At 71.1% G+C, this 55,627-nt stretch carries 53 protein-coding genes and 2 pseudogenes (1 of these 55 cut by a window edge); 22 read left to right on the forward strand and 33 right to left on the reverse strand.

The features are described from left to right. Window positions 1–287 precede the first annotated feature (287 nt). Window positions 288–1,067, reverse strand: a complete 780-nt coding sequence (locus ACIRR9_RS40820; RefSeq protein ID WP_403763151.1) for a putative protein N(5)-glutamine methyltransferase — start codon at window positions 1,065–1,067, stop codon at window positions 288–290. Window positions 1,068–1,110: 43 nt separating this feature from the next. Beyond that, window positions 1,111–2,181, reverse strand: coding sequence for a hypothetical protein (locus tag ACIRR9_RS40825; protein WP_403763154.1), 1,071 nt, complete (start codon window positions 2,179–2,181; stop codon window positions 1,111–1,113). 159 nt (window positions 2,182–2,340) lie between these two features. On the opposite strand from ACIRR9_RS40825, the gene ACIRR9_RS40830 reads away from it, so the two are divergent. Continuing rightward, window positions 2,341–2,742, forward strand: coding sequence for a MarR family transcriptional regulator (locus tag ACIRR9_RS40830; protein ID WP_365345809.1), 402 nt, complete (start codon window positions 2,341–2,343; stop codon window positions 2,740–2,742). Here ACIRR9_RS40830 and ACIRR9_RS40835 read toward each other — a convergent pair. Next, window positions 2,703–3,461 (reverse strand): GNAT family N-acetyltransferase, encoded by a 759-nt coding sequence (locus ACIRR9_RS40835; protein WP_403763157.1) that lies wholly within the window; start codon window positions 3,459–3,461, stop codon window positions 2,703–2,705. The genes ACIRR9_RS40830 and ACIRR9_RS40835 overlap by 40 nt on opposite strands. Then, a complete protein-coding gene (locus tag ACIRR9_RS40840; RefSeq protein ID WP_403763160.1) occupies window positions 3,458–4,381 on the reverse strand; it encodes an NADP-dependent oxidoreductase in 924 nt (307 codons plus the stop codon). The genes ACIRR9_RS40835 and ACIRR9_RS40840 overlap by 4 nt, the downstream gene beginning before the upstream one ends. A gap of 169 nt (window positions 4,382–4,550) precedes the next feature. On the opposite strand from ACIRR9_RS40840, the gene ACIRR9_RS40845 reads away from it, so the two are divergent. From ACIRR9_RS40845 to ACIRR9_RS40870, 6 genes are all read left to right on the forward strand, one after another. After that, window positions 4,551–5,156 carry a sulfite oxidase-like oxidoreductase gene (locus tag ACIRR9_RS40845; protein ID WP_403763162.1) on the forward strand — a complete coding sequence of 202 codons (606 nt, stop codon included), beginning with the start codon at window positions 4,551–4,553 and terminating at the stop codon, window positions 5,154–5,156. Next, window positions 5,149–5,919, forward strand: coding sequence for a ferredoxin reductase (locus tag ACIRR9_RS40850; protein WP_403763165.1), 771 nt, complete (start codon window positions 5,149–5,151; stop codon window positions 5,917–5,919). Before ACIRR9_RS40845 ends, ACIRR9_RS40850 begins: the two co-directional genes overlap by 8 nt. Window positions 5,920–6,167: 248 nt before the next feature. Then, a complete protein-coding gene (locus tag ACIRR9_RS40855) occupies window positions 6,168–6,755 on the forward strand; it encodes a hypothetical protein (RefSeq protein ID WP_365345689.1) in 588 nt (195 codons plus the stop codon). Between the two features lie 242 nt (window positions 6,756–6,997). Beyond that, window positions 6,998–7,966: an acetylxylan esterase gene (locus ACIRR9_RS40860; RefSeq protein ID WP_403763168.1), complete on the forward strand. Its 969-nt coding sequence runs from the start codon at window positions 6,998–7,000 to the stop codon at window positions 7,964–7,966. Between the two features lie 156 nt (window positions 7,967–8,122). Next, window positions 8,123–9,289, forward strand: coding sequence for a serine hydrolase domain-containing protein (locus tag ACIRR9_RS40865; RefSeq protein ID WP_403763171.1), 1,167 nt, complete (start codon window positions 8,123–8,125; stop codon window positions 9,287–9,289). A 191-nt stretch (window positions 9,290–9,480) separates the two neighbouring features. Next, window positions 9,481–10,224 carry a GntR family transcriptional regulator gene (locus tag ACIRR9_RS40870; RefSeq protein ID WP_403763174.1) on the forward strand — a complete coding sequence of 248 codons (744 nt, stop codon included), beginning with the start codon at window positions 9,481–9,483 and terminating at the stop codon, window positions 10,222–10,224. On the opposite strand, the gene ACIRR9_RS40875 is transcribed toward ACIRR9_RS40870, so the two are convergent. The 6 genes from ACIRR9_RS40875 to ACIRR9_RS40900 form a co-directional block, all read right to left on the reverse strand. Further along, on the reverse strand, window positions 10,202–10,942 hold the full coding sequence (locus tag ACIRR9_RS40875; protein ID WP_403763177.1) for a class I SAM-dependent methyltransferase: 741 nt from the start codon (window positions 10,940–10,942) through the stop codon (window positions 10,202–10,204). The genes ACIRR9_RS40870 and ACIRR9_RS40875 overlap by 23 nt on opposite strands. Window positions 10,943–11,083: 141 nt before the next feature. Further along, window positions 11,084–12,994: a hypothetical protein gene (locus tag ACIRR9_RS40880; protein ID WP_403763180.1), complete on the reverse strand. Its 1,911-nt coding sequence runs from the start codon at window positions 12,992–12,994 to the stop codon at window positions 11,084–11,086. Between the two features lie 317 nt (window positions 12,995–13,311). Beyond that, complete coding sequence (locus ACIRR9_RS40885; RefSeq protein WP_403763183.1) at window positions 13,312–14,073, reverse strand: SDR family NAD(P)-dependent oxidoreductase; 762 nt, start codon at window positions 14,071–14,073, stop codon at window positions 13,312–13,314. Further along, entirely contained in the window at window positions 14,070–15,371 is a 1,302-nt protein-coding gene (hisD, locus tag ACIRR9_RS40890) for a histidinol dehydrogenase (RefSeq protein WP_403763186.1), read from the reverse strand. Before hisD ends, ACIRR9_RS40885 begins: the two co-directional genes overlap by 4 nt. Before the next feature lie 37 nt (window positions 15,372–15,408). After that, complete coding sequence (locus ACIRR9_RS40895) at window positions 15,409–16,344, reverse strand: VOC family protein (RefSeq protein ID WP_403763189.1); 936 nt, start codon at window positions 16,342–16,344, stop codon at window positions 15,409–15,411. Then, window positions 16,341–17,306 (reverse strand): fumarylacetoacetate hydrolase family protein, encoded by a 966-nt coding sequence (locus ACIRR9_RS40900; RefSeq protein WP_403763191.1) that lies wholly within the window; start codon window positions 17,304–17,306, stop codon window positions 16,341–16,343. Before ACIRR9_RS40900 ends, ACIRR9_RS40895 begins: the two co-directional genes overlap by 4 nt. A 254-nt stretch (window positions 17,307–17,560) precedes the next feature. On the opposite strand from ACIRR9_RS40900, the gene ACIRR9_RS40905 reads away from it, so the two are divergent. From ACIRR9_RS40905 to ACIRR9_RS40940, 8 genes are all read left to right on the forward strand, one after another. After that, window positions 17,561–17,866, forward strand: coding sequence for an antibiotic biosynthesis monooxygenase family protein (locus ACIRR9_RS40905; protein ID WP_403763194.1), 306 nt, complete (start codon window positions 17,561–17,563; stop codon window positions 17,864–17,866). A gap of 62 nt (window positions 17,867–17,928) precedes the next feature. Continuing rightward, window positions 17,929–19,053, forward strand: coding sequence for an FAD-dependent monooxygenase (locus ACIRR9_RS40910; protein WP_403763197.1), 1,125 nt, complete (start codon window positions 17,929–17,931; stop codon window positions 19,051–19,053). After that, window positions 19,050–20,051: an amidohydrolase family protein gene (locus ACIRR9_RS40915; protein ID WP_403763200.1), complete on the forward strand. Its 1,002-nt coding sequence runs from the start codon at window positions 19,050–19,052 to the stop codon at window positions 20,049–20,051. The genes ACIRR9_RS40910 and ACIRR9_RS40915 overlap by 4 nt, the downstream gene beginning before the upstream one ends. Then, window positions 20,051–20,953, forward strand: coding sequence for a cyclase family protein (locus tag ACIRR9_RS40920; protein WP_403763203.1), 903 nt, complete (start codon window positions 20,051–20,053; stop codon window positions 20,951–20,953). Before ACIRR9_RS40915 ends, ACIRR9_RS40920 begins: the two co-directional genes overlap by 1 nt. A gap of 43 nt (window positions 20,954–20,996) precedes the next feature. Continuing rightward, on the forward strand, window positions 20,997–22,367 hold the full coding sequence (locus tag ACIRR9_RS40925) for an FAD-binding oxidoreductase (protein WP_403763206.1): 1,371 nt from the start codon (window positions 20,997–20,999) through the stop codon (window positions 22,365–22,367). 6 nt (window positions 22,368–22,373) lie between these two features. Beyond that, window positions 22,374–23,330, forward strand: coding sequence for a fumarylacetoacetate hydrolase family protein (locus ACIRR9_RS40930; RefSeq protein ID WP_403763209.1), 957 nt, complete (start codon window positions 22,374–22,376; stop codon window positions 23,328–23,330). A 184-nt stretch (window positions 23,331–23,514) separates the two neighbouring features. Further along, the gene (locus ACIRR9_RS40935) at window positions 23,515–24,498 is read left to right on the forward strand and encodes a LysR family transcriptional regulator (protein WP_123971688.1); all 984 of its coding nucleotides are present in this window, start codon (window positions 23,515–23,517) and stop codon (window positions 24,496–24,498) included. 51 nt (window positions 24,499–24,549) lie between these two features. After that, a complete protein-coding gene (locus ACIRR9_RS40940) occupies window positions 24,550–25,320 on the forward strand; it encodes an SDR family NAD(P)-dependent oxidoreductase (protein WP_384557795.1) in 771 nt (256 codons plus the stop codon). A gap of 3 nt (window positions 25,321–25,323) precedes the next feature. Here the strand turns inward: ACIRR9_RS40940 and ACIRR9_RS40945 are convergent, their stop codons facing one another. The 8 genes and pseudogenes from ACIRR9_RS40945 to ACIRR9_RS40980 all read right to left on the reverse strand — a co-directional run bounded on the left by ACIRR9_RS40945 (window position 25,324) and on the right by ACIRR9_RS40980 (window position 31,992). After that, window positions 25,324–26,229, reverse strand: a complete 906-nt coding sequence (locus ACIRR9_RS40945) for a hypothetical protein (protein WP_403763213.1) — start codon at window positions 26,227–26,229, stop codon at window positions 25,324–25,326. Window positions 26,230–26,306: 77 nt separating this feature from the next. Further along, the gene (locus ACIRR9_RS40950) at window positions 26,307–26,429 is read right to left on the reverse strand and encodes a hypothetical protein (RefSeq protein WP_403763216.1); all 123 of its coding nucleotides are present in this window, start codon (window positions 26,427–26,429) and stop codon (window positions 26,307–26,309) included. A 73-nt stretch (window positions 26,430–26,502) separates the two neighbouring features. Beyond that, window positions 26,503–27,387: pseudogene (locus ACIRR9_RS40955) on the reverse strand (alpha-hydroxy-acid oxidizing protein). Window positions 27,388–27,532: 145 nt separating this feature from the next. Beyond that, window positions 27,533–27,676, reverse strand: coding sequence for a hypothetical protein (locus ACIRR9_RS40960; RefSeq protein ID WP_403763219.1), 144 nt, complete (start codon window positions 27,674–27,676; stop codon window positions 27,533–27,535). Between the two features lie 198 nt (window positions 27,677–27,874). Continuing rightward, window positions 27,875–29,392 carry an MFS transporter gene (locus ACIRR9_RS40965; protein WP_403763222.1) on the reverse strand — a complete coding sequence of 506 codons (1,518 nt, stop codon included), beginning with the start codon at window positions 29,390–29,392 and terminating at the stop codon, window positions 27,875–27,877. Window positions 29,393–29,405: 13 nt separating this feature from the next. Beyond that, the gene (locus ACIRR9_RS40970) at window positions 29,406–29,846 is read right to left on the reverse strand and encodes a VOC family protein (RefSeq protein WP_403763225.1); all 441 of its coding nucleotides are present in this window, start codon (window positions 29,844–29,846) and stop codon (window positions 29,406–29,408) included. A 6-nt stretch (window positions 29,847–29,852) separates the two neighbouring features. Next, window positions 29,853–30,623 carry an SDR family NAD(P)-dependent oxidoreductase gene (locus ACIRR9_RS40975; RefSeq protein WP_365345735.1) on the reverse strand — a complete coding sequence of 257 codons (771 nt, stop codon included), beginning with the start codon at window positions 30,621–30,623 and terminating at the stop codon, window positions 29,853–29,855. A 124-nt stretch (window positions 30,624–30,747) separates the two neighbouring features. Next, on the reverse strand, window positions 30,748–31,992 hold the full coding sequence (locus tag ACIRR9_RS40980) for a cytochrome P450 (protein ID WP_403763228.1): 1,245 nt from the start codon (window positions 31,990–31,992) through the stop codon (window positions 30,748–30,750). Window positions 31,993–32,367: 375 nt separating this feature from the next. Between ACIRR9_RS40980 and rho the strand changes: the two genes are divergently transcribed. Continuing rightward, window positions 32,368–33,516, forward strand: a complete 1,149-nt coding sequence (rho, locus tag ACIRR9_RS40985; protein WP_403763231.1) for a transcription termination factor Rho — start codon at window positions 32,368–32,370, stop codon at window positions 33,514–33,516. A gap of 94 nt (window positions 33,517–33,610) precedes the next feature. Beyond that, a pseudogene (locus tag ACIRR9_RS40990) lies at window positions 33,611–34,456 on the forward strand (D-alanyl-D-alanine carboxypeptidase family protein); the annotation flags it as partial. Between the two features lie 89 nt (window positions 34,457–34,545). Here ACIRR9_RS40990 and ACIRR9_RS40995 read toward each other — a convergent pair. The 15 genes from ACIRR9_RS40995 to ACIRR9_RS41065 all read right to left on the reverse strand — a co-directional run bounded on the left by ACIRR9_RS40995 (window position 34,546) and on the right by ACIRR9_RS41065 (window position 50,757). Then, complete coding sequence (locus ACIRR9_RS40995; RefSeq protein WP_403763234.1) at window positions 34,546–35,892, reverse strand: glycosyltransferase 87 family protein; 1,347 nt, start codon at window positions 35,890–35,892, stop codon at window positions 34,546–34,548. Further along, a complete protein-coding gene (gene mptB / locus ACIRR9_RS41000) occupies window positions 35,889–37,283 on the reverse strand; it encodes a polyprenol phosphomannose-dependent alpha 1,6 mannosyltransferase MptB (RefSeq protein ID WP_403254966.1) in 1,395 nt (464 codons plus the stop codon). The genes ACIRR9_RS40995 and mptB overlap by 4 nt, the downstream gene beginning before the upstream one ends. A 182-nt stretch (window positions 37,284–37,465) precedes the next feature. Beyond that, entirely contained in the window at window positions 37,466–38,404 is a 939-nt protein-coding gene (locus ACIRR9_RS41005) for a glutaminase (protein ID WP_403763237.1), read from the reverse strand. Window positions 38,405–38,440: 36 nt separating this feature from the next. Next, window positions 38,441–39,850, reverse strand: coding sequence for an aspartate ammonia-lyase (aspA, locus tag ACIRR9_RS41010; protein ID WP_403763240.1), 1,410 nt, complete (start codon window positions 39,848–39,850; stop codon window positions 38,441–38,443). 119 nt (window positions 39,851–39,969) lie between these two features. Continuing rightward, entirely contained in the window at window positions 39,970–40,986 is a 1,017-nt protein-coding gene (locus ACIRR9_RS41015; RefSeq protein ID WP_403763243.1) for an asparaginase, read from the reverse strand. Window positions 40,987–41,029: 43 nt separating this feature from the next. Continuing rightward, window positions 41,030–42,469: an amino acid permease gene (locus ACIRR9_RS41020; RefSeq protein WP_403763246.1), complete on the reverse strand. Its 1,440-nt coding sequence runs from the start codon at window positions 42,467–42,469 to the stop codon at window positions 41,030–41,032. Beyond that, window positions 42,466–43,143, reverse strand: coding sequence for a FadR/GntR family transcriptional regulator (locus ACIRR9_RS41025; protein WP_403763448.1), 678 nt, complete (start codon window positions 43,141–43,143; stop codon window positions 42,466–42,468). Before ACIRR9_RS41025 ends, ACIRR9_RS41020 begins: the two co-directional genes overlap by 4 nt. Before the next feature lie 194 nt (window positions 43,144–43,337). Beyond that, the gene (locus ACIRR9_RS41030; protein WP_365345753.1) at window positions 43,338–44,174 is read right to left on the reverse strand and encodes an undecaprenyl-diphosphate phosphatase; all 837 of its coding nucleotides are present in this window, start codon (window positions 44,172–44,174) and stop codon (window positions 43,338–43,340) included. A gap of 72 nt (window positions 44,175–44,246) precedes the next feature. Next, window positions 44,247–44,621, reverse strand: coding sequence for a fluoride efflux transporter CrcB (gene crcB, locus ACIRR9_RS41035; protein WP_384557770.1), 375 nt, complete (start codon window positions 44,619–44,621; stop codon window positions 44,247–44,249). After that, complete coding sequence (locus ACIRR9_RS41040) at window positions 44,618–44,998, reverse strand: DUF190 domain-containing protein (RefSeq protein WP_384557768.1); 381 nt, start codon at window positions 44,996–44,998, stop codon at window positions 44,618–44,620. The genes crcB (ACIRR9_RS41035) and ACIRR9_RS41040 overlap by 4 nt, the downstream gene beginning before the upstream one ends. Then, on the reverse strand, window positions 44,995–45,456 hold the full coding sequence (gene crcB, locus ACIRR9_RS41045; protein WP_403763251.1) for a fluoride efflux transporter CrcB: 462 nt from the start codon (window positions 45,454–45,456) through the stop codon (window positions 44,995–44,997). The genes ACIRR9_RS41040 and crcB (ACIRR9_RS41045) overlap by 4 nt, the downstream gene beginning before the upstream one ends. Window positions 45,457–45,546: 90 nt before the next feature. After that, window positions 45,547–46,500, reverse strand: coding sequence for an SMP-30/gluconolactonase/LRE family protein (locus tag ACIRR9_RS41050; protein ID WP_403763254.1), 954 nt, complete (start codon window positions 46,498–46,500; stop codon window positions 45,547–45,549). Window positions 46,501–46,529: 29 nt separating this feature from the next. Continuing rightward, a complete protein-coding gene (locus ACIRR9_RS41055) occupies window positions 46,530–46,817 on the reverse strand; it encodes an ArsR family transcriptional regulator (RefSeq protein WP_403763257.1) in 288 nt (95 codons plus the stop codon). A gap of 207 nt (window positions 46,818–47,024) precedes the next feature. Then, entirely contained in the window at window positions 47,025–48,584 is a 1,560-nt protein-coding gene (locus ACIRR9_RS41060; RefSeq protein WP_403763451.1) for a glycosyl hydrolase 53 family protein, read from the reverse strand. Between the two features lie 151 nt (window positions 48,585–48,735). Next, complete coding sequence (locus ACIRR9_RS41065; RefSeq protein WP_403763259.1) at window positions 48,736–50,757, reverse strand: beta-galactosidase; 2,022 nt, start codon at window positions 50,755–50,757, stop codon at window positions 48,736–48,738. 240 nt (window positions 50,758–50,997) lie between these two features. Between ACIRR9_RS41065 and ACIRR9_RS41070 the strand changes: the two genes are divergently transcribed. The 5 genes from ACIRR9_RS41070 to ACIRR9_RS41090 all read left to right on the forward strand — a co-directional run. Then, window positions 50,998–52,314, forward strand: coding sequence for an ABC transporter substrate-binding protein (locus tag ACIRR9_RS41070; protein ID WP_403763262.1), 1,317 nt, complete (start codon window positions 50,998–51,000; stop codon window positions 52,312–52,314). After that, window positions 52,311–53,237, forward strand: a complete 927-nt coding sequence (locus ACIRR9_RS41075; RefSeq protein WP_403763264.1) for a carbohydrate ABC transporter permease — start codon at window positions 52,311–52,313, stop codon at window positions 53,235–53,237. The genes ACIRR9_RS41070 and ACIRR9_RS41075 overlap by 4 nt, the downstream gene beginning before the upstream one ends. Continuing rightward, window positions 53,234–54,139, forward strand: coding sequence for a carbohydrate ABC transporter permease (locus ACIRR9_RS41080; RefSeq protein ID WP_403763267.1), 906 nt, complete (start codon window positions 53,234–53,236; stop codon window positions 54,137–54,139). The genes ACIRR9_RS41075 and ACIRR9_RS41080 overlap by 4 nt, the downstream gene beginning before the upstream one ends. 2 nt (window positions 54,140–54,141) lie before the next feature. Continuing rightward, window positions 54,142–55,173: a LacI family DNA-binding transcriptional regulator gene (locus ACIRR9_RS41085; RefSeq protein ID WP_403763270.1), complete on the forward strand. Its 1,032-nt coding sequence runs from the start codon at window positions 54,142–54,144 to the stop codon at window positions 55,171–55,173. A 230-nt stretch (window positions 55,174–55,403) separates the two neighbouring features. Beyond that, window positions 55,404–55,627, forward strand: the 5' portion of a protein-coding gene (locus ACIRR9_RS41090) for a VOC family protein (protein WP_384557752.1). Its footprint extends 127 nt past the window's final position; 224 of the gene's 351 nt are visible here — the first part of the coding sequence; the start codon lies at window positions 55,404–55,406; the stop codon falls past the right edge of the window.

Raw genomic sequence — 55,627 nt, forward strand, 5'->3', positions numbered from 1 at the left:
CAACTTCGCCCGAGCACGGTTCACTTCATGTGCGTCCACGCCTCCAGCATGCCCCCGAACAGTGCCGCGAGACAGACCTAACGGAGTCCTACTAGGACCCTCCGCCGGATCGGGGCGCAGGACAGCGGCGGTGACTGTCGGCCGGGGTGAGCGGGGTCGTGGGGGCCTCGGGGCCGACCGCCGGGCGGCCACTTCGGCGACCGGCGGCAACGCCGCTCGGGGTACCCCCTCCGGGGCGAGGGTGGGCCGGCCCCCGGTCTGCGGCGTGATCCGCCGGGCAGGAGCGCCTAGGGCCGTACGCCGATCACGACGTTGGCGTACAGCTCCTCCGAGATCGCGAGGCAGGTGGTCAGGCCGGCGTGCCGGAAGGCCGCCACGGCATCGTCGGCCTGACGTTCGCTCGTCTCGACGAGGACGCAGCCGCCCGGCGCCAGCCACTGGGGCGCCTCGGCGGCGACCCTGCGCAGCACGTCGAGCCCGTCGCCGCCGCCGTCGAGGGCGACCAGCGGCTCGTGGTCGCGGGCCTCGGCGGGCAGCAGCCCGACCTCGCCGCTGGGGACGTACGGCACGTTGGCCGCGAGGATCCCGATCCTGCCGCGCAGGGCGGCGGGCAGGGCGTCGAACAGGTCGCCGGCGTGGGCGTGGCCCCCGTAGGGGGCGATGTTGCGGCGGGCGCAGCCGACCGCGGCCGGGTCGATGTCGGCGGCGTGCAGTTCGACGTCGCCGAGGGCGGCGGCGAGGGCCGCGCCCACCGCACCCGAGCCGCAGCACAGGTCGACGACGACGGACGCGCCGGGGGCCTGGGCGAGGGCCTGGTCGACCAGGAACTCGGTGCGGCGGCGGGGCACGAACACGCCGGGTTCCACGAGCACGCGCAGCCCGTGGAACCCGGCCCAGCCGAGGACGTGTTCGAGGGGCCGGCCACTGGCGCGCCGGTCGACCATCGCGGCCAGTTCGTCCGGGGTGCGGGCGGTGGCGAGGATCAACTCCGCCTCGTCCTCGGCGAAGACGCAGCCCGCGGCGCGCAGCGCGGAGACGACAGCGGTGGTGTCGGAGAGTGAAGTCATCGCCGCGAGCCTATCCGTAGTCCGGACCGCCGGTCGCCGGCCGTCAGACGCCGACCGTCTCCTGGGTCTCCTCCTCGGCCTCCTGGGCGAGTTCGGCCGGTGACTCGGGTACGGCCACGGACGACGCCGAGGCCGCGACCGGGGCCGGGGCCTGGGCCGCCTTGGTCCGCTCGTACGCCGCCGCGATCGCGGTGACCGCGAGGCCGGCCAGCAGCCAGACCACGAGGGTCCACACGTTCCGGCTCAGGCCGTCGCTGCCGAAGTACAGGAGGCTGCGGGCGCCTTCGACGAAGCCGGCGCCGTTCCAGAAGGCGTGCAGGGTGCCGAAGAAGCCGTTCTGCAGCTCGGGGCGGAACAACCCGCCGGAGCTGGTGAAGTTGAGCATCACGAAGAGCACCATCATGGTCAGCGTCGTCCACCGCTTGAGGAAGGTGTGCAGGCCGACGCCGATGAGCAGGATGCCCGCCGAGTAGAGCCAGGCCATGCCCCAGATGCCGGCCAGGTCGTGCTGGGCGAGGTGGAACACCGGTCCGGCGAGCAGCGCGCCGATGCTGCCGACGACGGCGGAGACGCCGAGCGCCAGCAGGGCGCGGATCCGCATGGGGAGCGTGCCGCCGGCCGCGCCGAGGGCGGCGACCGAGGCGTAGGAGCCGATGCTGACCGCGATGAGCAGGAAGAACAGGCCCTGTCCTGTGGGGTCGTCGGCGACGGGCTCGGCCACGTCGGTGACCTTGAGCGGGAGGCCCTCCTCGGCGGCGACCGGGGTGAAGACCTTCTCGACGGCGGTGGCGCCCATGTCGGAGGCGGCGCTCGCGACGAGAAGTTCCGGTGTCCTGGTGCTCGGCACATAGGCGCCGGTCACGGTGCGGGCCTTGAGCAGGTCCACTGCCTCGGTGCGGGTGGGGACGGTACGGACGTCGAGCTTGTCACCGGCGGTGTCCTTGATGGTCTGCGCGAACACCTTCGCCTTCGGTCCGGTGCCGACCACGGCCACGGGCAGGTGGTTCGGCTCCGGGTGGACGAACGCGCCCATGTAGGCCAGCCCCATGCCCAGGCACATCAGCAGCGGGGTGATCAGGTGCGTGAGCACATGGCGCAGTGCCGGTGACCTCATCGCGTACGACCTCCAGATCTTCCGGTTCTCCCGAAGCACCTTCGGGACAACTGGTTGGCTTATACAACTCAGACTCAAGTTGTACTATACAACTAGACCGTCGGAGGAGGTATTCCCGTGACATCCACGGAGACAGCCGTCGAGACCATCCAGCGCGAGATGACGACCTTCGCGCGGCGGGCCAGGGCGTCGGCCGGGCGGATGCACCCCGAGCTGTCACTGGTGTCCTACACGCTCCTCGGGCATCTGGAGGAGCGCGGCGGCTGCCGGGCGACCGACCTGGCCGCGCACTACGCGCTGGACAAGTCGACGGTCAGCCGGCAGGTGGCGGCGCTGGAGCGGTCGGGGCTGATCGAGCGGCGTCTGGACCCGGAGGACCACCGGGTCCAGGTGCTGCATCTGACGGAGGCCGGGGAGGAGATCCTGGCCCAGGTGACCCGCAGCCGCCGGGCCGCCTTCCGGGAGCGGCTGGCGGAGTGGGCGGAGGAGGACCTGGTCAGGTTCGCCGGCTACCTGGAGCGCTACAACGCCGGGACGTCGACGGGCACCGGCGAGGACTGACCGAGCGCCTGCGGCACCCGGGCCGCGAGGAAGGCGGTACGGCGGCGGAGGCGGAAGCCGAGGGACTCGTACAGCCGGATCGCGGTGGTGTTCTCGGCGCCGGTGTGCAGGAACGGGGTCTCGCCGCGTTCCCGGATGCCGTACGCGACCGCGCGGATGAGCCGGGTCGCGAGGCCCTCGCCGCGGTACGCCGGGTCGGTGCAGACCGCGCTGATCTCGGTCCAGCCCGGCGGGTGCAGCCGCTCCCCCGCCATCGCGATCAGCCTCCCGTCGCGGCGGATGCCCAGGTAGGTGCCCATTTCGATGGTGCGGGGCAGGAAGGGGCCGGGCCGGGTGCGCTCGATCAGGTCGAGTATCTCGGGCACGTCGGCGGGGCCGAGACGGACCGCGGCCGGCTCCGGGACGGCCTCCATGCCCTCGTCCACCAGCTGCACTCCCGCGATGTCCATCGTGAGCTCCCAGCCGTCCGGGAGTTCCCCGCGGTAGCCGGGCAGTCCGACCTCCTCGCCGGGCCCGGCGAAGGCGGCGAGATCCGCCCAGTCACGGGCGTCGGGCTCGTCGGGCAGGGCCAGCCACGGGGAGACGTCGACCGGGTAGCGCAGGATGCGGCCGCGGCGCTCGGCGAAGTGGGCGTGCGGGCCGGTGAGCGAGGCGAGGGCGGGGTTGTCCAGGAGGTGCGGGACGGTGCCGCCGCCCTCACGGGGGCCGGGGAGGCTCATATCCCGACCTCGATCACGATCTTGCCGCGGGTGTGCCCGTCCTCGACCGCGCGCAGCGCCTGGTCGGCCCGGTCGAGCGGGAAGGTCTGCGAGACATGCGGGTCGAGTTCACCGCCCACCACCAGTTCGGCCACCTCGTCCAGGACCGCGGCGGTACGGGCCCGCTCGACCCGGCTGCCGCCCAGTGCGGCGACGGCCTGGGGCGGGGCTCCGGCGGTGATCAGCCTGGTGCGGTCCGCGAGCAGCGTGGCCGCCTCGGCGAGCACCTCTCCGCCGACCAGGTCGTAGACACCGTCCGCGCCCTCGGGAGCGGCGGCCCGCACCCGCTCGGCCAGGTCGGGGCCGGAGGCCACGTGGACGGCGCCGAGCGACTCGACGAAGTCCTTCTTGGCCTCGCTCGCCACACCGACGACCCGCAGGCCCCAGGCGCGGGCGATCTGGACGGCCGCCGCGCCGACCCCGCCGCCTGCGCCCACGACCAGCAGGGTCGCGCCCTCGGGCAGGTCGAGCTGGCGTACGCCGTCGTAGGCGGTGGCCGCGGCGACCGGCAGGGTGGCTGCGTCGGTGAAGGACAGCGCGGCGGGCTTGTGCGCGGTCACGGCCGCCGGCAGCAGGGCGTACTCGGCGAAGGCGCCGGCGGGCGTGTTGCCGAAGACCTCGTCGCCGACCGTGAACCCGGTCACGCCCTCGCCGATCTCCTCGACGACTCCGGCGGCCTCGCTGCCGAGGACGACCGGGAAACGCGCCTCGCCCTCGCCCGGGCGGCGCAGTCCGTCGCGCAGCTTCCAGTCCACGGGGTTGACCCCCGCCGCGCGCACCGCGATCAGCAGCTCACCGGGGCCGGGACCGGGCCGGTCCACCTCGGCGAAGGCCTCGGTCTCGGGCCCGCCGTGCCTGGTGTAGACGTATGCCTTGGGCATCGTGTTTCCTCGCTCTCTGGTGCTGTCGCCGGTGTCCCGGTAGCGGCATTCAGCGGCAAGGACGAGCGCACGGCCGCTATTCCCGCGCCCGCGGATCGTTCACACGGCTGCAATGATCGGGGTCCTGACCTGGGCCGGAGCACCCGATCGGACATCGTACGGTTGAAGCATGAACGTCACCCGAGGCTTCACCGGCCGCCCCCGCATCGACAATCCCGGACTGCCACCGGGCCAGTACGACGCGGGCGACGACTGGCCGGTGCTCTCCGCCGAGGTGACGCCGGAGCTGGCGCCCGCCGACTGGTCGTTCCGGATCGACGGGCTGGTGGCCGAGCCGCGCACCTGGGACTGGGCCGCGGCGCACGCGCTTCCCGCGTCGGCGTACGAGGGTGACATCCACTGTGTGACCAGCTGGTCGAAGTTCGGGGTGCGGTTCGGGGGCGTCTCCTTGGACGCGTTTTTCAATGTGGTCCGCCCACATGTGTCCGCCACCCATGCCGTCGCCTATTCGCACACGGGTTACACCACCAACCTGCCGCTCGCGGACCTCACCGGCGGCCGGGCCTGGATCGCCTTCGAGTACGAGGGCGAGCCGCTGGCCGCCGAGCACGGCGGGCCGGCCCGGCTGCTGGTGCCGCACCTGTACTTCTGGAAGAGCGCGAAGTGGATCGCGGGGATCACCCTCCTCGACCACGACGAGCCCGGTTTCTGGGAGCAGAACGGCTACCACGCGCGGGGCAACCCCTGGGAGGAGCAGAGGTACTCCGGTGACTGAGACCACCACCGCCGGGGGCTTCGCTCCCCCGACGCGCTTCGCGGTGCCCGGGCGCATCGCGGTCAGCACCCGGGCCGCCGCGGTGTGGCAGACGGCCACCCTCACCGAGATCCGCCGCGAGACCCCGCACTCGGCGACCTTCCGGTTCGCGGTGCCGGCCTGGGCGGGACATCTGCCCGGGCAGCACCTGATGCTGCGGCTGACCGCCGGGGACGGCTACGCGGCCCAGCGGCACTACTCCCTCGCGTCCGCTCCGGACGACTCCGGGCACATCGAGCTGACCCTGGACCATGTCGAGGGCGGCGAGGTCTCCGGCTGGTTCCACACGGTGGCCCGGCCCGGTGACACCGTCGAGGTGCGCGGCCCGTTGAGCGGCTTCTTCGCCTGGCCCGGCGACCGGCCCGCGCTGCTGGTCGGCGCCGGTTCCGGGGTCGTACCGCTGATGTCGATGGTCCGGCACCACCGGGCCCGGGCCCTGGACGTGCCGCTGCGCCTGGTGGTGTCGGCGCGGTCTCCCGAGGAGCTGATCTACGCGCGGGAGCTGGGTGCGGAGACCACGGCGGTGTTCACCCGGACCGCTCCGGAGGGTGTGCCGGTGGGACGTATGGCCGCCGCACATGTGGCCCCGTTCCTGGCCGAGCAGCCGGCCGGTGGGTGGGAGGCCTATGTGTGCGGTTCCAACGGTTTCGCGGAGCACGCCTCGCGGCTGCTGGTGGCGGCGGGCCAGCCGGTGGACCGGATCCGCATCGAGCGGTTCGGCTGAGCGCGGGTCCTCCGGACGACCTGCCCGGGGGCGTGCGGTCCGGGTACCGCGGGACGCCGGGCCGGGTGTGCGGCGCGCGCCGGAAGGTGTGCTTCGGCCGTTTCCGTGTCCGTGACCTCGGCAGGTGAGCCGGCTGCTCCGTACGGGGTACCACTTCGAAGTGGACGCTCGCGTGCAGGCGGGGGCACGCTGGGAGCTGCGGACCGGCTGTCCGGCCCTTCGGCTCCCGTTGCGGCGAGGAGGTCGACATGCGTACCCGGATGCGTGGCTGGCGCTGGCGGCAGAACCCGCTGCGGCGCAGTTCGGACGTGGTCGAGGCATGGACCGCGCTGGTCGTCGCGGTCCTGCTGTGCGTGGGTGCGCCCCTGGCCGGGGCATTGGTGGGCCTGTGGGCCCATGACCAGGCGCGGGCGGTCGCCACGGTCGAGCGGGCGGAACGGCACCGGGTCCGGGCCGTGGTCGTCGGCAGCACTCCGGAGCAGCTGCCGTCGGTGCAGGGCGGCGACCGGGAGCACGCCTACCAGGTGGACGTCCGCTGGAGCGAACCCGGCAAGGGGACACGGACGGCCCTGGCCCGGGTGCCGGCGGGGACCCGGACCGGTGACGTGGTGGACGTGTGGTTCGACCGTCAGGGGCACGGTGTCGCCCCGCCGCCCACCGAGGTCGCCGTCTGGCAGCACGCGGTCACCGTGGGCATCTGCGGGGCGAGCGGCGCGGCGGCCGTGGTGCTGCTCGGGCACGGCGTCGTCCGCCGGGTCGCGCTGCGCCACCGGCTCGCCGAGTGGGAGCAGGAATGGGCGCGCACCGGCCCGGACTGGACCCGCGGGCGCGCCTGAGACAGCCCGGGGCGCGACCTGGGTGACCCGACCACCCGCCGTGGCCGCCCGGCCGCCCGGGATCTCCCGCCCGCCGTCCACGACGAGCCGCCCGGCCGTCTTGACCAGCGGATCGACAGCAGAACAAGAGCAGACGGCAGGGGGTCACCACGGGGGCCGGCGGTGCACGGGCCTGGCGAGTCGTCGGACCACCCACGTACGGTGTGATCATCCGCACCTACCCTTCACAAAGGCGGTTGTCGATGGCCCTGTTCGACCTCCCTCTCGACGAACTCCGTGAGCACCGCAGCGCGTCGGTGGCGCCCGAGGACTTCGACACCTTCTGGTCCAAGACCCTCCAGGAGGCACGCGAGCACGATCTGGACGCCCGCTTCGAGCCGGTCGACACCGGGCTGTCCACGGTCGAGGTGTACGACGTGACGTTCGCCGGGTTCGGCGGCCACCCGGTCAAGGGCTGGCTGCGGCTGCCGTCCGGCAGCACCGAACCGCTGCCGCTGGTCGTGGAGTTCATCGGCTACGGCGGCGGCCGCGGGCTGCCGCACGAGAGCCTGCTGTGGGCGTCGACCGGCCGGGCGCACTTCGTGATGGACACCCGGGGCCAGGGCAGCGCCTGGGGCGGTGGCGGTGGCACCGCCGACCCGGTGGGCGGAGCGCCGGCGTACCCCGGCTTCATGACGCGGGGTGTCGACGCGCCCGAGAACTACTACTACCGGCGGGTGTACACGGACGCGGTGCGCGCGGTCGAGGCGGCCCGCTCGCATCCGCTGACCGACGCGGCACGGACCGTGGCGCTCGGTGCCAGCCAGGGCGGCGGGATCACCATCGCGGTCGGCGGTCTGGTCCCGGACCTGGTCGCGGTCGCCCCGGACGTGCCGTTCCTGTGCGACTTCCCGCGCGCCACCACCCTGACGGACCGTCACCCGTACCGGGAGATCGGCCTCTTCCTCAAGACGCACCGCGGCCGCTCGGCGGACGTCCAGCGCACCCTCTCCTACTTCGACGGTGTGCACTTCGCGGCGCGCGGCCGGGCCCCGGCGCTGTTCTCGGCGGCCCTGGAGGACCAGACCTGCCCGCCGTCCACGGTCTTCGCGGCCTACAACTCCTGGGCGCACGACGACAAGGCCATCGAGGTGTACGACTTCAACGACCACGAGGGCGGCGGCCCGTACCACGAGGCGGCGAAGGTGCGCTGGCTCGGCTCGTACGCCTGAGGCGACGGAGGACAGGGACACCGCGAGACGGCCGAACGGTTGGTCCGGGAACCTCTTCCTCCGTCGGCCTTCCCTCCAGTCCGACCAGTCGGTACGTTCGGGAGACCTGGGCCGCAGCGTCGCGGTCCGGGTTTTCCGGCGTACGACGGAGGGCGCATGTCCGAGCACGAACCCCAGGTCCACGGCGTCTGCGAACCGCGTTTCGCGGCGGTGCGGGAGGCATTCGAGGAGAACTTCCGCGACCGGGAGGAACTGGGTGCCGCCGTCGCGGTGACGGTCGGCGGCGAGACGGTCGTGGATCTGTGGGGCGGCTGGGCGGACCCGGCGCACAGCAGGCCGTGGGAGCGGGACACCGTGGTCAACGTCTGGTCGACCACCAAGGGCCCGGTGGCGCTGTGCGCGCACATCCTGGCGGACCGCGGACTGCTCGACCTCGACGCACCGGTGGCCGACTACTGGCCCGAGTTCGCGGCGGCAGGCAAGGAGCGGGTGCTGGTCCGCCATCTCCTCTCGCACCGGGCCGGGCTGGCCGGTCTGCGGGAGCCGCACTCGTTCCAGGACCTGTACGACTGGGAGTTGACGACCGCGCGGCTGGCGGCGACGGAGCCCTGGTGGGAGCCGGGTACGCAGTCCGGGTACCACGCGCTGACCTACGGTTTCCTGGTCGGCGAGGTGGTGCGGCGGGTGTCGGGGCTGCTGCCGGGGGCGTTCCTGGAGCGGGAGGTGACCGGGCCGCTGGGGATCGACTTCACCGTCGGACTGCCGGAGAAGGAGTCCGGGCGGGCGGCCGAGCTGGTGCATCCGCGGGTCATGTCGAAGAGCGAACAGGCCGCGATCTTCAGCCAGTTGACGCCCGTGGCGATAGCGGCCCTGGGCAATCCGCCGGCGGGCGCGGCACAGGCGAACACCCCGGAGTGGCGGGCGGCCGAGATCCCGGCGGCCAACGGGCACGGCACGGCCCGCGCGGTGGCGGCGCTGTACGGCGTGTTCGCGGGCCGGGGCGAGTACGGTGGCCGGCGCGTGCTGTCGCCCGAGGCCGCGGAGCGGGTGCGCGAGGGGCAGGGCAGCTGCCGTGACCTGGTGCTCGGGGCGGGGTTCGAGCACAAGACCGAGGTCGGGCTGGGGCTGTGGCTGAGCGGGGCGAACGGGTCGTACGGGCCGAATCCACGGGCGTTCGGGCACGACGGTTTCGGCGGTTCCTGCGGGCTGGCCGACCCGGAGGCGGGGGTGTCGCTCGGGTACGTGATGAACCGGATGGGAGGGCGGATCGCCGACGATCCGCGCAAGACGGCCCTGGTCGAGGCCGTCTACGCGAGCCTGTGAGTTCCGCCGGGGCCCGCCCGGTTTCGGCCGAACCCGCCGACCGCTCTTCCCTCGTGGTTTAGACCAATGCTAGATGTGGTCGCGCAACGAACCCGCACGGCTACGTCTTGTCATCGAGGCCCGTCGGCAGGCGTCATCCCGCCTGCCCACGGCCCCGGTGGCCGGCCCTTGTCACCCACAGGAGGCGCGGCATGGCCCGCACCACCCAGCACGACCACTCCGAGAGCGAAGAGCAGCCGCTGTACTGGCGGATCGCGACGCTGCTGCTCGGCGAGCTCCGCGACGGCACCGTCCCGCCGGGCGAACGGCTGCCGGCGGAACGACAGTTGGCACGGCACTTCGGGGTCAGCAGGCAGACCGTCCGGCAGGCGCTGGAGGTGCTGCGCCTGAGCGGTCTGGTCGCGACCGACCGGCGGGGCAGTCATGCGACCCTGCGCGGCCGTCCGGTCGAGAGCCCGGTCTCCCTGGCGTTCCCGGTGGGCGCCGGCACCACGGATCACGGCGCGGTCGACCGGGCCACGGTGACCTGGGAGGAGCCGCCGCCCGAGCATGCGGCGGCGCTGGGCCTCGCCCCGCACCGGCCGACCCTGGTGCACCGCTACGAGTCGGCCTCCCCCGACGGCCACGCCCTGCGCACCGCCGTGACCTCCTTCTCGGCCGTCGCCCTGACCGAGGTCGAGGAACTGGGCCGCTACCGGGGACGGGCCGACGGAGCCGCCGCGGCGCAGCTGCGCCGGGCCTACGAATGGATGCGCAAGGCGGGCCTGACCCTGCACCACCGGGACTCGATCACGCAGGTCGCGGACGCGGCCTCGGTCCGGGTGACCCGCCGGGTGCACGACCAGTACGCCCGCCCGCTGGAGATCACCGACCTGGTGGTGGACGCCCAGCAGGACACGCTGGTCTACGAGTTCACGGTGCCGGCGGCGAAGTGACCTTCCGGGCCACGACCAGCCGGGCGCGCGGGCTGCCGTCGTCGCGCTCGCCGAACTCGGGCAGCGCGTACAGGTCCGTCGCGAACCCGGCCCGCGCCGACTCCCGCAGCACATCGCCGAGTCGGAAGGCCCGGTAGTACATGACGAACGGCGGCCGCCACAGCGCGTTGCGCACCCGCATCACGGCGTCGAAGCCGAGCAGCATCCAGAAGCCGAGGCCGGTGGGGCGGGGCGGGGCGAGCACCGGGAAGGCGAAGGCGCCGCCGGGCCGCAGTACCGAGTGGACCTGGCCGAAGAGGCCGGGCAGCTCGCGGGGCAGGAAATGCCCGAACGCCCCGAAGCTGACGACCAGGTCGAAGGCGGGCCCGAACGGCAGGGCCCGGGCGTCGGCCTGTACCCAGGTGACGTCCGGCCCTTCGGGCGGGGGCAGGCGGCGGGCGACGTCGAGCATGCCGGCGCTGAAGTCGACGCCGGTGACGCTGCCGGTGCACACCTGGGCCAGCACGTCCAGACCGGCTCCGGTGCCGCAGCACAGGTCGAGGCCGGCCTCGAACGGGCCGAGCGGGGTGAGCGCCTTCGCGACCGCCTCCAGCACCGAGTCCGGCGTCCGGAAGGGGGTGTGGTCGAACTTGGGGGCCAGCAGGTCGTAGCCGCGCTCGACCGAGGACAGGGCCTGGACGGCGAGTTCACGGAGGCTCGGGCCTTCGGGGCTGAACATCCGGCCAGCTTACGGGAGCCCCCGGCGCCGGACACGGCGGAGGCGCGGCCCTCGTACGGGACCGCGCCTCCGGCCGGGACTCACGGCACCATGCCGGGTCTCACACCATGACGCCGGGTCTCACAGCCACGGCGCCGGCTGTCACGCCACGGTGAGCGTGAGGGCTCCCGTGTAGGTGGAGCCGGCGGTGATCGCCGTCTCGGTGCCGTCGACCGTCAGCTTCACGGTCCTGCCGCGCGGCGCCTTCACGGCGGCGTCGGCGGCGAGGGTGAGGCTGGTCAGGTACGACGTCCCGGTGACCGTCCAGGTGGAGCCGCTGTTCAGCTGGACGACCACACCGTTGTTGACGGCGGCCTGCACGGTGTTGGTGACGATGCCGAGCTCGTAGAAGGTGGACGAGTCGATCGAGGACACCCGGTGCTTGGCCTTGGTCGCCGAGATGACGCCCTCGACGCTGGAGCCCTCGAAGGTGAGGACCATGTTCTTGCCGTTGCGCATGCCGTTGTAGAAGTCGCCCTTCAGCTTGATGGAGCTGAACGTGGCGGCAGCGTCGTTGGAGTGGACGGCGGTGACGTCGAAGGAGGAGTTCTTCGTGGGGTCGGTGGTGGGCTCGGTGTAGACGCCGACGTTCATCATCTTGCCGTTGACGGGGACCGGGCCCGGGTCGTCCAGCTCGATCATCTGCAGGATGATCCCGTCGCGCGGGTTGAGCCGCGCGCCCTTGGAGCCGTCGACCTTGATGGTGGTCTGCTGGCCCTTGTTGAGGAAAGTGGCCCGCTCGGAGTTGATGACGGTGCCGCCGTCCAGGGTGAGCTGTCCGGCGCCGAAGAACATGTAGCCGAAGTGGCCGGAGTTCACGACGGTGTTGCGCTCCGGGATGCTCTTCAGCTCGGCGTTGGACAGGCCGAGTGCCAGCTCGGTGTTGAGGGCGGCGACGGCGTCGCGGGTGCTGTCGCCGTAGTGCACGACGGCGGCCGGCCCGGCGATGATCGTCGCGTAGGAGCCGACGTCGAAGCGGGAGCCGAGGACGCGGACGGTGGCGTCGCCGATGGCGTAGGTGCCGTAGCCGTAGTCGCCGGTGTTGCCGACGTGGCTGTTGATCGAGGTCAGCTTCAGACCGCTGCCGCCCTCGACCGACAGGGCACCCCAGGTCTCGGAGAACACGGTCGAGTTGAGGTAGGTGGCGATGCTGTTCTTGCCGATCAGGTTGGTCGCGCGGACGTTGCCGTCCAGGCCCAGCATCCAGGGCACGGACTCCATGTAGGGGGTCTCGACGGTGGCCTGGTAGTCGGAGGGCAGGACGCCGTTGCGGGCGCGCAGGAAGGAGTCCTTGACGAGGACGTTGGCGCCGTTGTTGGCGATGACCGTGGTACGGACCACGCCCTTGTTGCTGACCCGGGCGCCGTCCACGACCAGCTTGGTCGAGGAGCCGTCGCCGACCACGGCCGCGCCGTACCCGGCGAAGTCGGAACGGCCGTTGCCCGTCAGGGAGATGGCGGTGCCCTGGAGGGTGTAGCTGCCGCTCTCGACGTAGACGCCGTTGAAGCACTCGCCGGTGGAGGTGATCGACACGTTCCGGGCGGCCGCGTCGGTGACCTTGCCGCCGCGTACGGCGGAGAGCACGGACTTCGCGGAGTCGACGCCGTCGGAGCCGACGTACAGTGCCTGCCGGAACGGGAAGGTCAGCGTCTGGTAGGTGACGTCGTTGGACTCGGCGACCGTCAGGACGACGTCACCGCGGTAGGTCCCGGCCTGGATCAGGGTCGCGGTGCCGCCGGTCGCGGTGAGCAGCTGGCCGGTCTCCACGCCGTCGACGGTCAGGCTGATGTCGTACCCGGTCGGGGCGACGATCTTGCCGCCGGTACCGATGGTCAGCTGGCTGACCTGGGTGGTCGCGGCGAGTTCGTAGGTCTCCCCCGCGGCGACGGAGATCGTCTTGCCCGACGCCTTCGGCGCGGCGGTGGCGGTGCCGGAGGCGGCGAGGGGAACGAGCACGGCCGCTGCGGTGGCGGAACCGGCGATCAGGAACGAACGTCGGGATGTCAGCGTCATTGCAGGCCTTTCCACGGGTGGAGTGCGCCGTCGCGCAGAGTTACTGGCCGCCGGTCGGGACCTGGGCGGCGAAGGCACTTGAGGTGCTGAGGTGGGAGTGAATCAGCCCCGGGAAATCAGGGACAGACCTCGCACACACGCATCCCGGAACCCGATGGCTTCGATCGTGGGGCCCACTTCATGGCGATTACACAGAGTCGCCACAGTCGGTGTCGGTGCGCACGCACGACGGCGAGGCGGACGGCCCGCATGCCGTCCACCTCGCCGTGCCCCTGTATGTGTGCTCCGCGGGTATGTGTGCCACGCGGGTATGTGTGCTACGCCGGTGCGATCATCCCCGCCGACAGGTCGATGTCCGCCCCGCAGAGTCCGGGCATCGCGAGCATTGCGACGAGCGCCTGCGCGACCTCGTCCTCCTCCACCAGCCGGCCGAGCGCGGCCCGGGACGCGAAGTCCCGCTCCGCCTCCTCGACGGTGCAGCCGGTGAGTTCGGCGGTGAGCCGGAAGTTGCGGTCCATCCGCGGACCGCGCACCGGGCCGGGCGAAAGGGAGTTGACGCTCACTCCCCGCGGGCCCACCTCGCCCGCCAGCGTCCGCGTGAGGCCGATCAGCGCCATCTTGGAGGCGGTGTAGGGCGTACGGTTGAGCAGCGGTCGCTTGCCGCTGACCGAGGCGACGTTGACGATGTCGCCGCGTCCGGCGGCCAGCATGGCCGGCAGGAAGGCCCGGCACATGAGGTAGACGCCGCGTACGTTGGCGGCGAACACGTCGTCCCACTCGTCGGGTTCGATGTCGACGAGCGGCCGGACCGGTCCCGCGACGCCGGCGTTGTTGACGAGCAACGACACGTCCTCGTCGGCGAGTCCGTCGGCCAGGGCGCGTACGGACGCGGGGTCGGAGACATCGCACACGGCGGTGCGGGCCGCTCCGCCCACCTTGGCCGCGGCCTCCGCGAGGGCCTGCTCGTTCCGGCCGACCAGGACCACCCGGGCCCCGGCGTCCGCGAGCGCCAGCGCGAAGGCCCGGCCGAGCGGTCCGCCCCCGCCGGTGACCAGTGCCGTACGCCCCTCAAGGGTCATGCGTGGTTCCACGGCAGCTCGTCACCGGCGGCCTTGGCGGCCCGTACGTCACCGGAGCGGGCGTGCCCCTCGAACAGCTCGACCCGGGAGGCGCGTCCGCACAGCCGCCCGAGCAGGGCCTGCGACCCGGTGTCGGTGACCTCCTGGTAGGTGACGGTCTTGAGGTACTTCCCCACCCACAGGCCGCCGGTGTAGCGGGCGGCACCACGTGTGGGCAGCACATGGTTGGTCCCGATGACCTTGTCGCCGAACGACACACAGGTGCCCTCGCCGAGGAACAGCGCGCCGTACTGGGTCATCTTCTCCAGGGCGAGGCGCGGTTCGGCGGTGAGCACCTCGACATGCTCGAAGGCGAACGAGTCGGCGAGTTCGTACAGTTCGTCGATCGAGTCGACGACATGCACCTGGCCGTGGTTGCGCCAGGCCGGCTCCGCGTAGTCGCGGGTGGGCATGCCGGGGAGGATGCGGTCGACCTCGGCGATGGTCTTCTCGGCGATCTCGCGGGAGGTGGTGATGAGGACGGCCGGGGAGTCCGGGCCGTGCTCGGCCTGGGAGAGCAGGTCGACCGCGCAGACGAACGGGTCGGCCTGGTCGTCGGCAAGGACCAGGATCTCGGTGGGTCCGGCGAACAGGTCGATGCCGATCTCGCCGAAGAGCTGGCGCTTGGCCTCGGCGACATAGGCGTTGCCGGGTCCGGCGATCAGGTTGACCGGCTCCATGGTGTCGGTGCCCACGGCCATCGCGGCGACCGCCTGGACGCCGCCGAGCAGCCAGATCTCGTCGGCGCCCGCGAGGTGCATGGCGGCGACGGTGGCGGCGGGGATCTCGCCGTGGATCGGCGGGGTGCAGGCGACCACGCGCGGTACGCCGGCCACCTTGGCGGTGACGATGGTCATGTGGGCGGAGGCGGTGAGCGGGTAGCGGCCGCCCGGGATGTAGGCGCCGGTCGCCTGCACCGGGATGTGCTTCTGCCCGAGCTTCACGCCGGGCAGCGTCTCGATCTCGAACTCGCCCATGGAGTCCAGCTGGTGGCGGGCGAAGTTACGGACCTGCTCCTGGACGAACTTGATGTCGTCGATGACCTGCTGGGGCACCGAGGCGACGATCTTCTCGACCTCCTCGGCGCTCAGCCGGAAGGAGTCGGGGCTCCACTTGTCGAATTTCTCGGAGTACGCGCGGACGGCCGCGTCCCCGCGTTCGCGGATGTCCGCGATGACGCCCGTCACCGTCTGACGCACCTGGTCGAGGGAGGCGGCCACCTCGGCCCTGGGCACGGCCTGCTTCAGGATCTCTGCCACAACTGCGGCCTTTCTGGGGAGTGTTCGGCTCGAAGGATCAGACGGGGGGTGCTTCGAACAGCACGTCGGGGTCGTTGAACTGCTCCTTGGCGACCGACTCGCTCATCGGGTCGGCGGTGCCCCACTGGTCCTGTGTCATCGGATCGGCCACGTCGTGCCGGCCCGGGTGCCACAGGTCCTCTTCCAGGACGGCGAGTTCGGTCGTGTACTCGACGGTGTTGCCGTGCGGGTCGTGGAAGTAGGAGAAGGTGTTGTCGCCCGCGAGGTGCCGTCCCGGGCCCCAGGTGAGCCGGGTCCCGGCCCGTAGCGCACGTCCGGTGCCGCGCATGTACTCCTCCACCCCGCGCATCTCGAACGAGGCGTGGTGCAGTGACACATGGGGGCCGCGTGCGATGGCGAAGGAGTGGTGCAGCGGGCTGCACCGCAGGAAGTACATGAGGTCACCCATGTGCGTGGAGTACAGGGTGTCGGTCAGCCGGAAGCCCAGGTGCTGGATGTAGAAGTCCCGCAGCCCCTCCGGGTCCTGGGAGTTGACCACACAGTGCGAGAGCCGCACCGGGATGGCCTCGCGCTCCTCGACCTTGCGGTGGGCGCGGGTGGCGACGTCGGCGGAGACCTCGACGACGCGCCCGTCCGGGTCGAAGAAGCGCAGCCCGTAGCCGCCGCCGGGGGTGTCCAGCGCCCGGGGTTCGTGGATGATCTGCACCCCGGCCCGCCCCAGCCGCACCGCCAGCTCGTCCACCGCTTCCGGGGAGACCGCGCCGAAGGCGACCAGGTCCATGCGCTTGCGCTCGTCCTTGCGGATGCGGACGATGTACTGCTCGGGGCTGCCCTCGGCGGCGAAGAACGCGATACCGCTGTCGTTGGCCACCTCGGTCAGGCCCCAGGTGGTGCCGTAGAAGGCGCGCTGGGTGTCGAAGTCCGGTACGGCCAGGTCGACATGGCGCAGATGGGTGATGGGCTGGAAGCTCATGCGTGGCTCCTGACGGTGTTGCGCTGCCGGCCGAGGCCGGTGATCTCGGCGTCGATCACGTCCCCGGGCTTGAGGAAGACCCCCCAGTGCGCGCCGTTGCCGGCCGGGGAGCCGGTGAGCAGCAGGTCGCCGGGGCGCAGGGTGGTGGTCGTGGAGGCGTAGGCGATCAGCCGCGGGATGTCGAAGATCATGTCCTTGGTGGACTCGTCCTGGCGGACCACTCCGTTGTGCCGCAGGGTGATCCGCAGGTCGCCCGGGTCGCCGACGAAGTCCGCGGGGACCAGGAAGGGCCCGGTCGGCAGGAAGGTGTCGGCGTTCTTGGCGGTGAACCAGTCGGTGCCGATGGCCTTCAGGTCGGGCCGGTACAGCCGGTCACGGGTCGTCAGGTCGTTGCTGATCGTGTAGGCGGCGACGTGGGACATCGCCTCCTCGGCCGGGATGTCCTTGCCCGGCTTCCCGATGACCAGGGCGAGTTCGAGCTCCCAGTCGTGCTGTTCGCCGAGCGCGGGCAGCACGATGTCGTCGTACGGTCCGCACAGGGCGCGCGGGGAGCCGAGGAAGATGTAGGGGACGCCGTTGCGGATCCGCTCGTCCATCATCTTCTCGGCGTCGGCGCGGGCCTCCTCGGGGGTGGCGCCGTGCACGCTCGCCTTCTCGCCGGCGACGATGTCGACCACGTGCTTGCGGTAGTTGGCGCCGCTCTGCAGGATCTGGCCCGGCTCGATCGGCGTCAGGACCCGCAGGTCCGCCAGGTCGTGCCAGGTGCCGTCGGCGGAGGCGGCCAGCTCGTGCAGCCGGGGCAGCCAGGCGTCCCAGTCCTCGAACAGTTCGCGCACCGACTCGGCCTGGTCGGAGAGGTCGCGGACCCGCGGGCCGGCGACCAGGCCGGGGAAGGCGGCTGCGCCGCCGTGGAAGGTGCCGAGCGCGAAGGGTCCGGCATGGGAGGGGAAAGGTTCGGGCACGGGCGGCTCTCCTCGTACGGATGGGGGCTCGCCTCCGACGCTAGGCATCGCACGCGGTCGGCGGAAATGGCCGTTCGCGATGCCTGCCATCGCCTGTGGTTCCAGCCCCTGCCTGCGCGGATGCGGTTGCGCCGGGCGGGGGGCTCCATCGCCGTCGGGGATGGATGACGTCCCCCTTCCCGATGACTGGATCCGTTGACCCTGCACGGACCGCCGATCAGGCTCGATGCCACCCCGAACCCGAGGAGCGCACCGTGGTAGTCGAGCATGCCGAGCTGACCGTCGAGGAAGGCCGGGAAGCGGAATTCGAGGAGGTCTTCGGCAAGGCCCGTGAGGTGCTCGCCGAGGCCGACGGGTTCCGCTGGGCCGAGCTGCTGCGCTGCGACGAGCGGCCGCGGACGTTCCTCCTGCTGGTCGGCTGGGAGTCGGTCGAGGCGCACACGGTCGGGTTTCGGGAGTCGGAGCGGTTCGCCCGCTGGCGGGCCCTGGTCGGCCCGTTCTTCGCCACCTCGCCGGCCGTCGAGCACTACCACGAGCTGGGCCCCCGTTTCACCGGCTGACAGCTGCCGGGACCCCACTGTCTGTCTTTCTGCCTGTCTTTCTACTTTCGCAAGGATCGCCCATGCCCGTGAACAAGGTGCTCGTCGTCGGCGGCGGCATCACCGGAAGCGTGCTGTGTCTCGCCCTCGCCCAGCGCGGTGTCGAGGCGGAGCTCGTCGAGATCTCGCCCCAGTGGTTCGGGGTGGGCCATGGCATCACCATCCAGGGCAACGCGCTCAAGGCGCTGCGTTCGGTCGGGGTGCTGGACCGGGTACTGGCCCGGGCGGTGCCGTTCGACCACCTGCGGCTGCGCCGGGCCGACGGCGGTCTGATGACCGAGCTGCAGACCCCGCACACCGGCGGTGAGGACCTGCCCTCGACGGCGGGGGCGCTCCGCTCGGATCTGCAGAACGCCCTGTGCGACGCGGTGTACGCGCACGGTGTCACCGTCCGCCTCGGCCTGAGCGTGCGTGAACTGGACCAGTCGGCCGACCATGTGGACGTCACCTTCACCGACGGTTCCACCGGCCGCTACGACCTGGTGGTGGGCGCCGACGGCATCAACTCGGCGATGCGCTCGCTCATCGGCATCGAGACCAAGCCGCGCCCGGTCGGTATGTCGATCTTCCGGGTGGTGGCCCGGCGGCCCGCCGAGATGGACTGCGCGGAGGTGTACTACGGCGGCCCGCGCTACAAGGCCGGCTACAGCCCGATCTCCGAGGACCAGTGCTACGCCTACCTCCTCGACGAGAACCTGGACGCCTCGCTGATCGGCCCGCGTGCCTCGCTGGACCTGATGCGTGAGCGTGGCGCCGGGTACGGCGGCACCTGGGGGAAGATACTCGCCTCACTGCCCGACGACACGGCGGTCGACTACCGGTGGATCGAGGCGGTGCTGGTCGACGAGGACTGGCACCGGGGCCGGACGATGGTGATCGGTGACGCGGCGCACGCGTGTCCGCCGCTGATCGCACAGGGCGCCGCGATGTGCATGGAGGACGCGGTGCTGCTGGCCGAGCTGGTCACCGCCGACGAGCCGGTGGACAAGGCGCTGGAGCGGTTCATGGCCCGGCGGCTGCCGCGCGTCCGCATGGTGCTGGACAACTCCCTCCGGCTCGCCGAGTGGGAGATCCACCCGGAGACCCCGGGCGCCGACCCGGCGCGGATCATGTCGGAGACGCTCTCCTCGCTGACGGCGGCCGCATGAGCACGCCCGTCGTCGACTTCCACGGCCATCTCGCGGTGCCCGCGGCCGACGCCCTGGTGGCGGGCAGCTCGGGCTTCGCGGCGGAGCTGGCCGCCGAGCAGCGCGCCCACTCCCCCGCGTCGCTGGCCGCCAACCGGGCGCAACTGCAGCGGCTGGCCGGGAAGTTGACGGACGTCGAGGCCCGCCTCGCCGACCTGGACGCGATGAGTGTGGACATCCAGGTGGTGGGCCCCATGCCCATGCACCACTACTGGGCCGAGCCCGATCTGGCCGTGCGGCTGGCCCGTACCGTCAACGAGGCGGTCGCCGGGCACTGCGTCGCCGCACCCGAGCGGCTCCACGGCCTCGGCACGGTACCGCTCCAGCACCCGGACCTGGCGGTCGCCCTGCTGGACACGGCGGTCACCGAGCTGGGCCTGTACGGCATCAGTGTCTCCACCACCGTCGCGGGCCGTGAACTGGCCGACCCCGCGCACGACGAGGTCTGGGCGAAGGCGGAGGAGCTGGGCACGGTCGTCTTCGTCCACCCCTGGGGCTGTTCGCTCGGCGAGCGGCTGGCCTCGAACTACCTGGGCAACACGGTCGGCCAGCCCACCGAGACCACGGTGGCGCTCTCCCAGCTGATCTTCACCGGGGTCCTGGACCGCTTCCCGCGGCTGAAGCTGGTGGCCGCACACGGCGGCGGCTATCTGCCGACGTACATCGGGCGCTCCGACCACGCCTGGGAGGTACGGCCGGACGCGCGCGGCTGCGCCGAGCCGCCCAGCTCCTATCTGCGGCGGATGTGGTTCGACGCGCTCGTCTACACTCCGCGCGCGCTGCGCCATCTGGTCGAGGAGGTGGGCGCGGACCGGGTCGTGCTGGGCACCGACCACCCCTTCGACATGGGGGTGACCGATCCGGTGGCCCGCCTGGACGCGGCCGGCCTGGATCCGGCCGCGCGGGACGCGATCGCCGGGGGCAACGCTCTCGATCTGCTGCTGAAAGGACGCGCGTGATGCCCCCGACACATCTCGGTCCCGTCGAGGAAGAGCTCACCAGGGCCCGTACCGCCTACCGGAACCGGGGCCGCTGGGGTGCGGACGACGTGCTGGGCACGCTCAACTTCATCGACGACGCGATCCGCGCGCACGCCGCGAGTCTGGTCCGGCGCGGCCGCTCCTTCTCGCTGGCCCAGGAGTTCGACGGGTCCGGCCCCCAGGGCTTCCCGCACGGCTTCGGCGGCGACGGCGACCCGGTCCTGATGCCGCTGCGGGCGTGCACGCAGTGGGAGGGGCTGGGCCGCGTCCATGACGACGGGCGGGCGGGGAACGGCCGTCCGTACGGCCTCGTCGGCGGCGACGGCGAGTCGGTGGCCCGCATGGAGCACCTGCGGGACGCCTTCACCGGCCGCGGTGTGCTCCTGGACGTCGGGCGGGCCGTGGGGGACGCGCGGGGCGAACTCCCGGACGGCTTCGCGATCACGGAGGAGCATCTGCGCGTCACCGTCGAGGCGCAGGGTGCCACTTCGGGTGTGCGGCGGGGTGACATCGTTCTCGTCCGCACCGGTCAGCTGGGCCGGGTGCGGCGGCTCGGCGAGTGGGGCGGGTACGCGGCCGGGGACGCGCCCGGCCTGTCCTTCACCACCCTCGGCTGGCTGCACCGCACGGAGATCGCGGCCATCGCCACCGACACCCGGGGCCTGGAAGTACGGCCCCACGAGTTCGCCGGGCCGGCCAGGTCCCCGCTGCACCGGATCGCCGTCGCCGACATGGGCCTGCCGCTGGGCGGGATGTGGGACCTGGAGGCCCTCGCGGAGGACTGCGCCGCCGACGGTGTGCACGAGTTCCTGCTGGTCGCGGCGCCCCTGCCGGTCCCCGGTGCGGTAGGTGCGCCCGTCAGTCCCATCGCCGTCAAATGAGCCGTCCGCCGTGTCGTACCCGAGCAGCCAAGTGAGCTCCCACGTGAACACGAACCGTTTCTCCGGCACCCTCCACCTCCCCGGCGACGAGGGCTTCGAGGAGGCCTGTCTCGGCCGGGTCTTCAACGCCCGCCGCCCTGCCGACCGCACCCCCGCCGCCGTACTCGAGGCGGTCACCGAACAGGACGTCGTCGAGGGCGTACGGCTGGCCCTGGAGCGCGGCTGGCAGGTCGCCGTCCGCTCCGGCGGGCACAGCTGGGCCGCCTGGTCGGTGCGCCGGGACGCGCTGCTGATCGACCTCGGCGGCTTCCACGAGCTGTCGTACGACGAAAGCACCCGGATCGTGACCGCGACGCCCGGCGTCAAGGGCGGCGACGAACTCAACCCGTATCTCGGCGGGTTCGGGCGATTCTTCAACGGCGGACACTGTCCCTCGGTGGGCATCGGCGGCTTCCTGCTCCAGGGCGGGCAGGGCTGGAACGCGCGCGGCTGGGGCTGGGCGGCGGAGAACGTCGTCGCGATCGACGTGGTCACCGCGGACGGCGAACTGGTCCGCGCCGACGAGAGCCGGAACAGTGACCTGTTCTGGGCGGCGCGCGGCGCCGGCCCCGGCTTCTTCGGTGTCGTCACCCGCTTCCATCTGCGCACCCGCCCGCTGCCCAAGCACCTGGCGCACACCGTGCACGCCTACCCTCTCGACCTCTTCGACGAGGTCATGACCTGGCTGCACGACACCCACCACACGGTCTCCGACCTGGTGGAGATCGTCGCGCTCACCCAGACCCCGCCGGACCTCGACGGACCGGTGCTGCTGGTCACGGGTGTCTCGATGACGGACACGCCTCAGGAGGCCGCCGAGGCGCTCGCGCCGCTGCACGCCAACCCGTACGCCGACCGGGCCCTGTTCCGCATCGAGGCCGAGCCCACCACCTTCGCCGAGGAGCTCCACAACCAGCGGCTCGCCAACCCGGAGGGCCACCGCTACCTCGTCGACAACGCCTGGCTGACCGGCCCCGCCGAGGAGGTCGTCCCGGCGATCCGCAAGGCGTTCACCGAGCAGCCGACCCGGCAGACCTTCACCATCTGGTTCTCGATGGCGCCACTGCGCGAACTCCCCGACATGGCCTTCTCCATGCAGTCGGAGATCTACTGCGCCACCTATGTCGTGCACGACGACCCCGCCCGGGACACGGAGCTGCGCGCCTGGCTGGACGACGCGATGGCGGCGATGCAGCCGGTGACCGCGGGCCAGTACCTGGGCGACTCCGACTTCACCGTACGGCAGTTGAGGTTCATGGGGGACGAGCAGTGGCGGCGGCTGAACGAGATCCGGGCCGCCCGGGACCCCAAGGGCGTCTTCGCCGGCTATCTGAGCGCCGGGACCGTCACCAACACCAACCACTGGGAGAGCTGAGCAGCCATGCGTTTCGCGACATACGAGTACGAGGGCGAGGAGCGCGCCGGCGCGGTGCGGGACGGGGTGATCCATCCGCTGCCCGAAGGTGTGACCCTGCTCGCGCTCATCGAGGACGGGGTGCTGTACGCGGCCGGTATCGAAGCCCTGGACGGGGCAAGTGAGTTGACGGTGGATCAGGTGCGGTTGCTGCCGCCGCTGAAGCCGCCGTCCATCCGGGACTTCGTCGGGTTCGAGGCGCACATCGAGGGTGTCTCGAAGTCGCTGGACGGCCTTGAGCACGTACCCGAGGAGTGGTACCGGGCACCCAACTTCTACTTCACCAACCCGCACGCGGCCTACGGCGCCCATGACGACGTGCCGATCCCGGCGGGCTGCTCGGTGCTCGACTTCGAGCTGGAGGTCGGCGCGGTCATCGGCCGCAGCGGCCGGGACCTCACGCCCGAGCAGGCGAAGGACCACATCATCGGCTACCTGGTCTTCAACGACTGGTCGGCCCGGGATCTGCAGAAGCCGGAGAAGAACCTCGGCCTGGGCTTCTCCAAGGGCAAGGACTTCGCGAACACGCTGGGTCCCTACCTGGTCACCGCCGACGAGGTGGCGGACCGGCGGGATCCGGACGGCTTCCTGGACCTGGAGATGACGGTCGCCCTGAACGGCGAGCTGATCGGCCGGGACACCCTCGCCAACGTCTCCTGGACCTTCGAGGAGATGATCGCCTACGCCAGCCGGGACGCCTGGGTGCACCCGGGCGACATCCTCGGGTCGGGCACCTGCGGCTGGGGCGCGCTGGCGGAGTTCTGGGGCCGCGTCGGGGAGCGCACGCCGCCCCCGCTGAAGCCCGGGGACGAGGTGACGCTGACCGTCGAGGGGATCGGCACGGTGTCCAACAAGATCGTGCCCGGACGGGCAGACGCGTACCTTCCGCGGGCCCGGAGGAGGGGCCGTACGCCCCGTCCCTAACATGCGAACCTATGGGGGGCCTGTGTGACGCGCAGGCTCCCCACCTGCGTGTATCCGGGGCTCGAATGGCTGTCATCACATCTTCCTGAGAGTGTGCCCGACCCCCTTCCTCGACCGGCGTCCGCTCGTTAACCTCGCGTTTCACCGAAGCTTCAAAGACGTGGCCGGCCGGAAGGGGACATCCGTGGGTCTCGGAGCGATCGATCTCAATCTTCTGGTGGCACTGGAGGCACTCCTCGAGGAGAAGAACGTCACCCACGCGGGTGTACGACTGTCCACCAGCCAGTCCGCGATGAGCGGCTCGCTGGCGCGGCTGCGCCGGCACTTCAATGACGAGCTGCTGATCCGGGTGGGCCGGGAGTACGAGCTGACGCCGCTCGCGGAGCGGCTGCTGCCGGTCGTCCAGGGGTCGCTGCAGAAGGCCGAGGAGGCGCTGTCGCTGACCCGGCACTTCGACCCGGGACGCAGCCGCCAGCGGTTCTCCGTGGTGATGTCGGACTATGTGATGACGGTGTTCGTGGAGCCGCTGCTGCGGGTCATCGCCGCCGAGGCGCCGGGCATCCGGATCGACTTCCACCCGATCATCGACGGGCAGCTGGAGACCGAGACGCATCTGCGCTGTCACGACCTGATGATCGTGCCGCTCGGCTATCAGCTGCCCGGGGTCAGCGAGGCCGTGATGCACGACCGGTTCGTGTGCATCGTCGACCCGGCCAACCCGCGTCTGGTGGACGGCCGGCTCTCCCTGCGCGACCTGGCGGAGATGCCGCACGCGGCCTGCGCCATCGGCAAGAGCCACACCCCCGCCGAGCGCCAGCTGGAGACCCTCGGGATCTCCCCGAAGGTGCAGGTCAGCACGCCGGGCTTCAGTGTGCTGCCGTTCCTGGTGAGCGGCACGGACCTGGTGGCGATGGTCCCGGAGCGGCTGGCGCGGCGCTACGAGGACTTCGCGCGCTGTGCGGTCGTACCGGCGCCGTTCCCGGACGTGCCGCTGGTGGAGGCCATGTACTGGCATCACAACCGGCACGGCGACCCGGCGCACCGCTGGCTGCGGGACACGGTCCGCAAGGTCGGGACGGCGCTGAGCCAGGATGCCCCGATCGAGATCGCCAAGGCGGATGCCACCCATCCCGAGAGCGCGTTTCCGGAGCTGTCCGCGGCTTCCTAGCGTGGACGGGAGGACATCCCGCACGCCCCCGTGGAGGAAACCGTGGAAGCCGTGAGCCGCACGCGCCTGGCCGGCCGTACCGTCGTCGTCACCGGAGCCGCACAGGGCCAGGGGGCCGCGGAGGCGGCCGCGGCCGCCCGGGAGGGTGCCACGGTGATCGCGACCGATGTGCTGGACGAGGCCGGGGAGAAGCTCGCCGCGTCCCTGCGCGCCGACGGCCTCGACGTCCGCTACGTCCACCTGGACGTGACCTCGGCCGAGGACTGGGCGTTGCTCGCGGACTCCCTGGACGTCGTGCACGGCCTGGTGAACAACGCGGGCATCCCGATGCGGGCCCGGCTCGGCCAGGTCGGGCTCGCCGACTGGAACCGGGCCTTCGCGGTGAACACCACCGGCGCCCTGCTCGGCATCCAGGCCCTGGCCCCGCTGATGCCGGCCGGCTCCTCGATCGTGAACGTCGGCTCGGTCGCCGGGCTCACCGCGCACCACGCCGTCGCGTACACCACCAGCAAGTGGGCGCTGCGGGGGCTGTCCAAGGTGGCGGCCCTGGAGCTGGCCCCGCGCGGCATCCGGACCAACATCATCCACCCCGGATACATCGAGACCCCGCTGATGGCGACCGCCAACCCGGTGTTCGTCGCCGCCCACCTCGCCATGACACCCCAGGGCCGCCCCGGCACGGTCGACGAGGTGGCCCCGCTCGTCGTCTATCTCCTGTCCGACGAGGCGTCGTACGTCAACGGCGCGGAGATCACCGTCGACGGCGGCTACTCCTCGCACGGCCCGGTGAAGGCGATCACCAACGCCCTCGACCAGGACTGATCGTCAGCCCTTGAGCTGTTGCAGGGTGGCCTTGGTGTCCGACTTCAGCCAGCCCGTCACCTCGTCGAGCGTCGGCGGGTTGGTGTCGCTCTCGTACGAGGACAGGTACGCGCTGTAGGACATGCTGTACGTCATCCAGCCGTCCCGCACCGCGAGGGTGGCGTAGCGCGATCCGCTGGTGGTGGAGCCGTTGCTGGTGTCCTGGGTGACCAGGTAGGCCTCGTCGCCGATGCCCTGCACGGGGGTCACGTCGTAATCGGTGTGGCTGTCGCCGTAGTTCTTCCAGGTGGCGGTGAACTCCGGCCCCGGGTCGGTCTTCTTGTGCAGGTCGACCTGTAGGGAGAGATAGGCGTCCGCGTAGCTGGACCCGGTCTTCTTGAGGCTGAGGCTGCAGATGCTCTCGTCCAGGGCCGGGTCCTTCATGGCGTTCTTCGTCGGGGACGAGTCGTCGGCGGGGTACTCCTCCTTGAACGACGAGTAGTCCGCGCCGGAGCAGAGGTTCGCGGGCGCCGTGTAGCCGCGCAGATCCGCCTTGTCGCCGAAACCCCCGGTCAGAAAGAGGCCGGCCGCCCAGGCCGCGGAGGCGACCACCGCGCCCACCGCGGCCCACAGCACGGCCCGTGCGGCCGTGTTCGTGCCGCCCGACGGCGCGGCGGCGGGCGGCGGATAGCCGTAACCGGGTTGTACGGCATAGGGATTGGCCTGCTGTGGCTGGGCAGGCTGGTTGACGAGGGTCGGCTGGGCGTAGGGGTTCTGTGGCGGCGGCGACTGCGGGTTCGGATACGGGTACGCGGTCGGCTGGGGCGGCTGGGCCGCCTGGGGCTGCTGGGCCGGTATCACCGGCGGCTGGTCCGGCGGCTGCGCGGGCTGCTGCGGGGAGGACGGCGGCTGCTGCGGTGGCGTGGACATGACGTGAAGATAGTGCACATCAGGACATCAAGTCCCGTCCCGTCCAGGATCGTTATGGTCTGAGAACATCTGTTACGTCAGTACACGTTCACGGTGAGATCTTCGATCGCGTCGCGGTCGATGCGGTGGCCGAGGCCGGGGTGGACCGGGGCATCCAGGTAGCCGTCGCCGTCGACCGCCGGTACATCGGCCATGCCCATGCTCAGGAGGGTCTCCGGGACCGCAGGGTGCGGTACTCGACCGGCCTGTCTTCACGGCTCGTCCCCGCCCTGCTCAGGTTCTGGTCGCCGGTTCGCAGCCGGCGTCCCTGAGTTCGGCGATGTCCTTGAAGCCGCAGATCGCCAGGCACAGGTCGAGCTCGGCCAGGAAGGACCTCAGGACGTGGGTCAGGCTCTCGGCGCCGCCGTAGGACAGGGCGTAGGCGTAGGGCCTGCCGATGCCGACGGCCGTCGCGCCGCGTGCCAGTGCGATGACCGCGTCCGTCGCATCCCGCACACCGCCGTCGAACATGACCGGCGTCGAGCCCGCCGCCGCCACGATGCCGGGCAGGAGTTCGAGCGTGGAGATCCCCGAGTTCGCCTGGCGGCCACCCTGGTTGGTGCAGTACAGGACGTCGGCGCCGTGGTCGATCGCCATCCGGGCGTCGTCCGGGTGCTGGATGCCCTTGACCGCGACCGGAAGTTTCGTCTGCGCCCGGACCCAGCGCAGATCGTCCCAGGACAGCGGATGCTGGAAGATCTTCGCGTAGTGCCGCAGGGCGGCGTCCTGGTCCTCGCGGGGCGGCTTGGCCGGATGCTTGGTGAAGTTCCCGTCGGAGTAGTAGTTCTCCATGCGGAAACCCCGGAACTGCGGGAAGTTTCCCAGTTGCGGATCGGCCGGCCTCTAGCCCAGGGCCCAGGAGTCCACGGTCAGCACAAGCCCGGAGTAACCGGCGGCCTCCGCGCGGTGGATGAGGCTCGCGGCCAGTTCCCGGTCCCCGGGCAGGTACAGCTGGAAGAAGGCCGGTGTGTCTGCGGTGTGCTCGATGACCTGCTCCATCGGAGCCTGGGCGAACGTCGACAGGGTGAACGGGACGCCGGTGGCGGCCGAGGCCCGGGCCGCGGCCACGTCGCCCTGGAAGTCGGGGGCGCACAGGCCGACCAGGCCGGTGGGACACAGGAAGAGCGGCGAGTCGAGACGCCTGCCGAAACAGCGTCGTCGACAGGTCGCGGTCCGGCGGGCTGACCATCATCCGCGGAACGATTCCGTAGCGTGCGTAGGCGTCGATGTTCGCGCGCCGGGTCCGCCCGTCCCCCGCGGCCGCCTAGACATAGCGGTACACCCATTCCGGAAGCGCCTCCGCCGCCTTCCGCTCGATCGACGCGGAGTCGAACGGGTAGCGCGAGTTGACGCCCTTCACCGCATCGAGGTGGACGCCGATCTGGAAGTCACCGAAATTACCGGGCATGGCTGTTCGCCTCTTCCTCCCGCGGCCCTCTGCCGGTCTCAGGTCGCGGTCGGCCGTCGGAACACGCTGTTGGGCCGATCGGGTGAGGCGGCACGAGCAGGTCGTGCCGGCTGGGGGCGGCACCCAGGAAGGCAGCTGCGCGGCGGACGCCGGAAGGCCGGGGCAGCGGCCCCGGCCTTCTTCTCGGTGGGTACGGGATCAGGCTGACACGGTCTGCACCGGCGCCCCCGCGGTCACCCGGGCGGTGTTCCTGCGGACCAGGAGGAGGGTGACCACGGCGCCGAGCAGCGAGGCGCAGCCGCAGATCACCACGCCCAGGGACATGCCGTGGGCGAGGGCGTCCTGCGCGGCGGCCCTGGCGCTGTCGCTGCCCGCGTTGACCACCGCCAGGGGACCGGCCGCCGCCTCCATGCCGGCGTCGGCGCCGCTCAGCTTCCCGGCCAGTGCGGAGGACGCCGCGCTCATGGCGACCGTGCTGATCACGGCCGGGCCGAGGCCCTGACCGAACTCGCGGACCAGGCTGGTCGCGCCGCTCGCCATGCCGGTCATCTCGATCGGCACCGCGTTCACGGCGGCCGACGTCAGCGAGGAGACCACGCAGATGAAGCCGACGCCGAGCAGCAGCACCGGGCCGATGAAGGCGGCGAGGGAGGTGGTGGTGATCGGCAGCGCGGCGATCCAGAACTGGCCGGCCGCCATCGGCAGCAGGCCGCCCATCAGCAGCCAGCGCGGCTCGACGCGGGTCAGCATCCTGCTCAGCACCGGGGCGAGCAGCAGCGGGATCAGCTGGAGGATCACGAAGGGCATACCGGCGCGCAGGGCGCTGAGGTGCATCACCGCGCCGAGCCGGATGGAGACGACGTAGGCCGTGCCGATGAAGCCGAACATACCGGTCAGGGCGACCACTGCGGCCGCCGCGAACGACGGGATCCTCAGCAGGTCCAGGTTGAACATCGGGGACACGGCGCGCTTCTCGGCGAACACGAACCCGGCCAGGGCCACCGCGGCCAGGACCAGCGCGAGGACGATCGACGGGCTGCTCCAGCCGCGGTCGCCGCCCTCGATGATGCCCCACAGCAGGGCGGTGAGGCCGACGGCGACGGTGATCTGGCCGGGCCAGTCCAGGGCACGGCCCTCGGGCGCCCTGGAGTCGGTGACCAGCGCCCAGCCGGCGATGCCGACCGCGATGCCGAGGACGACCGGCGGGACGAACGCCCAGCGGAAGTCGGCGACGGTGGCCAGGACGCCGGAGGACAGCGGACCGACGGCGGAGGCGAGGGAGATGCTCAGCGCCCAGGTCGAGACCGCCTTGGCGCGGTCCTTCTCGTCGGGCGTCGCGGCCGCGATCACGGCGAGTGAGCTCGGGAACAGGGCGGCGGCGCCGACACCGGCGAGGGCCTGGCCGATCCAGAGCATGGTGATGTTCTGGGAGGTGGCGTTGAGGAGTTCACCGAGCGCCAGCACGAATCCGCCGAGTACCAGCAGCCGCTTACGGCCGAACAGGTCGCCCAGCACACCGAAATTCAGTTCCAGGATCGCGGTGGGGAGGATGAACGCGGAGGTGACCCAGGCGACTTGGGATCCGGATGCCCCGAATGCGGCCTGGATTTCCCCGTTGATGGGCGAGGGGACGGTAATGCAGAGCTGCGCGGCGGCAACCGCCAGACAACAGGCTATGAGCGTGCCCGCGTCCAGCTTCTTCACGGCGTTGGTCATTCCGTACTCCGTCTCAGGGGTTATCAGTGGTGCCGCGCTCTTCGGTTTCGCCGCGTTCTATGAGTTCGATGAGATTTCCCTCCGGGTCCTTGACCCAGGCCATCCGCACCCCCGGTTCGGGGGACGGACCGGGGGCGAGCACCTCGCTCGCTCCATGGGTCCTCAACGCGGTGTAGACGGGGTCGAGTTCGGGGGTGGTGACCGCGAAGTGCCCGTAGCCCTCGGTGAGGACGGCGGTCATCGGGTCGGGTGCCCTGAGGCCGGGTGCCGACCCGGGCCTGGCGAGCAGTTCGATGCGCCAGCCGTGCGGGTGTTCCAGGACGACACCGGTCAGTCCGGGGCCGTCGAGATGGAACTCGAAGACGGTCTCCAGTCCGAAGACCGTCCGGTACCAGGCGAGTTGGGCGGGCAGGTCGCGTACGTTCAGGCCCACGTGGTCGAGTCGTGCGTGCATGCGCGCTCAGCCCGCCATCGCGCTGTCGCCGCCGTCGACCATGAGGTTGGCGCCGTTGACGAAGGCCGCCTCGTCGGAGCAGAGGAAGGCCGCGGCGCGCGCGATGTCCTCCGGCTGCCCGACCCGGCCGACCGGGATCCGTGCCTCCAGCTGGGCTTTCGGTCCGTCCGGGTCGTCGAGGAAGGGGGCGGTGGCGGAGGTCCGGGTCATGCCGGGGGCGATGCTGTTGACGCGGATGTGGTGCGGGGCGCCGGCCGCGCACAGGTGCTTGGTCATCGCGAGGACCCCGCCCTTGGCGGCGCCGTGCGGCACCATCGGCATGAACAGCGCCCCGCGCTCGGCGGCCACGGAGGCGACGTTCAGGACGGCGCCGCCGCCGCGCGCGATCAGGTGCGGCCAGGCGGCCTGGGTGCAGAAGTAGGGGATGTCCAGCTCGTTCTTGATGGTGAAGTACCAGTCGGCCGCCGGCATCGTCTCGAAGGGGCCGTTCCGCAGCGCGGAGGCGTTGTTGTAGAGGATGTCGATCCCGCCGAATGCGTCGATCCCGGCCTCGATCCATTCCCGGGCCCCGGCCTCGGTGGAAAGGTCGACCGGGGCCAGCGAACGCATGACGCCGCCGGCCTTCTCGACGAGTTCCACGGTTTCCGCCGCGCTCTCCTCGTCGATGTCGCAGCCGAATACGGTGGCGCCCTCGGCCGCGAACACCTGTGCCGCGGCCCGGCCGATTCCGGCCCCCGTTCCACTGATGAAAGCGATTTTTCCGGCCAATCGACCCATGATTGCGAAGCCCCTTGTCCCATGCCGCCCGAGTGCGGTCCTGGCAGCGTAGGTACGGCCTTTGCCCAGAACAAGAAAGGCATCGGGGAAAGGGCATCGGGGGTTCGTATGGCTGGTATGCGCCTCAGGTGCTCAGCCGCACCGGGAGGGCCTGGACGCTGTTGCCGACGAACCCGGCGAGCGGGGCGAGGCGGTCCTCGGGCACGGCGAGGTCCAGGGCGGGGAAGCGGTGAAAGAGCCTCTCCAGGGCGACCGTGGCCTCCAGCCGGGCCAGCGGGGCGCCCAGGCAGTAGTGGGCGCCGTGGCCGAGAGAGAGATGGCGTACGGCGTCGGGGCGGGCGGGCCGGGTGACGTCGAACCGGCCGGCGTCCGGGCCGTGCGCGGCCGGGTCACGGCCGGCGGCGGAGTAGCCGGCCAGGACCGGGGTGCCCGCGGGGATCACCGTGCCGTCGACGGTCAGGTCCCGCACGGGGTACCGGAACGGGAAGCAGCTGACCGGGGCGTCCCAGCGCAGGGTCTCCTCCACCACGTCCGCCCAGTCCGCCTCCCCCTTCCGGACGAGTGCGAGCTGGTCGCGGTGGCCGCACAGGGCGCGGACCGCGTTGGTGACGAGGTTGAGCGTGGTCTCGTGCCCTGCGATGATCATCAGCACCAGGGTGCCGATGAGCTCCTCCTGCCCGAGCCGGTCCCCGTCCTCGTCCCGGGCGGCGATCAGGGCGCTGGTGAGGTCGTCGCCGGGCCGCTCGGCGCGGGCCGCGGCGACGGCGGCGAGTACGGCGACCAGCTCCCGGTTGGCGGCGACGGCGGCGCCGGGTTCGGTGTCGGTGGCCACGACCTGGCTGGACAGATGGTGCAGCCGGTGCCGGAACTCGGCGTCCACGCCCAGGAGTTCGCAGATCACCTCCATGGGCAGCGGCAGCGCGAAGTGCCGCCGCAGATCGGCGACCCCACCGCCCTCGACGGCGGCCCGCTCCAGATCGTCGAGGAGCGCGTCGGTCAACTCCTCTATCCAAGGGCGAAGTTCGGCCACCCGCCGGGGTGTGAACGCCCGGCTGACCAGTCCGCGCAGTCTGCGGTGGTCGTCCCCGTCCGCGGTGGTCATGCCCCGCACGGTGGCGAAGGTCAGCAGTGGCCACCCCACGGGGATCCGGCCCTCGCTCAGTGCGGTGAAGTGCCGTGCGTTCTTGGCGGCTTCGGGCAGCTGGAGGAACTCCTTGAGCGCCTCGTGCCCGAGCACCGCCATGCCCTCGATGCCGCCCGGCAGCACGACCGGCGCCACGGCACCGCGCGCCAGCAGCCCGGCGTTCTCGGCGTGCGGGCAGCCGCCGGCGGGGACCGGACGGTGCGGCAGGGGCGGGGTCTCCACCATGGGCTCCTCGACAGCCGTACGACGCGGGCATCGCAGATCCTAGGCGCACCTGAGCCGCTGGGCCGAGGGTCGGGAATATCCGTGACCGGTGCCATGTTGACCGGCACGGAACCCTGGGTATAGTGCGATCAGCACCTGTGACCGCCCCTGTCGGGCGCCGAGTGCCGGTTCCACTCCTTTCAGCCGTACCGCCCGTCGCCTGCCGACCGGCCCGCCGGCTTCTCAGCTCCACCTCGCGACCAGGACTTTTCCGCCGTCGGACAACGGCTCCCGAGGTGTCGTTCCCGCCGCACGGAGGCATGCGCATTCGCCCTCCCGCTCGCGGCCCACTCCCCCCTTCCTTCATGTCTTCCGTCCGCGAAAGGACCACCTCTCATGACCACCACACTCGAACCCCCCGTACAGCAGCAGGCCCGGAACGCCCCCCGGCCCGTCGCCGGTGTCCTCGACATCGACGCGGGCGGGAAGGGGCAGCTGCGGGCCCCGAGCTGCCTGTCCTCCCCCGCCGACCCCCAGGTCTCGCCCGCGCTGATCCGCCGTCACGGCCTGCGCAAGGGCGACCTCGTCGAGGGCGTCCGGGGCGACCAGCGCGCGCTGACCGAGGTCACGCGTGTCAACGGCCGTACGCCCGAAGAGCTGCGCGGCCGCCGTCACTTCCGCGACCTGACCCCGCTGCACCCGCACGAGCGGATCCGCCTCGAACACCCGGCCTCCGGTCTCGCCGGACGGGTCGCGGACCTGTTCGCGCCGGTCGGCAAGGGGCAGCGCGGGCTGATCGTGGCCCCACCGAAGACCGGCAAGACCGTGCTGCTCCAGCAGCTCGCGGCCGCCGTCGCCGGCAACCACCCGGAGTGCCGGCTGATGGTGCTGCTGCTCGACGAGCGCCCCGAGGAAGTCACCGACATGCGGCGCTCCGTGCAGGGCGAGGTGTACGCCTCCACCTTCGACCGGCCCGCCAAGGAGCACATCGCGCTGGCCGAACTCGTCGTCGAGCGCGCCAAGCGGCTCGTCGAGGACGGCCAGGACGTCGTCATCCTCCTGGACTCCCTGACCCGGCTGTGCCGGGCCCACAACAACGCGGCCGCCTCCAACGGCCGTACCCTCAGCGGCGGTGTCGACGCCGGTGCGCTGCTCGGCCCCAAGCGGTTCTTCGGCGCCGCCCGCAAGGCCGAGGAGGGCGGCTCGCTCACCATCCTGGCCACCGCTTTGGTGGACACCGGCTCCCGGGCCGACGGCTACTTCTTCGAGGAGCTGAAGAGCACCGGCAACATGGAGCTGCGGCTGGACCGCGAGCTGGCCTCCCGGCGGGTCTTCCCCGCCCTGGACATCGCCCCCTCCGGCACCCGCCGTGAGGAACTCCTGCTCACTCCGGCCGAGTTGACCGCCGTACGCGGACTGCGCCGGGCCCTGCAGAGCCGGGAGGGCGCCCCTGGCGGTCTGGACACGCTGCTGCAGCGGATGCGCGAGACGCCGGACAACGCCACCTTCCTGCGGCGCGTCCAGCCGACTCTGCCGGCGGGCTGACGCCCGGGCCGTGCGTGCGGCATCCGGGTTGCTCACGTAGTCCTACCGGCCCGGGCAGCGCGCCGTACACCGCCCCCGTTCCTACGTTGATCATATGACGTTCGGATTCTCTGACCGCTTCCCTCGTCGAGTGGCGGTGTCGGCCTGCTCCCTCTGTCTGGCGGGCCTGCTGGCGCTGACGCCCGGTACGGCCGCCGCCACCACGGGGGCGCTGGATCCGGCTCCGCCCCCGAGGGCGGTGGTGCCGGGGCCGTCGCTGCTGTACCACTCCGGCACCCAGGTGCGTCCGCACCTCGGCGCACCCGCGGTACCGGACGTCTCCGCGCTGTCCTGGCTGGTCGCCGACGCGGACAGCGGCCAGGTGCTGGCGGCGGCTCAGGCGCACCTCAGGCTGCCCCCTGCCAGCACGCTCAAGACCCTGTTCGCGCTCACCGTGCTGCCCGTCCTGCCGGCCGGTATGGAACACCGGGTGAAGGCAGCGGAGTTGGCGGACGTCGCCGAGGGCAGCAGCCTGGTCGGTGTCGAGGAGGGGCACACCTACCGGGTGTCCGACCTGTGGCGCGGGGTCTTCCTGAGCTCCGGCAACGACGCCGTGCACGTCCTGGCCGCCCTCAACGGGGGCTGGGACCGCACCGTCACCCGGATGCAGGCCGAGGCCCGCTCCCTGGGCGCCCTCGACACCCATGTCGAGTCCCCCGACGGCTACGACGCACCGGGGCAGGTCTCCTCGGCGTTCGACCTGGCGGTGTTCGGCCGGGCCGGGCTGCACAACCGTGACTTCGCCCGGTACTGCTCCACCGCGTCGGCCCGCTTCCCCGCCGACGACGTCACGTCGTTCGGCATCGAGAACACCAACCGGCTGCTGACCGGCGAGGACGGTGTGCCGCGCTACCCCGGCCTGATCGGGATCAAGAACGGCTACACCAGCAACGCCGGCAACACCCTCGTCGCCGCCGCCCGGCGGGGCGGGCGCACCCTCGTCGTGACGGTGATGAACCCCCAGGACGGCGGCGTGTACGACGAGGCCCGTCAGCTGCTCGACTGGGGCTTCGGCGCGGCCGGGCGGGTGGATCCGGTGGGTTCGCTGGACGCTCTGCGGCCCGCCCCCCGGCCGGGACCGAGCACCGCGCCGATGGCGGCGGCCACCGCGCCCGAGGACGACTCCGGCTGGTCCGACAGCGCCATCGCCGCGGCCTTCGCGGGTCTCGGCGCGGGGGCGGTGGCTCTCGCGATGCGGCTCAAGGGCGACCGCTCCGACAGGTCCCCGCGGGACTGACCGGTCGGCAGCCGGAGCAGCAGGCCCAGCGTGATCCAGGTGTAGAGGTTGCTGCCGAGGAACCCGTCGATGCCGGACGCGTCGTCGAACCAGAGCCACACCACACTGGTGCACATGACCGCGTAGAGGGCGCCCGCGATCCGCGGGTACCCCGCGCGGGCCAGGATCGCGAACGACGGCAGCACCCACACCAGATGGTGCACCCAGGTGATCGGACTGACCAGGCAGGCGGCGAGACCGGTGAGCGCGAACGCGGCCGTCCAGTCCCCGGCCGCCACGGCCTTGCGGGTCCGCCACGCCCACACGGCGAGGGTGAGCAGCACCGCCGCCGCCCACAGCGGCTTGTCCGGATGCCCGAGCCGGGCCAGTACACCCTGCAGCGACTGGTTCGACACATAGTCGAGCCGGCCGACCCTGCTGGTGTCCCAGAGCGCCTGCGTCCAGTAGAAGCGGGACGCCTTCGGGTCGGCCCAGGCGGCGAGACCGGTGGCGGCGAGCGCCACCGCCGTGGCCGTCGCCGCCGCCCGCCACCTACGGGCGAGCAGCAGCATGCCGATGAACAGCGCGGGCGTGAGCTTGACCGCGGCGGCCAGCCCGATGCCGACCCCCGCCCAGCGGCCCCGCCCGCTGCGCAGCAGACAGCAGTCCACCAGCACCAGCGCGAGCAGTATCACGTTCACCTGGCCGAAGCTGAAGGTGTCCCGCAAGGGCTCGAACAGCGCCAGCGCGCACAGGGTCAGGGCCCAGCGGTACCAGCCCCACCGCCGCCAGCCCGGCCCGGCCAGGATCCGCAGCACGAAGGCCAGCGCGGCCAGGTTCAGCACCAGCGAGACGGCGATGGCCAGGTGCAGCCCCACCAGCGCCATGGGCAGCATGCCGAGAGCGGCGAACGGCGGATAGGTGAACCCGTACATCGTCCCGGGCACCCGGTAGTCGTAGATCCGCCCGCCGTGGTGCACCCAGGTGTGCACGGTGCCGTAGTACACGCGCAGGTCGAACCAGTCGCGCAGCAGCGGCACGGTGGCCGTGAACACGGTCACGGCGGCGACGAGGACCAGGACGAGCAGCAGCCTCCCCCGGTCGGTACGCGGTCCTCTCATGCCGTACGTCCCACGGCCGGGGCCTGCGCGGCCTGGTGGGCCTGCCAGAGCACGACCACCCCGAGCACCCCGCCGGAGACGGCGAGGACCAGCTGGCCGACGTCGGCGGGTCCGCCGCTGGGCAGCACGGCGAGGGCGAGTACCCCGGTGACGGCGGCCACCCGGTGCCGTACCGAGGTGCTGGGTGCGGCGGCCGCTATCAGGAACAGGCCCCAGATCGCGTACCAGGGCCGGATCGCCGGGCCGAACGCGGCCACCGCGGCCAGGCTCAGCCCCAGGGCGTAGACCGGGCGGGGCCGCAGCCGGACCCATATCAGCAGCACGGTCACGGCGGTCAGCGCGAGCCCGAGCAGGTGCCAGGCCGGGACGGCCAGCGGCGCCAGACCACTGCCGAGGTGTTCGAGCAGCGCGCCGGTGGCCCGGCCGAGCAGACTGCTGAGCGCCCAGTTGTGCGGGGAGACGGGCGTGTCGAGCGCTCTTATCCACCCGTACCCGGTCCCGGCGACGGCGGTCGCGACCACTGTCGTGGCCCCGGACGCGGCCGCCGTGATGAGAGTGGCGCGCACCGGGCTGCGGCCCTTGCGCGTCTGCATGACGATCACGGCCAGCAGGCCCAGCGCGGCGGGCGCCTTCACCAGGGCCGCGAGCGTGACGAGCACGGCTCCGAGGATCGGCCAGCGGCCCAGCGCCGCGACCAGGCCGAGGCCGAGCAGTCCGAGCATGATCGCGTCGTTGTGGGCGCCGGCGACCAGGTGCAGCAGCACGAGCGGGTTGAGGGCGCCGAGCCAGAGCGCGGCGGCCGGGTCGGCGCCGCTGTGCCGGGCGAGCCGGGGCAGCGCGGCCGCCATCAGGCCGACGCCGAACAGGGCGACCAGGCGCATCCCGAAGAGCCCGGCCGGGAGTTCGCCCCGGGTCAGCCCGGAGAGCAGCGAGGCCATCCCCATGAAGGCGGGACCGTACGGTGCGGCGGTGTTCTGCCACACCGGCGCGACCTCGTCGGCCAGCGGGCCGCCGAGCTGCGCGGGGCCGGACGTGTAGACGTCCATGTGCGCGTCCACCATCGCGCCCTGGGCGAGGTAGCTGTATACGTCCCGGCTGAACAGCGGCGGCGCGAGCAGCAGCGGGGTCGCCCAGACGGCGAGGACCAGCAGCAGCTGTCGCGGGGTGGGCGGCGCGGCGCTGCGCACGAGGCGGCCGAGCAGCAGCCACGCCGCTATCAGCAGTACGACGCCGAAGTAGACACCGACCAGGCCGAACGCCGCCTGTACGGAGCTGGGTGCGAGCAGATCCTCCACGGGTAGGGCGCCGGCGGTCTCACCTCCCAGCGCGAGGAAGGCGGTGCCTGCCAGTCCCAGAACCTGGCAGCGGCGTAGATCGACGGGGAAAGCCATGGCCAACACTGGGTCAGCGTGTCAATGGTGGGTGGCCGGAAAGCGACGGGGCGTTTTCCTGGGGGCGGCCTGGTTGTTACCTGTGGGGGGTCGATACGTTGTCGGGTGCGGGTGAGTGGGGGCCGGTCGCGCCCACGCGGCGGTACCCGCAGATCGATACAACCCCGCGCCCCTTCGGGGCGCTAGAACACCGACAGGCCTGTCAGAGTGGTGAAGCGGTCCAGCGCCGCAACTCCCGCCACCGAATTGCCCCGTTCGTCCAGACCCGGGCTCCACACGCAGATCGCGCACCGCCCCGGTACCACGGCGATGATGCCGCCCCCGACCCCGCTCTTCCCCGGCAGGCCCACCCGGTACGCGAAGTCGCCCGCCGCGTCGTAGGTGCCGCAGGTCAGCATCACCGCGTTGACCTGCTTCGCCTGGCTTCTGGTCAGCAGGCGGGTGCCGTCGGCGCGGATGCCGTGGCGGGCCAGGAACGTGGTCGCCAGGGCGAGGTCGGCGCAGGAGGCGGCCACCGAGCACTGGCGGAAGTACTGGTCGAGGAGGACCGGGATGTCGTTGTCGATGTTGCCGTAGGAGGCCATGAAGTGGGCCAGGGCGGCGTTGCGGTCGCCGTGCTGGGACTCCGACGCGGCCACTTCCTTGTCGAAGTCCAGGGAGGCGTTGCCGCTCTCGGCGCGCAGGAAGGAGAGCAGTTCCCCGGCGGCGTCCCCGGTACGGGTCTGGAGGCGGTCGGTGACGACGAGGGCGCCGGCGTTGATGAAGGGGTTGCGCGGGATGCCCTGCTCGTACTCCAGCTGGACCAGGGAGTTGAACGGGTTGCCGGAGGGTTCGCGGCCGACGTGTTCCCAGAGTTCGTCGCCCTCGCGGGCGAGGTCCAGGGCGAGGGTGAAGACCTTGGTGATGGACTGCGTGGAGAACGGCTGCCGCCACTCCCCCACGCCGTAGACCGTGCCGTCCAGTTCGGCGACCGCCATGCCGAAGCTGCGCGGATCGCAGGCGGCGAGGGCCGGGATGTAGTCGGCGGGGCGGCCGCGGCCCGGCGTACGGCCTGTCTCCTCGGCGATGCGCTCCAGGACCGGCAGGAAGGCGGGGGACGACGACATTGTCATGATCACCATTGTGCCTCCGTGCCGGTCCTGGTGGGTACTCGCAGGTCAGGCGAGGGGCGAACCGCTGCCGGCGACGACCTCGGGGCGCAGCAGGGCCGCGAGCCGTTCGGCGGGCAACAGGCCCTTCTCCAGGACGAGTTCGGCCACACCGCGGCCGGTGACGAGGGCCTCCTTGGCGATGTCGGTGGCCGCCGTGTACCCGATGTAGGGGTTGAGGGCGGTGACCAGGCCGATGGAGTTCTCGACGGTGGCGCGCAGCACGTCGGCGTTGGCGGTGATGCCGTCGACGCACCGCTCGGCCAGCGTCAGGCAGGCGTTCCGCAGGTGCGTGATGCTCTCCGAAAGGGAGTGCAGGATGATCGGCTCGAACGCGTTGAGCTGGAGCTGTCCGGCCTCGGCGGCCATGGTGATGGCGACGTCGTTGCCGATGACCTCGAAGGCGACCTGGTTGACGACCTCGGGGATCACCGGGTTGACCTTGCCGGGCATGATCGAGGAACCGGCCTGCACGGGCGGCAGGTTGATCTCGCCGAGCCCGGCCCGCGGCCCGGACGACAGCAGCCGCAGGTCGTTGCAGCTCTTGCTCAGCTTGACCGCGATCCGCTTGAGGACGCCGGACATCTGGACGAAGGCCCCGCAGTCCTGGGTCGCCTCGACCAGGTTGGCGGCGGTGACCAGGGGCAGCCCGGTGATCTCGGCGAGGTGGCGGCGGGCCGACTCGGCGTATCCGGCGGGCGCGTTGAGGCCGGTGCCGATGGCGGTGGCGCCGAGGTTGATCTCGTGGATCAGCTCGACGGCCTCGGCGAGCCTGCTGCGGTCCTCGTCGAGCATGACGGCGAAGGTGGAGAACTCCTGCCCGAGCGTCATGGGCACCGCGTCCTGCAACTGCGTGCGGCCCATCTTCAGGACGTCACGGAACTCGACGGCCTTGCGCCCGAAGGAGTCCTGCAGCACGGCCATCGCCCGGAGCAGCCCGCGCACCGCGAAGACGGTCGCGATCTTGACGGCGGTCGGGTAGACGTCGTTGGTGGACTGCCCGAGGTTGACGTCCTCGTTGGGGTGCAGGTACTGGTACTGCCCCTTCTCGTGCCCGAGCAGCTCCAGCGCCCGGTTCGCCACGACCTCGTTGGCGTTCATGTTCGTCGAGGTGCCGGCGCCGCCCTGGATGACGTCGACGACGAACTGGTCGTGCAGCTTGCCGTCCCGGATCTCCCGGCAGGCGGCGACGACGGCGGCGGCCTTCGCGGGCGCCAGCAGCCCCAGTTCCTCGTTGGCGAGGGCGGCGGCCTCCTTGACGGCGGCGAGGGCGTCGATCAGATGCGGGTAGGCGGAGATCGGCATGCCGGTGATGGGGAAGTTCTCCGTGGCACGCAGGGTGTGCACACCCCAGTACGCGTCGACGGGCACGTCACGGTCGCCGAGCAGATCGTGTTCGCTACGGGTGACGACAGTCATGAAGGAACGATTCCTCTTTCAAAGGAGGTGAGGGTGAACGCGCCGCGAAGGGGCGCGGGGAACTGCGCGACCGGCCACAGCCGGCCCGCAGTCGCCGAACAACAGATCCACGCAGACGACTAGGCGCAGGCAGAAACAGACACCGGCTCCAGCGACCGAACGGGCCGCACACACCCGACCGGCCGCCCACCACCGAGCAGTGCCTCACCGGCGAACTCGGTCAGCAGCTCCGGAGCAACCCCGGCCCGCGCCAACGCCGCCGCGGCCACCGGCACCCGCGCCCGGTTCGCCCCGTCGGCGATCTTCACGGCCACGGCCCGCCCGTCCGGCAGCGCCGCGACCTGAACGCCCTCGAAGCCGTCCTTGGCGAGCAGCCCCGGCACGGCTCGCATCAGCGCGGCCACGTCACGCCCCGCACCGGACGCCATCTCGGCGTGCTCGCGCATCGCGTCGGCGACCCGCGCCTCGGGCGTGCCCGGCGCGGCGGTGACGATCCGCGACACCGCGCGGGCCAGCCCGTGCAGGGAGATGGAGAACAGCGGCGCACCGCAGCCGTCCACCGACGTACGGGCGATCCGCTGCCCGGTCAGGTCCTCGACGATCTCGGCGATCGCCTGCTGGAGCGGATGGGCCGGATCGAGGTAGTCGTCCAGCGACCAGCCGTTCAGCTCGGCGGTCCACAGCATCGCCGCGTGCTTGCCGGAGCAGTTCTGGGCGAGCCTCGACGGCAGCCGGCCCTCCCGCACCCAGGTGTCCCGCACGACCGGGTCGTACGGCATGTCGGGCACGTTGCGCAGGTCGTACTCCGCCAGTCCGGCGAGTTCTAGGATGCGCCGGGTCCCGGCGAGGTGGCGTTCCTCGCCGGAGTGGCTGGCGGCGGCCAGCGAGAGCAGGTCGCCGTCGAGGGGCAGCCCGGCCCGCAGCATGGCCACGGCCTGGACGGGCTTGAGGGCCGAGCGCGGGTAGAACGCGGCCTCTATGTCGCCGAGCTGGAACTGGACCTCTCCGTCGGCGCCGAGGACGGCGACGGAACCGTAGTGGATGCCCTCGACGACCCCGTCGCGTATGAGGTGGGCGACGGGGGCGTGCAGGGGTTCACGGACGATGGGTGCGTCCGCGGGGAAACTGCTGTACATCACTTCCTGGTCTCGGGTGAGTCGGGACGGACCGGTGCGCGGTTCACGCGTCGGTTCCGGCGGACGGGCGCGCCACGCGGCGGCGGATGGTGTACCAGCCGGCGACGAGCGCTGCGACGATCAGCGGCACACAGAGCACGGTGGTGCGTCCGGCGCCGCCGTCGGCGTACATCAGGACCAGGACGGAGGCGAGGAACGCCAGCGTCACGATCTCGGTCCAGGGGGAGCCCGGCAGTCGGTAGCCGGGGCGGGTGAGTTCGCCGTTCTGGGTCTTCCGCCAGAAGAGCAGGTGGCAGAGCATGATCATGCCCCAGGTGGCGATGATGCCGATCGCCGCGAAGTTGAGGACGATCTCGAACGCGTCGGCGGGGACGACGAAGTTGAGGCCCACGCCGAGGACACAGATTCCGCTGGTGAGCAGGATCCCGCCGTACGGCACCTGGGTGCGGCTCATCTTCGCGGTGAACTTCGGGGCGGAGCCGTTGACGGCCATGGAGCGCAGGATGCGGCCGGTGGAGTAGAGGCCGGAGTTGAGCGAGGACATGGCCGCGGTGAGGACGACCAGGTTCATCACGCCGCCGGCCGCCGGGACGCCGATGTGGGAGAGCACGGTCACGAAGGGGCTCTGGCCCGCCGTGTACTTGTTCCAGGGCAGCAGCATCGAGAGGAGGACGACGGAGCCGACGTAGAAGAGGCCCACGCGCCACATGATCGAGTTGATCGCCTTGGGCATGATCTTCTCGGGGTTCTCCGTCTCACCGGCGGCGACGCCGACCAGCTCGACCGAGGCGTAGGCGAAGACGACGCCCTGGATGATCAGCAGCATGGGCAGCAGACCGTTGGGGAAGATGCCGCCGTTGTCGGTGATCAGGGACGGGCCGGGGGTCGTGCCGTCCACGGGGTGCTGGGTGACCAGCAGGAAGATGCCGATGACCATGAAGATCACCAGGGCGCTGACCTTGACGATCGCGAACCAGAACTCCAGTTCGCCGAAGATCTTCACCGAGATCAGGTTCACGGTCAGGACCACGGCGAGGGCTATCAGGGCGATCACCCACTGCGGGATGTCGGAGAACATCCCCCAGTAGTGGGTGTAGGTGGCGACCGCGGTGATGTCGGCGATGCCGGTGGTCGCCCAGTTCAGGAAGTACATCCAGCCCGCGGTGTACGCGCCCTTCTCGCCCAGGAACTCACGGGCGTACGAGACGAAGGCGCCGGAGGAGGGGCGGTAGAGCACGAGTTCGCCGAGGGCGCGTACGACGAGGAACGCGAAGACGCCGCAGACCGCGTACGCGACGAAGAGGGAGGGGCCGGCGTCGGCGAGGCGGCCGCCGGCGCCGAGGAAGAGGCCGGTGCCGATGGCGCCGCCGATGGCGATCATGTTGACGTGCCGGTGCTTCAGCGACTTGCTGTAGCCGTGGTCTCCGGCGTCGACGTGACGGGACGAGGGGCGCGTCTCGTCTTTGAGGTGCTGTTCGCTCACGCCTCGGTTCCGCCTTCCTGGTGCTTGTCCGTGCCCGCGGGGCGCACGATGTGGGTGAGGGTCGTCTCGACGCGGTCGAGGTGGTGGCTCATGGCCTCCACGGCGTCGGGTTCGGAACCGTCGATCAGTGCTTCGACGATGGCCCGGTGCTCCCGGTTGGACTGCTCCCGGCGGCCGCCCAGCTCGTTGAGGAAGGCCGACTGACGCGCCAGTGCGTCCCGGATCTCCTCGATGACCCGGCGGAAGACCGGGTTCTGGGCGGCCTCGGCCACGGCGAGGTGGAAGAGGGTGTCCATCGCGACCCACGCGGTGGTGTCCGTCTCCCGCTCCATGCGGTCGAGCAGATGGGCCAGGTGGTCCAGGTTCTCCGGGGTGCGGCGCAGCGCCGCGTACCCGGCGACCGGGATCTCGATGTGCCGGCGCACTTCGAGCAGGTCGCTCGCCGCGTAGTCGCCGAAGGTGGGGTCCTCGACGGCGTTCGCGACGACGAAGGTGCCCTTGCCGGTCTTGGAGACGGTCAGGCCCATCGTCTGCAGGGCCCGCAGGGCCTCGCGCAGGACGGGCCTGCTGATCTCCAGGGTGCGGCAGAGCTCCGCCTCGGAGGGGAGTTTGTCGCCTATGGCGTACTCGCCGCGCTCGATGGCACCGCGCAGGTGCGCCAGCACCGCCTCCATGGCGCTCACACGCCGTGGGGGCTGTCCGGCTGTCGGGCTGTCTGACAGGTTCACGGGTGAGATGTTCCGGGTTGCGGGAGGAGACTGTCAAGGTTTCGGGAAAGGAAACATTCACGGGGTGCGACGCCTGAATGTGCAGGCATCACACCCCGTGGTGGTGCGAGGACGGACCGGACCGGTGCGGCGGTGGCAGGTCAGGCGTTGATGGTGCCCGTGGCCAGGAGGCCGAAGACCGCCAGGCCGATCACGATCCGGTAGATCACGAACGCGTTGAAGGAGTGCTTCGCCACGAACTTCAGCAGCCAGGCGATGGAGCCGTAGGCGACCACGAAGGAGACGATCGTGCCGACCGCCAGCGGGGCGGCGCCGACGCCCGCGCCGAGGGCGTCCTTGAGCTCGTAGATACCGGCGCCGGTCAGGGCCGGGATGCCGAGGAAGAAGGAGAGGCGGGTGGCGGCGACGCGGTCCAGGTCGAGGATGAGCGCGGTGGACATGGTGGCGCCGGAGCGGGAGAAGCCGGGGAAGAGCAGGGCGAGGATCTGGGAGCAGCCGACCAGCATCGCGTCCTTGAACGAGGTGTCGTCCTCACCGCGCTTGTGGCGGCCCATCTGGTCCGCGCACCACATCACACCGGAGCCGACGATCAGCGAGCCGCCGACCACCCAGAGGGAACCGAGCGCACCGTCGATCAGCGGCTTCGCGGCGAGGCCCACCAGGACGATCGGGATCGTCGAGTAGATGACCCACCAGGCGAACTTGTAGTCGTGGTGGTAGCGCTCCTCCTTGTTGGTCAGACCGCGACCCCAGGCGGTGACGATCCGCTTGATGTCCTTGAAGAAGTACACGAGCACGGCGGCGATGGCGCCCACCTGGATGACGGCGGAGAACCCGACGACGGACTTGTCGTCGACGGGGATGTTCATGAGCCCCTCGGTGATCTTGAGGTGGCCGGTGGAGGACACGGGGAGGAACTCGGTCACCCCCTCGACGACACCGAGGACGACGGCTTGACCGACGGAGATGGCGCTCATGGGATCCAGTTCTGCAGAGTTTGGTCGACAGTGCTGTAGACAGTTTTACAACGGCCGGGCGTGAGGCAAGTTCTAGGCCCAGAGGGCCTGGGCGATCGCGACGCCGGCGAAGGCCGCCCCGAGTCCCGCCACGAGGCTCGCGACGACGTTGGCGGCAGCGTAGAGCCCGGCGCCGGTCTCGGTCAGCCTGAGGGTCTCGTACGAGAACGTCGAGTACGTCGTCAGCGCCCCGCACAGCCCGGTTCCCAGGAGCAGCTGGAGATGGGGGCTCGCGGCGCCCGCGGAGGCCGCGCCGGTCAGCAGGCCCAGGATCAGGCAGCCGGTGACGTTGACCACGAAGGTGCCCCAGGGGAAGACGGAGTCGTGCCTGGCCTGGACGGCACGGTCGGTGAGGTAGCGGAGCGGAGCACCGACGACGGCACCGAGCACGACCAACAGCCAGTTCACAACGACTTCTTACCTTCCGCGTCCGTTTTGGTCGTGTCGTCCGTGCGGCCGACGTACCTGATGACCTCGCAGTCGTCGAGGGTGACGAGACCCTCGGTCACCAGTTCGTCGAGCTGCGGCAGGAAGTCCCGGACCCGCTCCTCCGTGTCCACGATCACGACCGCCACCGGCAGGTCCTCGCTGAGCGACAGCAGCCGGGCGGTGTGGATGCGGGAGGAGGCACCGAAGCCCTCGATGCCCCGGAAGACGCTGGCGCCCGCGAGGCCGGCCCGGTGGGCGCGGTGCACGATCTCGGTGTAGAGGGGCTTGTGGTGCCAGATGTCGTCCTCGCCGATGTAGACGGTCAGGCGCAGGGCGCGGCCGGTCAGTCTCGTCATCGCTGCCTCCGGGTGAGGACACGGCGGGTCGCGGTGGCCGCGCACCACACCGCCGCCATGGCCGCGCACAGGGTCGCGGCGAGATAGGCCAGGCCCGTGGCGGGGCGGCCGTGGTCGACCAGTTTCTGGATGTCGACGGCGTAGGTGGAGAAGGTGGTGAAGCCGCCGAGGACGCCGGTGCCGAAGAAGGGGCGGACCAGGCGGTGCGCGGGGAGCCCTTCGGTGATCAGGACCAGGAACGCGCCGATCACCGCGCAGCCTACGACGTTGGTCCAGAAGGTCGCCCAGGGGAATCCTCCGGCCGCGGTGGGCAGGGCCAGGGCGAGCGCGTAGCGGGCCACCGCGCCGGTCGCGCCGCCGACGGCGACCACCGCGACGACGGGAGCCTGGGTACGCCACTCGGACCGGCGGCGCGGGGCCGGCCGGACACGGAGGCTCTCGGCTTCCGGGGCTGTCATCGGTCGTACGTCTCCTGTTCGGCACCACCCCGACGGGGTTCGGCACCGCACCGACGGGGGCAACAGGCTACCGCCGGGCGTACCCGCCGGTCACTTCGCGGTGGGGGCCGCGCAGACCGCGATGCCGGGCTCCCAGACACTGCCGAGGACCAGGTGGCGGCCGGTCCGGCAGACGCTGGTGACCATACGGAAGCCGGAGTGCCGGCGCGCGAGGTGGTGGACGACCCTGCCGTGGTCGTCGAGGGCCACGACGGCGACGGTGCCGACGGGCCGGTAGGGGGCGTGCACGGCGGCGCGCGCGGCCGCCCTGCGGACGGCGGGCGGGGTGCGGTGCAGGACGTCGAGCGCCGGGTTGCGAGGGCCGGCGAGTGCGACCCAGGTGAGGTCGCCGTCGCGCCACATGTTGTCCGGCATCCCGGGGAGCTCGGCGAAGAACTCGGCGCGGCCGGTGCGCGGGCCGGTGAGCCAGTAGCGGGTGAGGCGGTACGCACCGGTCTCGGCCACGATCAAAAACGTGCCGTCACCGCTCACGACCAGTCCGTTGGCGAACTGGAGCCCGTCGCAGGCCACTTCGGGCTCCGTCGCGCCGGGGGCGAGGCGCAGCAGGCGGCCGGTGCCGCTGTGCTCGACGATGTCGCCGATCCAGCGGTCGAGGGGGAAGCGGCGGCTCGACTCGGTGAAGTACACCGTGCCGTCGGGCAGGGCGACCACGTTGCTCGCGAACCCGAGCGGCTCCCCCTCGACGGAGTCGGCGAGCACGCGCACTACTCCGTCGGTGAGGCCGACACGCAGCAGACCGCGCTCCGCGTCGCAGACCAGCAGGTCGCCGTCCGGGAGGAGTTCCAGGCCCAGCGGGCGGCCGCCGGTCTCGGCGAGCACCCGCACCCTGGCGGTGTCCGGGTCGCCGAGGTCGTCCAGACGCAGGATGCGGCCGTCCTCGACGCCGGTCAGGACCCGGCCTTCCGGATCCGTCACCACGTCCTCCGGGCCGCGGCCGCCGACGGCGATGTAGTGGAGGGGGAAGAGGCGTTCGGGACGGTCCATGGATCCCATACTGTCAGGCGGAACCGGTCTCACCAGCCCTTCTCGAACATCCGGGCCACCTCGGCGATCCGGATCTCGTCGCGCCGGTAGTAGGTGCGGTGCCGGATGCGCTTGGAGCGCAGCAGGCCGAGGCGGGTCAGCAGGCCCAGATGGGTGCCGGCGACCTTGCGGGAGACGCCGAGCTTGGCGGCGACGGCCCGGGCGGTGACACCGTCCTCGACGAGGTCCGCGTGACGCTGGGGCGGGAAGTGGGCCGTCGGATCCTTGAGCCAGTCCAGAATCTCCAGGCGACTCACGCTCTTTGCGTTCCTCAGCATCCGACCGGCCTCCGTCCCTGCCTCCTCGTAGTTCGTTTTCCCACTGTCGCGCAGCCGAAGCCCCCACGTCAGGGACTCGGGGACCGTTGTCCGAGATCGAACGGCCGTACGAGATCGACCGGTGGGGAACTTGCCTCCGCAACGTGCCGCGGGCAGGGCTGAGGGGCCCGACCGTCCCCTTACGGCCGGGCCCCCGTCAGTGGTGGTTCAGCGGTGGCTGAACCAGGCCATGGAGGACAGCGCCTTGTCGTCGTAGCCGAACAGGGCCTGGTTCTCCCAGCCGTTGCCGGAGCTGGCGTCGGTCGGATCCCAGCCGTTTCCGGTGACGGCGGTCCAGGTCGCCTCCCAGTAGAAGACGCCGAGCCCGCGGCCGTTCGGGACGGCCTCGACGATGTTCGCGACGGCGTTCATCCAGGCCAGCTGGCCGGCCGCGGTGGCCGGGTAGCCGGTGACCAGTTCGCTGGTGGTGTCGATCTGGTTCTCCAGCGAGTCGTCCTGGGCGAGGGTGAACGGGTAGGCCGTCTCGGCGACGAAGACCGGCTTGCCGTAGCGGGACGCCACGTCGTCCAGGGTGGTCTGGGCGGCGGCCAGCGAGCCGTGCCAGTAGCCGTAGTACGACAGCCCGATCACGTCGTAGTCGATGCCGTAGGTCTTGGCGTTGTCGAACCACCAGCGGACCGTGGCGTCGTCGCCCGCGTTGGCCAGGTGCAGGGCGACCTGGGTGCCGGAGGAGACCGCCTTGGCCGCGCTGTAGCCGGAGTTGATCAGGCCGGCGAGCTGCGACCAGTTGCTGGTGGAGCCCTCGGACCAGAGCATGCCGCCGTTGATCTCGTTGCCGATCTGGACCATGTCGGCGGTGGTGCCCTGGGACTTCAGCGCGTTCAGGACGTTGTACGTGTGGTTGTACACGTCGGTCTTCAGCTGGCTGTAGGAGTCGTTCGCCCAGGCGGCGGGCTTGGTCTGCTTGCCCGGGTCGGCCCAGCTGTCCGAGTAGTGGAAGTCGACCAGCAGCTTCATGCCGGCCGCCTTGATGCGCTTGGCCATGGCCAGCACATGCGCCTTGTCGTTGTAGCCGTCGGCCGGGTTGACCCAGACCTTCAGGCGCGCGTAGTTCATCCCGGCGTTCTTGAGGATGGTGACCGCGTCCCCGGTGGTGCCGGAGCTGGTCTTGTAGACACCGCCCTTGGCCTCGCTCTTGGCCAGTGACGAGATGTCGGCGCCCTTGATGGCCAGGCCCGTCGAGCCGGAGGCGAAGGTCAGGTCGTCGACGTTGATCCAGTTGCCCGCGTTGGCGTCGGAGTTGATGCTGACCGTGCACTGGTTGTTGGTGACCGCGATCGAGGTGACGATCCGGACCCAGCTGCTGGTGGAGACCGGCAGGTCGGTCTTCTGCTCCGAACTACCGCAGTTCTTCAGGGATATGTAGGCGGAGTTCTGGCCGCCGCTGGAGCGGACCCAGGCGGTGAGCGTGTAGGTGCCGTTGGTCAGCCCCGACAGGTACTGGTACGTCTCCACCTTGTAGGCGGAGGCCGAGTAGTGGGTCAGGCGGTAACTGCCGCTATGGCCACCGGACTCGGTGTACGAGGCGCCCGTGTCGCCGTACTCCGACCAGCCGGCGGGGCCGGCCACACCCGCACCGTCCGACTCGAAGCCGCCGTTGGTGAGCGTGCTCGCCGCCTGCGCGGACTGGGCGGGCAGGGTGATCAGGGCGAGCCCGGCCGCGAGCGGCAGCAGCAGGGCTCTGATGGTGCGTCTGGGATGGAACATCATCGTCCGTCGTCCCTTCGACGTGACTGGGGAGGGGGTTCCTCCGGCGGGGCCGGAGGAGTGCCCCTCCGCCCGCGGCTCTCGTGGCACGCGCGGACGGAGGGGAGTCTCGGCGGACCCGGGCACGGCCGGGCCCGGCCCGCGACCGGGTTCAGCCGTCGAGTCGTACGACCCGGACGGCGCCCGCCGGGACCGCCAGATGGCCCGCGGCGCGCTCGCCCGTCAGCAGTTCGGTGCCGTGCGCCTCCAGGGGCACCTTGGCGTCGGTGGCGGTGTGGTTGATCGCGAAGAGGAACGTGCCGGACTCGCCGGTGCGGCGGACCACCTCGACATCGCGGGGCAGATCGGCGCGGGGCGCGATCCGGGCGTCCTCGGCGGCCCAGCCGAGCAGGGCGTCCAGGCCCTGCGCGTCGAGCCGGGTGGACACGTACCAGGCGGTGCCCTCCCCCAGCTGGTGCCGGGTGACCGCCGGGCGGCCCGCGGTCAGGCCGTCGGCATACGTCCAGACGGTCTCGGCACCGGCCGGGACGACGAACTCGGTCCACACGTCGCCGGTCAGCTCGGAGCCGTCGGGGCCGGTGAGCCGCACCCGCTGGTCCTTCAGCAGCGGTGAGAACTCCTCCACGGTGAGGCCGAGGACGTCGCGCAGGGTGCCCGGGTAGGCGCCCTCGTGGACGGCGTCGTGCTCGTCGACGATCCCGGAGAAGTACGAGACGACCAGCGTGCCGCCGTTCTCGACGTACTCCCTGTGGTTGTCCCCGGCCGCCTCCGTCATCAGGTACAGAGCCGGTACGACGACAAGGGGATAGGCCGACAAGTCGCTTTCCGGGTGGGCGAAGTCGACGGTGAGGTGGCGGTCGTAGAGGGTCTCGTAGAACGCGTCGGCGCGCTCGCGCGGGTCGTGGTCCTCGCTGGGGCGCCACTGCAGGTTCTGCGCCCACCAGGACTGCCAGTCCCAGAGGACGGCCACGTCGGCCCGGGTGCGGGTACCCCGGATCTGGGCCAACGAGTCGAGGGACGCGCCGAGTTCGACGACCTCGCGCCACACTCGGGTCTCGGTGCCGCCGTGCGGGAGCATCGCCGAGTGGAACTTCTCGGCGCCGCGCCGGGACTGCCGCCACTGGAAGAACATCGCGCCGTCGGAGCCGCGGGCCACGTGGGCGAGGGAGTTGCGGGCCATCTGGCCGGGGGCCTTGGCGGGGTTGCGGGGCTGCCAGTTGATGCCCGAGGTGGAGTGCTCCAGGAGCAGCCAGGGGGCGCCGGCGGCGACGGAGCGGGTGAGGTCGGCGGCCATCGCCAGGTTGACATGGGTACGGCGGCCGTCGGTGATCAGGTAGTGGTCGTTGGTGACCAGGTCGACCTCGCGGCCCCAGGCCCAGTAGTCCATGGAGTCGCACTGGCTGAGGGCGGTCATGAAGTTGGTGGTCACCGGGACGCCGGGCGAGAGGCGGTGCAGGATGTCCCGCTCCATGCGGAAGTTCTCGCGGATGGTGGCGTCGGCGAACCGCTTGTAGTCGAGGTTCTGGCCCGGGTTGCCCACCGTCGGGGTGGAGCGCGGCGGGTTGATCTGCGCCAGGTCCGTGTAGTGCTGGCCCCAGAAGGCCGTGCCCCAGGCCTTGTTGACCCCGTCGACCGTGCCGTACGTGTCCGCCAGCCAGCGGCGGAAGTGGGCGGCGCAGGAGTCGCAGTAACAGGCCGAGACCGGGACGCCGTACTCGTTGTGGACGTGCCACATCGCGAGGGCCGGGTGGTCGCCGTAGCGCTCGGCGAGTTTGGTGGTGATCGCCGCGGCGGCGGCGCGGTAGTCGGCGTTGGAGTGGCAGATGGCTCCGCGCGAGCCGAACTCGTAGCGGACGCCCTCGGCGGTGACCGGCAGGGCCTCGGGGTGCGCCCGGTAGAACCAGGCGGGCGGTACGACCGTGGGCGTGCCGAGGTCGACGCGGATGCCGTTCTCGTGCAGCAGGCCGAGGATCCGGTCGAGCCAGCCGAAGTCGTACTCCCCCGGCGCCGGCTCCAGCAGGGCCCAGGAGAAGATCCCGACGCTCACCATCGTGACGCCGGCCTCGCGCATCAGCCGGACGTCCTCCTGCCAGACGTTTTCCGGCCACTGCTCGGGGTTGTAGTCCCCACCGAAGGCGAGCCTGGTGAGGCCCTTGGGGGTGGTCTCCGGCATGGATCTCTCCCGTTGAGTCGATCATTTGGGAACGTGCACAGACATGATTGGCGGCACGAGCCCAACATAACCGCACAGCAACAACCATTGACAAGTGTCCGGGATGTTTCTCTACTGTGAACGCTCACAGAGCATGGCACGGACTCGCGACGGGCGAGAATCCGGGTCTGAGAACGCTCACACATCATCTGCATGGCAGGTTCCCGCGACGGGCGGGGACCCAGGTCAGGGGAGAGATCCATGCCCAACACGAAGCGCGCTCGCCTCGTGGCATCCACCATCGCCATAGCCCTCGGCGCCACCGCCCTCGCCGCCTGCGGCTCCTCCGACGGCAGCAAGGCCGACTCCGGTCCGGTCAACCTGACGTTCTGGAGCTGGGCGCCCGGCATGGACAAGGTCGTCGACCTGTGGAACAAGGGTCCGGGCAAGAAGGACCAGATCACGGTCACCTTCAAGAAGCAGGCCTCCGGCGACACGCTGGTCACCAAGATCCTCACCGCGCACAAGGCGAAGACCGGCCCCGACCTGGTCCAGGCCGAGTACCAGGCGCTGCCGACGCTGGTCAGCAACGGCGCCGTCGCCGACATATCGAAGGAGATCGGCGACGCCAAGAGCAAGTTCGCCGACGGCGTCTGGGGGCAGGTCACGCTGGGCACGGACGCGGTGTACGCGGTGCCCCAGGACATCGGCCCGCTGATGTTCTACTACCGCGCGGACCTCTTCAAGAAGTACGGCCTGACGGTCCCCACCACCTGGGACCAGTTCGCCGAGACCGCCCGCGCGCTGAAGAAGAAGGCGCCGGACGTCGACCTGACCACGTTCTCCGCCAACGACGCCGGCCTCTTCGCGGGCCTGGCCCAGCAGGCCGGCGCCAAGTGGTGGACCACCTCCGGCAACAAGTGGAAGGTCGGCATCAACGACGCGGCCACCCAGAAGGTCGCCAATTTCTGGGGCGGCCTGGTCAAGGAGGGCGCCATCGACAACCAGCCGATGTACACCCCGGCCTGGAACAAGGCGCTCGACACGGGCAAGCAGATCGCCTGGGTCTCCGCGGTGTGGGCGCCGGGCGTGCTGACCACGGCCGCGCCGTCCGCCAAGGGCAAGTGGGCCATGGCCCCGCTCCCCCAGTGGTCCGCGAACGAGGACGTCACCGGAAGCTGGGGCGGCTCCTCGACGGCCGTCACCACCGACTCCAAGCACCAGGAGGCCGCGGCCAAGTTCGCGGCCTGGCTGAACACCAACGGTGACGCGCTCGACACGATGGCCAAGGAGGGCGGGATCTACCCCGCCTCCACCTCCGCCCAGCTGAGCGGTGCCTTCTCCAACCCGCCGGCCTACTTCTCGAACCAGGCGGACTTCTACACCAAGGCCGCCGAGATCGCGAAGACCACGGCCGCCTCCGCGTGGGGCCCGAACGTGAACGTCGCCTACACGACCTTCAACGACGCGTTCGGTACCGCCGCCAAGAACAAGTCGGACTTCGTGACCGCCCTGAACACCATGCAGGACGCCACGCTCGCCGACATGAAGAAGCAGGGCTTCGGAGTTTCTCAGTGACCAGCCCCGCCGGCCGGAGGTCGTACGGGGTCAAGGGGGCCCCGTACGCCTTCCTCCTCCCCGCCGCCTCTCTCTTCTCGCTGTTCTTCGTGCTGCCCATCGGGTACGCGGTCTGGCTCAGCTTCCGCCAGGTGCACGTCTCCGGCCTCGGCCTGGGTGCGGGTGCCCGTAAGGAGGTCTGGGCCGGCCTGGAGAACTACAAGGACGCCCTCACCGACAACGAGTTCTACGACGGTGCGCTGCGTGTCCTCGGCTACGGCTGCATCGTCGTCCCGGTGATGCTCGGCCTCGCCCTCGTGTTCGCCCTGATGCTCGACTCCGAGCGGGTCCGCCTCGCCCCGTTCACCCGGCTCGCGATCTTCCTTCCGTACGCCATTCCCGGCGTGGTGGCCGCGCTGCTGTGGGGCTTCCTGTACCTGCCGGCCGTCAGCCCCTTCTACTACCTGCTCGACAAGCTGCACCTGCCGCAGCCCGACCTGCTGAGCGGCGGGCCGCTGTACCTGGCCCTGTCCAACATCGCGATCTGGGGCGGTACCGGCTTCAACATGATCGTCATCTACACCTCGCTCAGGTCCATCCCGGCCGAGGTGTACGAGGCGGCGAAGCTGGACGGCGCCTCCCCGCTGCAGATCGCCCTGCGGATCAAGATCCCGATGGTGGCGCCCTCGCTGGTGCTGACCTTCTTCTTCTCGATCATCGCGACGCTCCAGGTCTTCAACGAGCCGATGACCCTCAAACCCCTCACCAACTCGGTCAGCACGACCTGGAGCCCGCTGATGAAGGTCTACATGGACGCCTTCGCCAAGGGGGACATCTACTCGGCGGCGGCCGAGGCGACCCTCATCGCCCTCGCCACGCTGGTGCTGTCCTTCGGGTTCCTGCGGGCCGCGAACCGCCGCAACAGGCAGGAGGCAGCACAGTGAGTTCTCTCGCCGTCCGCAAGGCCGCCCCGGCGGCGGGTACGACGCCGGGTACCGCCCAGGGCCCGCCGCTGCGCCGCCGTGTCGCCCTGATCCCGACGATCACTCTGCTGCTCGGCGCGGTCTACACGCTCCTCCCGGTCGCCTGGGTGGTGATCGCGTCCACCAAGTCCGGCAGCGAACTGTTCTCCACGTTCACCTTCCTGCCCGGCACCGGACTGATGGGCAACCTCAAGGATCTCAACGCCTACCGCGACGGCGTCTACTGGAAGTGGATGGGCAACTCCGCCCTGTACGCCGGTCTGGGCGCCCTGCTGTCGACGGGCGTCTCGGCCTTCAGCGGCTACGCCCTGGCGACGTACCGCTTCAAGGGCCGCGAGGCGATCTTCAACGTGCTGCTCGCGGGCGTGCTGATGCCCCCGATCATCCTAGCCGTCCCGCAGTACCTGCTGATGGCCAAGGCCGGTCTCACGGACTCCTACCTGTCCGTGCTGCTGCCGCAGATCCTCGCCCCGTACGGCGTCTACCTCTCGCGCGTCTACGCGGCCGCGGCCGTACCCGCCGACGTGGTCGAGGCCGGGCGGATGGACGGGGCGAGCGAGTGGCGGATCTTCACACGGATCGCGCTGCCGATGATGATCCCCGGCATGGTGACGGTGTTCCTGTTCCAGTTCGTGGCCGTGTGGAACAACTTCCTGCTGCCCTACATCATGCTGAGCGACGACGAGAAGTTCCCGATCACCCTGGGCCTGTTCACGCTGCTCCAGCAGGGCAACAGCCAGCCGGCGCTGTACACGCTGGTGATCACGGGGGCGTTCCTCGCGGTGATCCCGCTGATCGCGCTCTTCCTGGTCATTCAGCGCTTCTGGAGCCTTGACCTGCTGTCCGGGGCCGTAAAGTCATGACCATGAGCAGCAGCAGTACGGGGGGCCGGCGAAAACCGCCGACGATCCACGACGTGGCGCGCGAGGCAGGGGTCTCACGAGGCACCGTCTCGCGCGTGCTCAACGGCGGGCACTACGTCAGCCCCGCCGCGCAGGAGGCGGTCAACGACGCCATCCGCCGGACCGGGTACGTCGTGAACCGGCACGCCCGGTCGCTGATCACCGGGCGTTCGGACTCCATCGGCTTCCTGCTGACCGAGCCCCAGGAACGGTTCTTCGAGGACCCCAACTTCAATGTGCTGCTCAGCGGTTGCACCCAGGCGCTGGCCGGGCACGACATCCCGCTGCTGCTGATGCTGGCGGGCACGAAGGACGAACGGCGGCGGATAACGCGGTACATCACCGCCGGGCACGTCGACGGGGTGCTGCTGGTCTCCAGCCACTCCGGCGACCGGGTCGCCGAGGAACTGCGCGAGGCGGGTGTGCCCCTCGTGCAGTGCGGCAAGCCCATGGGGCCCGGCACCAAGGTGAGTTACGTGGCGGCGGACGACCGGGACGGCGCCCGGGACATGGTCCGGCATCTGCTGGATGTGGGCCGCCGCCGGATCGGCATGATCACCGGTCCGCTGGACACACCTGGCGGTGTCGACCGCCTCGCCGGGTACCGGGAGGTGCTCACGGAGGCGGGCGTCGAGTTCGACGAGGGGCTCGTCGTCTCCGGCGACTACAGCCGGGCCAGCGGCGAGGCGGGCGCCGAGCGGCTGCTGGCGCAGGCCGCTGACATGGACGCCCTGTTCGTGGCCTCCGACCTGATGGCGCAGGGTGCCCTGGCGGCGCTGCACCGGGCCGGCCGGCGGGTGCCGGATGACATCGCTGTCGGCGGTTTCGACGACTCGGTCGCGGCGACGGAGGCGGTCCCCGCCCTGACCACGATCCGCCAGCCGTACGACCGGATCAGTGCGGAGATGGTGCGGTTGCTGCTGGCGCAGATCGGCGGTGAGGATCCGGCGGCGGTGATCCTGCCTACGGAACTGGTGGTCCGCGACTCTGCGTGAACGCTCCGCTGGGGGTGCCGGGAAAGGTCGTCGGGCGTCTGCTGCGCCGTCGTGGCTGGGCGCGCCCACGCGGCGGAGCCGCATGTTCGATCCAGCTCCGCACCCCTTCGGGGCACTGGCCCTGCCAGAGTCGGTCAGGATCGGAGAAGCCCCGGCGGGCTTCCCCGGCCTAGCGTGGGATCACCGACGGGGAAGCCGTCGGGTCACGTATCCCAGAAGGAGAAGGCCCCATGACCGCAGGCATCCAGACGATCATCTACCCCGTGAAGGACGCGGAGCAGGCCAAGGCCGTGTTCGGGGCGCTGCTGGGCGTGGAGCCGTACGCCGACACGCCGTACTACATCGGGTACAAGGCCGCCGGGCAGGACGTCGGTCTCGACCCGAACGGGCACGCCCAGGGGCTGACCGGGCCGACGCCGTTCTGGCACGTCACCGATCTGCGGGAGCGGCTCGC

Origin of the sequence: Streptomyces sp. NPDC101234, from assembly GCF_044767525.1 — a bacterium.
Classification (GTDB): Bacteria; Actinomycetota; Actinomycetes; order Streptomycetales; family Streptomycetaceae; genus Streptomyces; species Streptomyces sasae.

Coding starts and splice junctions, on each gene's coding strand:
- ACIRR9_RS40895 (WP_403763189.1), bottom strand. CDS start 16,344: ATGAGCTTCCAGCCCATCACCCATCTGCGCCATGTCGACCTGGCCGTA.
- ACIRR9_RS40845 (WP_403763162.1), top strand. CDS start 4,551: ATGAACGTCACCCGAGGCTTCACCGGCCGCCCCCGCATCGACAATCCC.
- ACIRR9_RS40835 (WP_403763157.1), bottom strand. CDS start 3,461: ATGAGCCTCCCCGGCCCCCGTGAGGGCGGCGGCACCGTCCCGCACCTC.
- ACIRR9_RS41040 (WP_384557768.1), bottom strand. CDS start 44,998: ATGACGAGACTGACCGGCCGCGCCCTGCGCCTGACCGTCTACATCGGC.
- ACIRR9_RS41070 (WP_403763262.1), top strand. CDS start 50,998: ATGCCCAACACGAAGCGCGCTCGCCTCGTGGCATCCACCATCGCCATA.
- aspA (WP_403763240.1), bottom strand. CDS start 39,850: ATGACTGTCGTCACCCGTAGCGAACACGATCTGCTCGGCGACCGTGAC.
- ACIRR9_RS41050 (WP_403763254.1), bottom strand. CDS start 46,500: ATGGACCGTCCCGAACGCCTCTTCCCCCTCCACTACATCGCCGTCGGC.
- ACIRR9_RS40865 (WP_403763171.1), top strand. CDS start 8,123: ATGTCCGAGCACGAACCCCAGGTCCACGGCGTCTGCGAACCGCGTTTC.
- ACIRR9_RS40915 (WP_403763200.1), top strand. CDS start 19,050: ATGAGCACGCCCGTCGTCGACTTCCACGGCCATCTCGCGGTGCCCGCG.
- ACIRR9_RS41015 (WP_403763243.1), bottom strand. CDS start 40,986: ATGTACAGCAGTTTCCCCGCGGACGCACCCATCGTCCGTGAACCCCTG.
- ACIRR9_RS41030 (WP_365345753.1), bottom strand. CDS start 44,174: ATGAGCGCCATCTCCGTCGGTCAAGCCGTCGTCCTCGGTGTCGTCGAG.
- ACIRR9_RS40980 (WP_403763228.1), bottom strand. CDS start 31,992: ATGGTGGAGACCCCGCCCCTGCCGCACCGTCCGGTCCCCGCCGGCGGC.
- ACIRR9_RS40820 (WP_403763151.1), bottom strand. CDS start 1,067: ATGACTTCACTCTCCGACACCACCGCTGTCGTCTCCGCGCTGCGCGCC.
- ACIRR9_RS40885 (WP_403763183.1), bottom strand. CDS start 14,073: ATGACCCTTGAGGGGCGTACGGCACTGGTCACCGGCGGGGGCGGACCG.
- ACIRR9_RS40855 (WP_365345689.1), top strand. CDS start 6,168: ATGCGTACCCGGATGCGTGGCTGGCGCTGGCGGCAGAACCCGCTGCGG.
- ACIRR9_RS40830 (WP_365345809.1), top strand. CDS start 2,341: ATGACGACCTTCGCGCGGCGGGCCAGGGCGTCGGCCGGGCGGATGCAC.
- ACIRR9_RS40840 (WP_403763160.1), bottom strand. CDS start 4,381: ATGCCCAAGGCATACGTCTACACCAGGCACGGCGGGCCCGAGACCGAG.
- ACIRR9_RS40825 (WP_403763154.1), bottom strand. CDS start 2,181: ATGAGGTCACCGGCACTGCGCCATGTGCTCACGCACCTGATCACCCCG.
- ACIRR9_RS41065 (WP_403763259.1), bottom strand. CDS start 50,757: ATGCCGGAGACCACCCCCAAGGGCCTCACCAGGCTCGCCTTCGGTGGG.
- ACIRR9_RS40880 (WP_403763180.1), bottom strand. CDS start 12,994: ATGACGCTGACATCCCGACGTTCGTTCCTGATCGCCGGTTCCGCCACC.
- ACIRR9_RS40960 (WP_403763219.1), bottom strand. CDS start 27,676: ATGCCCGGTAATTTCGGTGACTTCCAGATCGGCGTCCACCTCGATGCG.
- mptB (WP_403254966.1), bottom strand. CDS start 37,283: ATGGCTTTCCCCGTCGATCTACGCCGCTGCCAGGTTCTGGGACTGGCA.
- ACIRR9_RS40945 (WP_403763213.1), bottom strand. CDS start 26,229: ATGTCCACGCCACCGCAGCAGCCGCCGTCCTCCCCGCAGCAGCCCGCG.
- ACIRR9_RS40995 (WP_403763234.1), bottom strand. CDS start 35,892: ATGAGAGGACCGCGTACCGACCGGGGGAGGCTGCTGCTCGTCCTGGTC.
- ACIRR9_RS41055 (WP_403763257.1), bottom strand. CDS start 46,817: ATGCTGAGGAACGCAAAGAGCGTGAGTCGCCTGGAGATTCTGGACTGG.
- ACIRR9_RS41060 (WP_403763451.1), bottom strand. CDS start 48,584: ATGTTCCATCCCAGACGCACCATCAGAGCCCTGCTGCTGCCGCTCGCG.
- ACIRR9_RS40860 (WP_403763168.1), top strand. CDS start 6,998: ATGGCCCTGTTCGACCTCCCTCTCGACGAACTCCGTGAGCACCGCAGC.
- ACIRR9_RS40970 (WP_403763225.1), bottom strand. CDS start 29,846: ATGCACGCACGACTCGACCACGTGGGCCTGAACGTACGCGACCTGCCC.
- ACIRR9_RS40870 (WP_403763174.1), top strand. CDS start 9,481: ATGGCCCGCACCACCCAGCACGACCACTCCGAGAGCGAAGAGCAGCCG.
- ACIRR9_RS41005 (WP_403763237.1), bottom strand. CDS start 38,404: ATGGTGATCATGACAATGTCGTCGTCCCCCGCCTTCCTGCCGGTCCTG.
- ACIRR9_RS40875 (WP_403763177.1), bottom strand. CDS start 10,942: ATGTTCAGCCCCGAAGGCCCGAGCCTCCGTGAACTCGCCGTCCAGGCC.
- ACIRR9_RS40965 (WP_403763222.1), bottom strand. CDS start 29,392: ATGACCAACGCCGTGAAGAAGCTGGACGCGGGCACGCTCATAGCCTGT.
- ACIRR9_RS40950 (WP_403763216.1), bottom strand. CDS start 26,429: ATGGGCATGGCCGATGTACCGGCGGTCGACGGCGACGGCTACCTGGAT.
- ACIRR9_RS41025 (WP_403763448.1), bottom strand. CDS start 43,143: ATGGAGGCGGTGCTGGCGCACCTGCGCGGTGCCATCGAGCGCGGCGAG.
- ACIRR9_RS40975 (WP_365345735.1), bottom strand. CDS start 30,623: ATGGGTCGATTGGCCGGAAAAATCGCTTTCATCAGTGGAACGGGGGCC.
- ACIRR9_RS41085 (WP_403763270.1), top strand. CDS start 54,142: ATGAGCAGCAGCAGTACGGGGGGCCGGCGAAAACCGCCGACGATCCAC.
- ACIRR9_RS40920 (WP_403763203.1), top strand. CDS start 20,051: ATGCCCCCGACACATCTCGGTCCCGTCGAGGAAGAGCTCACCAGGGCC.
- ACIRR9_RS40910 (WP_403763197.1), top strand. CDS start 17,929: ATGCCCGTGAACAAGGTGCTCGTCGTCGGCGGCGGCATCACCGGAAGC.
- crcB (WP_403763251.1), bottom strand. CDS start 45,456: ATGACAGCCCCGGAAGCCGAGAGCCTCCGTGTCCGGCCGGCCCCGCGC.
- rho (WP_403763231.1), top strand. CDS start 32,368: ATGACCACCACACTCGAACCCCCCGTACAGCAGCAGGCCCGGAACGCC.
- ACIRR9_RS40930 (WP_403763209.1), top strand. CDS start 22,374: ATGCGTTTCGCGACATACGAGTACGAGGGCGAGGAGCGCGCCGGCGCG.